A 55,611-nucleotide genomic window follows, 5' to 3' on the forward strand; every position below is an offset into this window, starting at 1 on the left:
CCCCCCCTTGTGTAGGAGCGAGCTTGCTCGCGAAGGGCTGTATGAAACGCTAACTGACTGAAATTATCCTTATCAGGGCCGCTTTTTCTTTGCGGCTTTCAAAGGCCCAAAAAGAAAGCGGCCCGCATGCGGACCGCTTTTCTCTTGCAACTTATAGCTGAGCGCTTGGAGCTGCCATCAATGGACAGGTAGTTCCACGCCTTCGAACAGCTCTTCCAGCTCCTGCTTGTTGTGGCACTGGATCGCCTTGGCCATCACTTCGCGGGTCAGGTGCGGCGCGAACTTCTCGATGAAATCGCACATGAAGCCGCGCAGGAAGGTGCCGCGACGGAAACCGATCTTGGTGATGCTGGATTCGAACAGTTCGCTGGCATCCAGAACCACCAGGTCGCTGTCCAGTTTCGGATCCACTGCCATCTTGGCGACGATGCCGACACCCAGGCCGAGGCGCACGTACGTCTTGATGACGTCGGCGTCGGCGGCGGTGAACACCACTTTCGGCGTCAGGCCACGGTGACTGAAGGCTTCGTCCAGTTTGGAACGGCCAGTGAAACCGAATACGTAAGTGACGATCGGGTATTCGGCCAGCACTTCCAGGGTCAGCTTCGGCAGCTTGGTCAGCGGGTGACCTTGCGGGACCACCACGCAACGGTTCCAGCGGTAGCACGGCATCATCACCAGGTCACCGAACAGCTCCAGCGCCTCGGTGGCGATGGCGAAGTCGACGGTGCCGTCAGCAGCCATCTCGGCGATCTGCATCGGCGAACCCTGATGCATGTGCAGGGCAACTTCCGGGTACTGCTTGATGAACGAGCTGATCACCGGCGGCAGCGCATAACGCGCCTGGGTGTGGGTGGTGGCGATCGACAGGGTGCCCTTCTTCTCGTTGGAGAATTCCTGGGCAATCTGCTTGATGCTCTCGACCTTGCGCAGGATTTCGCCCGCGGTATTGATGATGCGTTCGCCCGCCGGGGTCACGCGGGTCAGGTGCTTGCCGCTACGGGCAAACACTTCCACGCCCAGCTCGTCTTCCAACAGGCGAATCTGCTTGCTGATCCCCGGTTGGGAGGTGTACAGGCTCTGCGCTGTCGCGGAAACGTTGAGGTCGTGGTGCGCCACTTCCCAGATGTAGCGCAATTGTTGAAGCTTCATAGGTATCCCTCAGATGCTGGGCGTCACCGGCAACAGCGACGAGTTATAACTATATTAGTGGTCAGGAGAATAAATCTAGAACAATTTCATCAGTTTTCTTACAAGCACCACGGAAAATTCCTCAAACCTTTCTGCGACCGAGGTGCTGGGCGAGGGGCACCATGTACACCGGCACCGGGGACAACTGCAGAATGCGCACCGCCGTGCGCCCGATCGGAATCTCCACCCCGGCCCCGTGGGTGTGACTGCCGACAATGAGCAGATCGACACTCAGCCGCTGGGCCTGCTCGAGAATCACCTGGGCCGGATCCCCTTGGCGTACCCGCACCGCGCGTATCAGCGCCAGATCTTCCTGATCCCCCAACTCTTCGCGAAAGTTTTCCAGCACCCGCTGCTCGATATTGGCCATGACGGTGTTCACGCCCTGGCTGTGCAATTGGTCGAGGGTTTGTTCATCCAGGTAACTCTGCAGCAGTGATTCGGCGAATTGCCCCATCGGCTCCACGGCATGGATCACATAGAGCTCCGCATTGAAAGTCCGCGCCAGGGCCAGCGCGTGTTGCATGACATAAGGCGCGTACACACCAAGGTCCGTGGCATACAGCATCGAACGGATCATTGAGCCTCCTCCGACTGCCGAAACGGCAGAGCAAGCTTCAGCTTAGCAGCGCCCTGTTGATGCGCAGGCCCCGTCCAGCGGGGCTCAGCCGGGCGTGCGTTCGTTGCTGATGCCATGCGGAACATGGCCTGTGGCCACAACCCGACTGGCCCGATCGCAGTGCCCGGCCTGGTCATCGAAGAACACATCCGCGGCGAACGCTTCGAGGAACGCCGACTTGTCCAGGCCGCCGAGAAACAGTGATTCATCGAGGCGGATATCCCACTCGCGCAAGGTGCGGATGACCCGCTCGTGCGCCGGCGCCGAGCGCGCGGTGACCAGCGCGGTGCGGATCGGACAGGCGCCACTGGGAAACTCTTGCTGCAATTGATTGAGTGCCGCCAGGAACGGCTTGAACGGCCCGCCGCGCAACGGATCGCGGGCCGATTGCCGCTCGCTGGCCTGGAACGCTTCCAGGCCGTCCGATTGATAGACCCGCTCGGATTCATCGGAAAACAGCACGGCATCGCCGTCGAAGGCGATCCGCAACTCGGTAATGGCATCCCGCCGGGCACCACCCGAAAGAATCGTGGCAGCAGCGAAGCCGGCCTCCAGAGCGCTGCGCACGTCATCGGCATCGGTGGACAGGAACAGATGGCAACCAAACGCCGCCAGATAAGGATACGGACTACGCCCGCCGGCGAACGCCGCGCGGGAAATACCCAGGCCGTAATGCTCGATGGAATTGAATACCCGAAGGCCCGTGTCGGCGCTGTTGCGCGACACCAGTATCACCTCGACCCTTTGCTGGCCGAGGGCGGCATTGAGGCCCAGCAGCTTTTCCACCAGCAGGAAAGCATCGCCTGGCTCAAGGTATTCGTCTTCATGCTCGATCTGGTATTGGCGATAAGCCTCGACGCCCTCGGCCAGGTACAGCCGGTGACTCTCACTGAGATCGAACAGTGCCCGTGAGGAAATCGCCACTACCAGTTTGTCGCCCAACCCCTTGCTCATGCCTCGCCCCCGCTACCTGTCATTACCTCCGCTGCGCCAGGCTGCCGCACTGGCCCAGTGAAACATTCGATTCGCAGCCGATTATGCCTTCCATCGCAGGTCCAGCCACCCTCCAGCCACTTTAGTCGTAAAAAGGCGCTTTCAAAGGCCCATCCCACACCGGAAACGGGGTCATGCCCATTGTCGAGCCAAGGGTTTACGCGCTAAGGTTCCGCTCCCCGCTGAGCTCAATCATGCTGCTCCGCCGCACGGGGATCGCTGGCGGCCGGCATCCGTGACCTGACGAGTAACACGATGGCTGATTTACCGATCGACGACCTAAACGTTGCCTCCAACGAGACCCTGATCACGCCTGATCAGCTCAAGAAGGAGATTCCACTCAGCGCCACCGCGCTTCAGACCGTGACCGCGGGCCGTGAAGTGGTGCGCAATATCCTCGACGGCAAGGATCACCGCCTGTTTGTCGTGGTCGGCCCCTGCTCGATCCATGACATCAAGGCCGCGCATGAATATGCCGAGCGCCTCAAGGTTCTCGCTGCGGAAGTCTCCGACACTCTTTATCTGGTGATGCGCGTCTACTTCGAGAAGCCGCGTACCACCGTGGGCTGGAAAGGCCTGATCAACGACCCGTACCTGGACGACTCCTTCAAGATTCAGGACGGCCTGCACATCGGTCGCCAACTGCTGCTGGACCTGGCGGAAATGGGCCTGCCCACCGCCACCGAAGCCCTCGACCCGATCTCCCCGCAGTACCTGCAGGACCTGATCAGCTGGTCGGCCATCGGCGCCCGTACCACCGAATCCCAGACCCACCGCGAAATGGCCTCCGGCCTGTCTTCGGCAGTCGGTTTCAAGAACGGCACCGACGGCGGCCTGACCGTGGCCATCAACGCCCTGCAATCGGTTTCCAGCCCGCACCGTTTCCTCGGCATCAACCAGGAAGGCGGCGTCTCCATCGTCACCACCAAGGGCAACGCCTACGGCCACGTGGTGCTGCGCGGTGGCAACGGCAAGCCGAACTATGACTCGGTCAGCGTCGCCCTGTGCGAACAGGCGCTGAACAAGGCCAAGATCAAGCCGAACATCATGGTCGACTGCAGCCACGCCAACTCCAACAAAGACCCGGCCCTGCAGCCGCTGGTCATGGAGAACGTCGCCAACCAGATCCTCGAAGGCAACCAGTCGATCATCGGCCTGATGGTCGAGAGCCACCTGAACTGGGGCGCCCAGGCCATTCCGAAGGACCTCTGCGAATTGCAGTACGGCGTTTCCGTGACCGATGCCTGCATCGACTGGGACGCAACCGCCACTACCCTGCGCAACATGCGCACCAAGCTCAAGGACGTGCTGCCGAAACGTCGCGGCTGATATACGCCACAAACGAAAACGCCGGGCAATTGCCCGGCGTTTTCGTGTCTGTAGGGTGCAAGCCTGGAAAGGTCAGGCCTTGGAAGAATGCTTGTGGTGTCGTTCCATGTAACGTTCGACATAAGAGCAGGAAGGAATGACGGTGTAGCCACACTCTTCGGCGTAGGCCAGTGCCCGCTCGGTCAATGCCGCGGCAATACCGCGACCACGCAGGGCGTTGGGCACGAAGGTGCGATAGATATCCAGAGTCTGCTTACCCAGGTCCATGTAAGTCAGGTAAGCACGATGACCGTCCACATTGGTCTCGAACTGATGACCCTTTTGGTCATGGTGGATGGACAACGCCTCGCTCATCACTACTCCTCGCGGGTCTTGTAATAAAACCCTACCTTAACCGATGTTTGTCCGGCGAAGGAACCTCTACGCCACCCCGTGCCCCGTTGGACAGCGAGAAGAGCCTGATCGTTCTCGGGCAACTGAGCACGTAACAAATAGTAGGCGCCCAACGCGGGGATGCTCAAGGTACTGGTCGGAAAATTTCCGCACTTGAGACCGGCCGACGATGCCAGCGGGCAACGTCCTGAGAACAGCAACCGGATGATCTAGTGCTTATGACGCAACCTGACATTTAAAGTCACCATTAGTTCAAGAAAAACTACTTTTACAAGAATGCGTTACAGCCTCCAGACGCAACAATTGCACGGTTTTCGCGGCTCCTGACTGTCAAGAGCAAGCGCGGCGCAATTTTTTTCCAATTCTTGCGCTCAGTCAGTTTACTTACTACAAGTAATGGGTACTATGTACGCCGGCCAGTTTCTCTTTGTTGAGAGATGGCTCTTTAATAGAAAGTCCTTGAAGGGGAACACGATGAACAACGTTCTGAAATTCTCTGCTCTGGCTCTGGCCGCAGTTCTGGCTACCGGTTGCAGCAGCGTCTCCAAAGAAACCGAAGCTCGTCTGACTGCTACCGAAGACGCAGCAGCTCGTGCACAAGCTCGTGCTGACGAAGCGTATCGCAAAGCCGACGACGCTCTGGCTGCCGCTCAGAAGGCTCAGCAAACTGCTGATGAAGCCAACGAGCGCGCTCTGCGTATGCTGGAAAAAGCCAGCCGCAAGTAATAATCCTTCGGGGTTGTTATTTAGAAGCCGACCCACTTGTGGGTCGGCTTTTTTATTGCCGGCAAGATAACAACACCCTCAAACGACAAGGCCCGCCATTAAGGCGGGCCTTGGTGTAACACCGATGAAACTTACTGCTCTTGGTAAGGTGCGCTGGAAATGATTGGCACTTCGCCACCTACCCCGTTCGGTACAGCAATTTCTACCGGCATGCCGTCTTCGGTCGCGACCACATCGCGAACCATGTCCCAGTTCATCTGCACGTTCTTGGCCAGGTCTTCACGCTTGAGCAGCGCGTTGATCACCGCGGTGTGCTTGTCCACCACCGACGGATCGCCCTTGTCGTCCAGCGGAGTGTGCGCCTCGAGGTAAACCTTGCCGCCACTCATGCCGAACTTGTACGGCTCGTTGATGATCCGCACTGGTGTACCCACTGGCGCCATCTTGGCCAGTTCCAACACGTTGTTGTTGAACATGCGGAAGCAGCCGTGGCTGGTGCGCATGCCAATGCCGAACTTCTTGTTCGAGCCGTGGATCAGGTAGCCCGGCACGCCCAGGGTGAACTTGAACGGACCTAGCGGGTTGTCCGGGCCGGCCGGCACCACGTTCGGCAGGGGGTCACCGTCAGCAGCGTGCTCGGCCTTGATCGAGGCCGGCGGGGTCCAGGTCGGGTTCGGCGTCTTGGCCGTCACCTTGGTCTGGGCGATGGGCGAACCCCAGCCTTCACGACCGATACCCAGCGGGTAGGTATGCACCACGTTCTCCCCTTTCGGGAAGTAGTACAGGCGGTACTCGGCGAGGTTGATGACGATGCCTTCGCGCGGGCCCGGCGGCAGGATGAAGCGGGTCGGCAGGATGATCTCGGTGCCGGCGCCCGGCAGCCAGGGGTCGACACCCGGGTTGGCCGCGACCATTTCCAGGTAGCCCAGGTCACTGGCCGTGCCGATATCGGCGAAGGTGTCCTCGTACTTGGCCTTGATCACCTGGACCTGGCCAATGATGTCTTCGCCAGGTGGCGGCAGTGGGAACTCCAACGCGGCAACGGGACCTGCCGACAGCAGGGCGGCCAGGGACAGGCAACGGGTGACGGCGGGAAAGCGCGGCAACATCCGGGAAATCCTTCGCAAATTCGGGGTGAAGGCGGCAATTGTACACCTCTGCCGAAACAATCGGGAGGCATCGCCGCTGGATGGTGAGAGGGCGGAGCGGTGCTTAAAGTTCCGGCCAGACAGGTCGCGTACCGCGGCGCTGGGCCTCGAGGATGGCCCGGCACAACGGGCACAGGCGGCGATCACGGTAAATCGTGTTCGGCACCCCCGACCAGCGCGGCTGCGCCGGTAGCAGGGTGCCGCACAGGGTGCGGTCGGCCGAGCCCGCCAGTTCGAGTTGACGGGCGACCAGATGCACACGGATTTCCTGGCAGGCGAAGAGATCGAGCTGTTCGTCAGGTTCGATCAATTGATAGGCATACAGGGACCAGGCGGGACGCGGCATCGGGGGCTCCAAATCGGGGGCGCAACATTAGCCGAAAGCCGGTCACTATAAAAGCGTCAAAGCAGCGGTTTTATTGCCGGCCAGGCATTTTCCAGCAACCTGGACTGGCCCCCTTGCGCCGGATGGATGCCATCCGCCTGCATCAGTTCGGGAACACCCCCGACGCCCTCCAGGAAAAACGGCACCAGCGCGATGTTTTTCTGGGTAGCCACGTCGGTATAGACCTGAGCGAAGGCCTTGGTGTAACGCTGGCCATAGTTGGGCGGCAGTTGCATGCCCAGCAGCACGACCTTGGCCCCAGCCTTGCGGGACTGGTCTACCATCGAAGCAAGATTTTGTTGCAATTGCGCAGGAAGCTGTCCCCGCAGGCCGTCATTGCCTCCCAGTTCCAGCACCACCAGGCTCGGTTTGTGCGCTGCAAGCAGCGCCGGCAGCCGCGCCTGGCCTCCGGCACTGGTATCGCCACTGATCGAGGCATTGACCACTTTGTCGCTGTAACCCTCGTTGCTGAGCCGCTGTTCCAGCAGCGCGACCCAGCCCTGTCGGGTATCCAGGCCAAAAGCGGCACTGATACTATCGCCGACGATCAATACCGTACCCGCCGTTGCGCTCTGCGCCATGCACAGCAAGGCCAGACCAGCACTCAATAACCACACTCGCATCGGATTCTCCATGGGCCCCAGCATTCTCACTGCGCGGAACCTTAGCAAAGTGGTTCCCAGCGCGGAAGGCAACCTCACCATCCTCCACGAACTGTCCCTGGACCTCAACGAAGGCGACAGCCTCGCCATCGTCGGCGCGTCCGGCTCGGGCAAGTCCACCCTGCTCGGCCTGCTGGCCGGGCTCGACCAGCCCAGCGCAGGCTCCGTCACCCTGGCCGGCCACGACCTCGGCCCGCTGGACGAAGACCAGCGCGCCAAGGTGCGCGCCGAACACGTCGGTTTCGTGTTCCAGTCGTTCCAGTTGCTCGACAGCCTCAACGCCCTGGAAAACGTCATGCTGCCGCTGGAGCTGGAAGGCCGCCGCGATGCCCGCGAGCACGCCCGCACCCTGCTCGAGCGGGTCGGCCTGGGCCAGCGCCTGAGCCATTCGCCGCGCCAGCTCTCCGGCGGCGAGCAACAACGGGTAGCGATCGCCCGGGCCTTCGCCGCCGAGCCGGATGTGCTGTTCGCCGACGAGCCCACCGGCAACCTCGACAGCCATACCGGTGAACGCATCAGCGACCTGCTGTTCGAACTGAACAAGGAGCGCGGCACCACCCTGGTGCTGGTGACCCACGACGAACGCCTGGCCCGGCGCTGCCGCCGCCAGATCCGCCTGGACGCCGGCCATCTGGTCAGCCCGATGGAGCCCTAGATGGCACGCCTGTCCTTTCTGCGCCTGTTCAACCTTGCTCTACGCCAACTGCTGCGCGATGCCCGCGCCGGTGAACTGCGGGTGCTGTTCTTCGGCCTGCTGATCGCGGTGGCGGCGAGCACCGCCATCGGCTACTTCGGCGCCCGCCTCAACGGCGCCATGTTGCTGCGCGCAACCGAATTCCTCGGCGCCGACCTGGTGCTGCAAGGCAGCTCGCCGGCCAGCGCCGAGCAGATCGAGCGCGGTACAGCGCTGGGCCTGGCCCATGCGCGGGTGGTTGAATTCTCCAGCGTGATCGCCACCGACAACGGTATCCAGTTGTCCAGCGTCAAGGCCGCCGACGCGGCCTATCCGTTGCGTGGCGAACTGCGCAGCGCGCCCGAGCCTTACGCCGCCGAAACCACAGGCGGCGGCCCGGCCTCCGGCGAAGCCTGGGCCGAGCCGCGCTTGCTGGCGGCCCTCGACCTGAAGATCGGCGACAGCATCGACGTCGGCATGAAAACCCTGCGCCTGAGCCGGGTGCTGACCTACGAACCGGACCGCGCCGGCAATTTCTACAGCCTGACCCCACGGGTGATGATCAACCTCGCCGACCTCGACGCCACCGGCGTGGTCCAGCCCGGCAGCCGGGTGACCTACCGCGAGCTGTGGCGCGGCGACAACCTGATACTCGCCGACTATCGCCAGGCGCTCGAAGCCACCTTGGCGCCCAACCAGCGCATCCGCGACGCCCGCGACGGCAACCAGCAGGTCGGCGGCGCCCTGGGCAAGGCCGAGCGTTACCTGAACATGGCCAGCCTGGTCGCGGTGCTCCTGGCCGGTGTGGCCGTGGCGCTGTCCGCCAGCCGCTTCGCCGTGCGACGCTTCGATGCCAGCGCCCTGCTGCGTTGCCTGGGTCTGTCGCGGCGTCAGGCGCTGAGCCTGTTCTGCCTGCAACTGGCGATCCTCGGCAGCCTCGCCGCCCTGGCCGGCGCCCTGCTCGGCTGGCTGGCGCAATTGGGCTTGTTCGCCCTGCTCGACGGCCTGCTGCCGGCGGAGATTCCCGACGGCGGCATCACCCCGGCGCTGGCCGGGATCGCCACCGGCCTGGTCGCCCTCGCCGGCTTCGCCCTGCCCCCTCTCGCAGCGCTGGGCCGGGTTCCGCCACTGCGGGTGCTGCGCCGCGATCTGCTGCCGGTGCCGGCGAGCAGTTGGCTGGTCTACGGCGCGGCGATCCTCGCCCTCGGCCTGATCATGTGGCGCCTGAGCCTCGACCTGCTGCTGACCTTCGCCCTGCTCGGTGGCGGCCTGATCGCCGCGCTGTTGCTGGGCGGCCTGCTCCTGCTCGGTTTGCGCAGCCTGCGCCGCTTGCTGGCCGGAGCACCGCTGGCCTGGCGACTGGGCCTCGGGCAACTGCTGCGCCACCCGCTGGCGGCGGCCGGCCAATCGCTGGCATTCGGCCTGATCCTGTTGGCGATGGGCCTGATCACCCTGCTGCGCATCGAGTTGCTGGACACCTGGCACAACCAGTTGCCCGAAGATGCGCCCAACTATTTCGTGCTGAATATCCTGCCGGACGACAAGGCCAGCTTCGCCAGCCAACTGGAAGGCTTCTCCAGCCATGCCGCGCCGCTTTATCCGGTGATCCCCGGCCGCCTGACGCAAATCAACGGCGAGGCGGTGAACCAGATCGTCAGCAAGGAATCCACCGGCGACCGCGCAGTGCAACGTGACCTGAGCCTGACCTGGGCAGCCGACCTGCCCGAAAGCAACAGCCTCAGCGCCGGACAGTGGTGGCAGGGCCAACCGGCGGCGGACGCGCTGCCCGGCGTGTCGGTGGAGTCGGAGCTGGCGGAAAGCCTCAAGCTCAAACTGGGCGACCGCCTGACCTTCGTCATCGGCGGGGAGGAGCGTGAGGCCCAGGTCAGCAGCCTGCGCACGGTCAACTGGGACAGCTTCCAGCCGAACTTCTACATGATCTTCCAGCCCGGCACCCTGCAGGGACTGCCGACCACCTACCTGACCAGCTTCTACCTCGCACCGGGTAACGACCAGCAAGTGGTGGCCCTGTCCCGCGCCTTCCCGGCGACCACCATCCTTCCGGTCGATGCCTTGCTGGAGCAACTGCGCAGCATCCTCGCGCAGGTCACCCTGGCGGTGCAGTACGTGCTGCTGTTTGTGCTCGCGGCCGGGCTGGCGGTGTTGTTCGCCGGCCTGCAGGCGACCCTCGACGAGCGCATCCGCCAGGGCGCCCTGCTTCGTGCACTCGGCGCAGGCCGGGCCTTGTTGGTCAAGGCGCGGCGGATCGAGTTCGGCCTGCTCGGCGCGGCCAGCGGCCTGCTCGCGGCGATCGGTTGCGAGCTGATTACCTGGGTGCTCTACCGCTTCGCCTTCGACCTGCACTGGAGCCCGCACCCGTCGCTGCTCCTGCTGCCGCTGGCCGGCGCGCTGCTGGTCGGCGGTGCCGGCGTGGTCGGCACCCGCCGCGCGCTCAACGCCAGCCCGCTGACGGTGCTGCGCGAAGGCTGAGCCCTGCGTGCCCGCCACCGGCAGCCTGTACCGCTGCCGGTTCGGCGGGTACTCTTTGCGGCCTGACGTATCGCCCGCCCAGGAGAAGGCATTGGCTACCAACATCATCACCCGAAAAGGCCACGAGGCGCTGAAGGCGGAGCTGGATCACCTCTGGCGCGTGTACCGCCCCGAAATCACTCAGAAAGTCACCTGGGCCGCCTCCCTTGGCGACCGCAGCGAAAACGCCGACTACCAGTACAACAAGAAACTGCTGCGCGAAATCGACCGCCGCGTGCGCTATCTGCGCAAGCGCCTGGAAGACGTGAAAGTGGTGGACTACCGCGCAGAGCAGGAAGGCAAGGTGTTCTTCGGCGCCTGGGTGGAGATCGAGAACGACGCCGGCGAGCAGATGAAATTCCGCATCGTCGGCTATGACGAGATCTATGGCCGTAACGACTACATCTCGGTGGACTCACCCATGGCCCGCGCCCTCCTGAAGAAAGAAGAAGGCGACGAGGTGGTGGTGCAGACGCCGAGTGGCGAGGCGGTCTGGTACGTGAACAGCATCAGCTATCCACAGTGACGCTTCGCCGCCGCGGCAACGACCTCAGGCGCGGGTAATCAGCCCTTGGCGGGCGATGCGGGTCAGGTGGCCGATCATTTCGGCGGCGTCTTCGCGGGCTGGCGACTGCACCACGGCGAGGTCGAAACGGTCATTGGCGTAGTCGGCGAGGGACGCAACGTTATCGACGAACTGGATCAACAATGCGGTAGCGCGGCCTTTGCGACGAGGCCAGCCATCGAGGAGGCGAACGAGGGTGGGTTGGTGCGGACCGATCAGCAGGACGCGCGGGGTGCGGGCCGACTGGCTGGAAGACAGGGGGGTCAGACAGACAATGGAACGTGGGCAACTCATGGAGTCATATTCTCCGCCTCGCAGATCCCGCTGGGCTGCGGTGGGAGGCATCACCGAACCAGCGTTTTAGCGGTATTCGGATCACCTCGAAGGGCTCTCCCGCGCCCCGCAAGTAGCTGTTTAAATCGGCGCAAGTGCGAATCCTAGAGAAGCGGCTGGCGGACTGTCAACACGACTTATGGCAAAAGGCTTACATCTGCCAGCCTCATCCGGGCATCGCTTGTGGGAGCGAGCTTGCCCGGGGACCGCAATTCGGCCCCCGGGCAAACCTTCAACTCTTGGAGATGGCCGCATCCACCGAAGCCCGCCCTGCCCCTTCGAACAACACCGCCACCGCGCCACCCAGCAGCGCCAGGGCGAACTCGTAGCCGTTGTTGGCCATGAACAGGCCGTTGTGGATGTGTACCGAGAAGATCGCCACCAGCAACAGGCCGATCAGCGCCACCGCCGCCGGCCGTGCCAGCAGGCCGATCACCAGGGCCAGGCCGCCGAAGAATTCGGCGCCGCCGGACAAGGCCGCCATCAGGGTGCCGGGGGTCAGGCCGAGGCTTTCCATGAACTGAGCGGTGCCCGCCAGACCACCGCCGCCAAACCAGCCGAACAGCTTCTGCGAACCGTGAGCCATGAAGATGATGCCGACGAAGATGCGCAGGACGGTCATACCCCAGCCAGCGCGGGTGGTCATTACGGAGTGGAGGGCGTTCATGCTGTATTCCTTACAAGGTGTGATGTGGTGTTGGCGCCATAATAATCATATTACTCAATATGAAAATCGCAATTAACCCATCATTAGAATCGAATAATTTGATTATTTTCGATTCGCCACCTTGCGCGTCCGGGAGGACTCCAACGCCTCCCGCTCCCGGTCGAAGGCCAGGAAGTACTTGTTGACGCTATTAACATAGCTGACCGGCCCCATTCCTACCTGCTCAAGGGCCACCCGCTCCACCTGGAAGAACCACTGGTTGTGATTGAGGCCGCGGCGGCGGGCCTCGGCGCGCATCGCCTGGACCCGCTCGGGGCCAAGGTTGTAGGCCGCCAGCACGAAGGCCATGCGCTCGCGCTCGTTGAGTTGGTTGCTGGCAAAGAACTTACGGCGGATCAGCGCCAGGTAGCGGGCGCTGGCCTGGACATTGCCGTCGACGCTGTTGATATCACTGACCCCGACCCGCTGCGCGGCGCCCGGGGTCATCTGCATCAGGCCGTGGGCACCACCGGCACCGCGGGCGGCGGGATTGAGCGAGGACTCCTTGAACGCCAGCGCGGCGAGATTGAGCCAGTCGAGGTTCTGCGCCTCGGCGTGCTTCTGCAGGACCGGACGCAGGTTGTCGAGGCGCTGGCGGTTGGCCTTGGCCAGCGGGTAGTGAACCTTGTACAGACGGCGGTAGATGCGCTCGAAGGCCACGTCCTGGTCCGCCGGCACGCGGTATTCCTGAAGGAAGCGGTCGACGCTGGCGTGCAGCATCACCGCGTCGCGGCGCATGTACCAGTGCATGTTCTCCGGCGCGGTCAGGCTGACCCGGCGCTGGATCTGCAACTTGGGCATGACCTTGCTCCAGCGCTCGGCGATCGGTTGCTCCACCACGGTGAGCGGCAGGATCCCGGCCTGGACCATCTCCAGCACGTCTTCGACCGCCAGGCTCGGGTCGATCCATTCCACCTTGATCGGCGCCAGCTTGCGCAAGGCGAGTTTCTGGTTGATCTCGTGCAGGGTGTCGCCGGCGGCGCTGCCACTGGGCAGTGCCACGCTGCGGCCGGCAAGCTGTTCGACCTTGCCATACACCCGCTCGCCCTTGCGCCCCACCAGCACCAGCGGCACCTGGGTCATCACCGGGTCGCTGGAGCTGACGCCACGGATCGACACCGGATCGAGCAACTCACCCGGCGCCACCAGATCGCCTTCGCCGCGCTGCAGGGCGCTGATCAACTGGTCCTTGGCCTTGGGAATCAACTTCAGACGCAGTTCCTGGCCGTCACGGGCGCGGGCATTAAGGTAATGTTCGAAGGCGCGCAGGCGGTGGTATTCAACGCCATAGGACTGGCCCTTGACCTCGCCGGAGCTGTTGCGGCTCTGGTTGACCAGCACCCGCAGTTCGCGGCTGGCGCGGATCTGCGCCAGGTCGCGGGTCTTGTCGTTGCTGACCACCTGCGGCGGACCGGGCAGGCGCGCGCTGGCCGACCCTGGCAGCAGCAGTCCGGTACACAGCAGAATCATCAGTAACGCTCGCGTCATCCGGGCTCCGGCAACAGGCCGCGATGGGGTGTCGGGGGTCATACTCTGCAGCAGGTCCATGACAATTGACCGCAAAAGACCGTGACAACTCATTGAAGTTCTTGTGTTTATTGATATTTTTTGGCGCAACCAGCGCCCATCTGCGGCAAATTCCGAGGTAGCACCATGCAACTCATCGACATCGGCGTCAATCTGACCAACTCCAGTTTCGCCGGCAAACACCAGGCCATTCTCGAGCGCGCCGAGGCTGCGGGCGTGCGGCAAATGCTGCTGACCGGCACCAGCCTGGCGGGCAGCGAAGAGGCGCTGGAGCTGTGCCAGCAGCTGGACGAGAGCGGCCAGCGGCTGTTTTCCACCGCGGGTGTTCACCCCCACGACGCCAGCCACTGGGACGCCGACAGCCCGCGCCGCTTGCGCCACTTGCTGGAGCAGCCGCGGATACAGGCGGTGGGAGAATGCGGGCTGGATTTCAACCGCGATTTCTCGCCGCGCCCGCAACAGGAAAAAGCCCTGGAAGACCAGTTGGCCCTGGCGGTTGAACTGCAGATGCCGGTGTTCCTGCATGAGCGCGACGCCAGCGAGCGCCTGCTGCATATCCTCAAGGACTACCGCGACCACCTCACCGCCGCCGTGGTGCACTGCTTCACCGGCGAGCGCGAGGCGCTGTTCGGCTACCTCGACCTCGACCTGCACATCGGCATCACCGGCTGGATCTGCGACGAACGCCGCGGCACCCACCTGCATCCACTGGTGGCCAGCATTCCCGAAGGCCGGCTGATGCTGGAAAGCGATGCGCCCTACCTGCTGCCGCGCAGCCTGCGGCCGAAGCCGAAAAGCGGGCGCAACGAACCCGCCTTTCTCCCGGAAGTGTTGCGCGAAGTTGCCCTCCATCGGGGTGAGTCCGTGGAGCAGGTGGCAGCCCACACGACCCGCTGTGCACAGCGCTTTTTCAGCCTGCCCGAGCTGGCTTGACACATATCAAGATTTATTGCTGATTAGTCGAACAGAATGCTGGCACCTTGCCAAAAAACTTTCCGCTTAAACGCTTAACTCAGAGAAGACCTACCATGGGTGCCTGGCTTAGCAATATCTCCCTGAAGTACAAGTTCTGGGCTGTCAACGCGGTCGCTTTCGTCACCACGCTGTTCCTGGTGTTGTACGCGGTGTTCCTCGAACAGCAGGCGCGGGTGGAAGAAGCCCAGAGCCGGGCCGTCGCCGAAGCACGCTTGCTGGCCGCCTGGCCGGCGGGACAGGCGTTGCCGCAGAGTCCGCACGTCCTGACCTTCACCCCCGGCCAAGTGCCCAACTACCAGGGCAAGCCCCTCGAATCCGTGGCCAACGCCAGCGGTTGGGTGACGATCGAGCCCTATGCGGTCTTCGGCGATGATCCGCTGGCCGGTGCCCAGGTCATCAGCCGTGACGGCCAACGGGTCGCCGTGCTGGCGCCGTCGCCGAGCTTCGTGCAGGTGTATGGCGACCGCTTCGGCAACTACGCGGTGTGCGTGCTGATCCTGATGCTGGCGATGCTCTGCGCCTCGCAGTTGCTGATCCGTTTCCTGCTGGCCCAGCTCAACATCCTCAAGGACGTGATGCTGCACGTCGAGAAGACCGGCGACCTCTCGGCCCGGGTGCCGCTGGCCTGCCACGACGAGATCGGGCAGATGGCCACGGCCTTCAACGCCATGCAGACCACCTACCACCGCGTGGTGAACACCGTCGCGCTCACCGCCGCGCAGCTCGATTCCGGTGCCGCGCGCCTGGCCTCCAGCATGAGCGATGTGCGCCACGGCATGCTTGGCCAGCAGAGCGAAACCGACCAGGCAGCCACGGCGATCAACGAGATGTCCGCGACCGTCTACCACATCGCCCAGCATGCCGGCGCCACCCGCGACCTGTCGCAGACCGCCGACACCCTGGCCGGCAGCGGCCAGCAAGTGGTCAGCCGGGTGCAGACTTCCATCGCCGGGCTGTCCAGCGGCGTGCAGCAGACCGCCGAGATGATTCGCCAACTGGCCGAGGACAGCCAGAAGATCAACGGCGTGGTCAATGTGATCCACAGCATCGCCGAACAGACCAACCTGCTCGCCCTCAACGCCGCCATCGAGGCTGCCCGTGCCGGCGACCTGGGCCGTGGCTTCGCGGTGGTGGCGGATGAAGTGCGCAACCTGGCCAAACGGGTGCAAAGTTCGACCGACGAAATCACCGACATGGTTTCGGCCTTGCAGGCCGGGACCCGCGACGCAGTGGAGTTCATGACCGAAAGCTCGTTCAAGGCCGACGATTGCGTCAAACAAGCGCAGGAAGCCGGCGAAGCCCTGGCAGAAATCACCGCGGCGGTGGCGCAGATGCGCGAGAGCAACACCCAGATCGCTGCGGCGGCCGAAGAGCAGAGCCATGTGGCCGAGGAAATGAATCGCGCCGTGGTGAGCATTCGCGACGTGACCGAAGACACGGTGCAGCAGACGGTGTCGTCGGCGACCACCAGCGATGAACTGGCAACCCTGGCCGGGGAATTGAACAAGGTGATCGGGCAGTTGAAGTTGTAGAGCGTTCGAGGGCGTCACCGCTGCGGTTCGGCGCCCTCACCTATCCCCGTCATCAATCCCGTCAATTGGCCTCTCCCAAAGGCCAGAACTACTCTTCAGACACGCACCACCGAAAAGTCTGAGGACATCTCATATGAGCAAACGCCTGCCCAACCTGCCCGCCTGGCAATGGCGTGGCTACTCCAACAATCACCGCAACCCGACCAATCTGGTCTTGCACCTGATCGCCGTGCCGCTGTTCATCATCGGCACGCTGCTGGTGTTGTCGGGACTGTTCGAACTGGACCTGGGCGAGATCGCCGTGGGTGTGATCGGCCTGCTGGCGGGGCTGGGGCTGCAACGCCACGGGCATCGCCTGGAAGCCGAACAGCCGGAGCCGTTCAGCAACCGGCAGGATGCAGTGAAGCGCCTGCTCACCGAGCAGTTCGTCACCTTCCCGCGCTTTCTCTTCAGTGGTGCGTGGTGGCGCGCCTGGCGCGAACGCCACCGTCACTGACACCTAGGCGAACACAGTCACCGTCTGCCGGCTGATCGCCAACAGCTCGCCACGTGCGTCCCACATGGCTGCAGCAGTGTGGCCATAGCCATCACGGGCGTGCTCGATGTCCGCGCAGTATTGGCACCAGTCCAAAGTGCTGAGGCTGGCCACCGGCTGGACGAATTCGATGGTCCAGGTCAGGGTGCTGCCCGCTGCCGGTTTGCTCAGGTGCGGCAACAATGCCGGCGGCCAGGCGTCCACCAGCGCCAGCAGATGCGCTTCGGTCACCGGCTCTTCCACCGCGTCCTTCAAACGCACCCAACCGCCCATGCTGCGCAGCGGCTTGTTGCTGAACGGCATGGCGCCGATCCCCCAGCGCATGGACAGGTAGCGGATGTATTCCGGGGTTGCGCCGGGGATGTACGGCAGTTCCGGACTGGAGTCTTCCAGGCTTTTCATTTCCCTCGCCGGCAACGCCGGCACATCGATGACCGAGGTACGCCCGGCGCCGAAGCTGCCCTGGATCAGGGTCACGGTCTGGCCGTTCTGGATTGCCCGGCCCAGCAGCGAACTCACTGCGCGGCCCTCGCGGAGCATTTCCACTTCAAAACTGATGGGCACGCCCGGCTCGGCGGGGCCGACGAAGGTGATGGCCAACGAACGCACCGGACGCTCCGGCGACACCTTGGCGTGCATGGCCTCATAGACCAGCGCCGCCATCAGACCGCCGAAACAGGCGCGGCCTTGTGCCCACTCGGCGGGAATGACCACTTCCTGCGGGCGCTGACGGACAGCGGTGAGCAGCTGGGAAAAATTCATGCGGACCTCGCCTACGGAAAAGTCCCACGATCTTAAGAGGAGATAGCCCGCCCCAGCAGGCCGCATAACTGCCAATTCAGCGCATTATCGTTCGTCGATATGCTTCAGCAGGGCGTTCAGGGTCTTGTCCGCGCGCTGTTCGGCTTCGACAAGCTGCGCCTGCCACTGCGGCACGAGGGCGGCCAGGTCAGGCTGCTTTTCGGCCTGGGTCAGCCATTGCAGCAGGTCGTGCCAGTGGCCGAGGTCGTCCTGGGCGCGCTTGAGCGAGGCGCGCATCGAACGCTTCAGCCGTCCCAGTTGCGGGTAGGCTTCGGCGCCGTAACGCGAGCGCTTGATCAGCAGGCGCAGGCGATGGCGGTCATGGGCCGGGTCGTGCATGGCTTTGACGATGTTCTTCCATTGCTTGTCCAGGCGCTTCTCGATGCGCTTGCGCAGGTCCGGCACCAGCTTCTGATGTTCGATGGCGCGGAGGAAAGCCGGGAAGGCATCAATGATCGCCAGCAGTTTGTGCAACTGGGTGCTGGCCGCCACGGCGGCGAAGGTCGCGCCCTCGCCCGCCAGCCGCCGCTGCGCCGCATCCGGCTGCTGGCGTTCGAACAGTTGCTCGGCGAGCACTTCGCGGTCGCGCAGCGGCGTGGTCATGTCGCCCACCGCCTTGGCCGCGCTCTCCAGTTGATCGACCCCGGGCAAGCCGCGCAGCGGTCGCAGCAGGCTGCGCAGGCGCCGCACGTTGGTGCGTAGGTCGTGCAACGCTTCGCTGTCAGTGTTTTCCGCGAGGCGTGCCTGACAGGCCAGCAGACGAACGTGCAAGCCAAGCACCTGGGCAACGACATGATCGAACATCTGCGACATGGGGCCTTACCTCATCAACGTCCGGCGCGGGACTCACGGATATAGAAACGGGCTTTCTCGGCTTTCTTGGTGCACCCTTCGAAGGCTTCGAACTGCTGTTGGGTCTTGGCGCCGGTCAGCAGCGACAGGGCCTTGGAATAACTGACCGTTCCGGCGAAGCCCTCGGCCTTGGCCAGGTCGAGCTCCTTCCAGGCGGCGTCGAGCTGGCTGCCGCAACTGTCGCGATAGGCCGTCTTGCCCGCGCAACCCGCCAGGGCCACAACAATCAGGGACAGGGTGATCAGGGCTTTCATCGGTGTTACCTCGAAGATGGGAAAAGTCGTGTCGGCATGTTCGACGGCGGGCGTACGCAAAAGTGCCCTGTTCAGCGTAGCCCAGCGCAGACGACGATTGAAGCGCAACCCGAAACAGGCGCATTCTCGGGTCATCAAAGCGGCGATCGACCTAGGGGCGCAATCATGAAAAAGCGCGTAGCGCTGGTGTTGGGCTCGGGCGGGGCCCGGGGGTATGCGCATATCGGCGTGATCGAGGAAATCGAACGGCGCGGTTACGAGATTTCCTGTATCGCCGGCTGCTCCATGGGCGCGGTGGTTGGCGGGATCTACGCTGCCGGCAAGCTGGACGAATACCGCAACTGGATCGAGAGCCTGGACTACCTCGACGTGCTGCGCCTGGTGGACGTGAGTTTCCGCCTGGGCGCGATCCGTGGCGACAAGGTTTTCGGACAGATCCGCAAGATCGTCGGCGAAATCAATATCGAGCAGTTGCGCATTCCCTACACGGCGGTGGCCACGGACCTGACCAACCAGCAGGAAATCTGGTTTCAGGAGGGCTGCCTGCATCAGGCGATGCGGGCCTCGGCGGCGATTCCCAGCCTGTTCACCCCGGTGGTCCAGGGCAACCGCACGCTGGTCGATGGCGGCATTCTCAATCCGTTGCCGATCATCCCGGTAGTGTCCAGCCACAGTGACCTGATCATCGCGGTCAACCTCAACTCCACCAACCAGAAGCAGTACCAGTTGCCGGTGATCGAGCGGCCGCCGGCGTTCAAGCTGCGCTTCGACAACCTGATCAGTTCGCTGGGCTCGCGCCTGCCGTTCCGGCGCAAACAGGCCGAGGTCTTGCTCGGGCTGGAAAAGGAGCTGGCGCAAGAGATGGAACAAGACCTGGCGATCGAGGCGACGCAGGTGCCCAATCCCTGGCTGGCAGACGCCGCCAGCCCCAAGGCCCAGCAGCCCTCGGCGGCGCCGGAAAGCGACGGCGCGCCGAAGTCGGCGACCGGGTCGTTCATTGTCGATAACGTCGGGCCGGCGTCGTTGCTGGATCTGATCAACCAGAGTTTCGAAGTGATGCAGACCTCGCTGGCACAGTACAAGATCGCCGGCTATCCGCCGGATGTGCTGATCAACGTGCCGAAGCGGGTGTGCCGGTTTTTCGAGTTCTACAAAGCGCCGGAGCTGATCGCACTGGGGCGGGAAATTGCGCGGGATACGCTGGATAACTATGAGGCGGAGCGGCGGTGAGGCCACCAAGCCTCAGACCGGCTCCTGCCCAACCAACCGATACCCCACCCCCGGCTCGGTCACGATAAACCGCGGCGCGGTCGGGTCATCCCCGAGTTTCTGCCGCACATGGGCCACGACGATGCGCAGGTAATGCGTGTCGTCGACATGGGTCGGTCCCCAGATGTCCTTGAGCAACTGCTGCTGGGTGATGACCCGCCCGGGATGCCGTGCCAGTTGCGCCAGCAAGGCGTATTCCTTGCGGGTCAGCGCCACTTCTTCGCCGTCGAGGGTCACGCGCCGGTACGCCAGGTCCACGGTCAACGCGCCGAAACTGCACGCCGCCTGCGGCGCAGCCGCCTGGGGCACCTGGCGCAGCAGCGCGCGGACCCTGGCAAGAAACTCCTGGATGCCGAACGGCTTGGTCACGTAGTCATTGGCGCCGCTGTCCAGCGCCCGGACTTTCTCGCCCTCGCTGGCCCGCACCGACAACACCAGCACCGGCACCGCGCTCCATTCGCGCAGTTCGCGCAATACGTCCTGGCCGTCCATGTCCGGCAAGCCGAGGTCGAGCACCACCAGGTCCGGGCGGGACAACGCCGCCTGGCTCAGGCCCTCGGCGCCGGTCCCCGCTTCGAGCACTTTGTAGCCCTGGGAGCTGAGGCTGATACGAAGGAATTTGCGGATCTGCGGTTCATCGTCGATGACCAGCAGGGTCGCGGTCTGGCTCATGGGGTCTCGCTGTCCAGTTCGGGTTGGGCCGGAAGCGGCAAGCATAGTGTGATGCAGGTGCCGTGACCATCGAGGCCGTCATCGACGCGGATATGCCCGCCATGGGCGCCGATCATGCCCTGGCAGATCGCGAGCCCGAGCCCGGTGCCCTGCCCGCCGCGATCACCGCGGGCGGCGGTGTAGAACATGTCGAAGATACGTTCACGGTCCTGCGGGGCGATGCCCGGGCCTTCGTCGGCGACGGCCAGGCACAGGTGCTCGTCCTCGACACTCACGCGCATCTCCAGCCGGCCATTGAGCGGAGAAAACCGCGCGGCGTTTTCCAGCACGTTGACCAGCGCCTGCTCGATCAACGCCGCATGCACATAGAGCAGCGGCAAGTGCGCCGGCACCTCGGTGTGCAGTTGCAGTGGCGCCAGCACTACGCGCAAGCGGTTCAACGCGCTGCCGACGATATCCGCCGGGGCGACCCAGTCCCGCGCCAGCTTGAGGCCGCCGTGGCCGAGGCGGGTCATGTCCAGCAGGTTCTGGATGTAGCGGTCCAGCCGTTCGGCTTCGTCGCGGGTGCCTTCCAGCAGTTCGCGACGGTCCGCCGCGGGAATCGCATCACCCAGCGCCAGCAGGCTGTCGATGCTGCCGCGCATCGCGGTCAGCGGCGTGCGTAGGTCGTGAGACACCGAGGCGAGCAAGGCGCTGCGCAACTGCTCCGTTTCGCCGTGCAGGCGCGCGGCTTCCAGTTGATCCGCCAGCCGCGCCCGGGCCAGCGCCTGGGCCAGCGGCTGGCTCAGCGCCTTGAGCAGCCGCCGACGTTGCGGCGCCAGCGCCTCGTCGCCCGCACGGGCGCGCACGCCGAGCAGGGCCAACGGGCCTTCGTCCACCGACAGCGGCCACCACCACCAGCGGCCGTTGGGCAGCGTGTCACTGCCCTGCCCCGCCGCCTGGTCGTGTTGCCATGCCCACTCGGCGGCAGCGCGCTCGTTGTCGCTGAATTGCAGCATGCCGCCACTGGCTACCTGCAAACGGCCTTCGGCGTCGCGCTCCAGCAGGCACGCCTGCAAGTCCGACCAGCCTTCCAGGTGTTGCCCGGCGGCGCTGAACACCGCCTGGCGGTCGGTGGCCGCGGTGAGTTTGCGCGACAGGTCGAGCAGTTGCCCGGTCTGCTCCTGAGTCTCGCGCAGCGCTTTGAGTTGCCGACGCTGCCGCGCGGCGAGGTTGCCGGTGAGCACCGCCATCAACAGGAAGAACAGCGAGGTAAGCACGTCTTCTTCGCGCTGGATGGCGAAGGAGAAATTCGGCGGGATAAACAGGAAGTCATACGCCAGGAACGACATCGCCGCACAGGCCAGCGCCGGACCGATGCTGCTGCGCACCGCCACCAGCAGGACCGCAGCGAGGAACACCAGCGAGATGTTCGGCAGGTCCATGACCCGCGCCACCGCCGAAGCCAGCCCGGTAGCGAGCAAGGTCGCCAGCAGCGCCAGGGCGTAGTGACGCCAGACCCAGACGCGAGGCGCGACCGTCCGCGTCGGTTCCGGCTGGGCATCGCGGTCAAGGACGTTGATTTCCAGACCGTGGGCCTCGCGCAGCAAGCGGGTCGCCACGCCCGCGCCGAACAGGCGGCGGCGCAGGCGATCCCGCGACTGCCCCACCAGCACCAGGCTGGCGCGGCGCTCGATGGCATGCTGGATCAGCGTGCGCGCCACTTCCCCGGCGCGCAGCACCACCACTTCGCCGCCCAGGCGCTCTGCCAGTTGCTGCGCCGCTTGCAGGCGCTGGCGAGCGGTTTCGTCGCGCAGGCGGCCATTGTCGACATGCACCAGGCTCCACGGCAGATGACGGCGCTGGGCGACCCGGCTGGCATGGCGCACCAGACGCTCGGCCTGGGCGTCGCCATCCACCCCCACCAGCAAGCGCCCGCGCAGCGCCGGGGCGTCCTGGCCCAGGCGGCGATAACCATGGGCCAGGTCGGCATCGACCTGGGCCGCGGCGGTCTGCATCGCCAACTCGCGCAAGGCGGTGAGGTTGGTCTGGGTGAAGAAGGCATCGATCGCCGCCCTCGCCTGTTCCGGCACGTAGACCTTGCCGTCGCGCAGGCGCTCCAGCAGTTCTCGCGGTGGCAGGTCGATCAGCACCAGTTCGAAGGCTTCCTGCAGCACCCAGTCCGGCAGCGTTTCGCGCACCTGCACGCCGGTGATGCCGCGCACATGGTCGTTGAGACTTTCCAGGTGCTGGACGTTGACCGTGGTGTAAACGTCGATGCCCGCCGCCAGCAGTTCCTGCACATCCTGCCAGCGCTTGGTGTGGCGGCTGCCGGGGGCGTTGCTGTGGGCCAGTTCGTCCACCAGCACCAGCTCCGGCGCGGCCTTGAGCAGGCCGTCGAGGTCCATTTCCTCAAGGGTCACGCCGCGGTATTCCGAGCGCACCAGCGGCTGCTGCGGAATACCGCCGAGCAGCGCCTCCGTCTCGCTGCGCCCGTGGGTTTCCACCACCCCGGCGAGCACGCGCACGTTATGCCGCAGGCGCGCATGGGCGGCCTGCAGCATGGCGTAGGTCTTGCCCACCCCCGGGGCGGCGCCGAGAAACACCTTGAGCCGGCCGCGGCCTTCGCGCGGCAGTTCGGCAAGCAGCGCGTCGGCGCGCTGCGAATCACTGTGGGTCACGCTGTGTCCTTATTTCGAAAGCGGGGCGAGCCGGTCGAGGGCCGCGTTCAGCGCCAGCACGCTGACCACCGGCGGACCGATCAAGGGTTGCAGGGTGGCCTGCTCCACCAGCGCTTGCAACGTCTGTTGCGAGATCTGCCGCGCCGCCGCCACCCGCGGCAGTTGATAAGCCACCGCCGCCGGCGGCAGGTGCGGATCGAGGCCGCTGCCGGAGGTGGTCAGCAAGGCCAGCGGCACCGGCCCCTGGGCCTCGCGGTAAAGACCGCTGGCCGCCTCGTCGATCCGCGTGGCCAGGGCCGGGTTGCTCGGCGCGAGGTTGCTCGCGCCGCTGGCCACCGTAGCGTAGTCGGCGGCGGACGGCCGCGACTGGAACCACGCGTCGCCGCTGAACGGCTGGGCGATCAGCCAGGAGCCACGGACCTGGCCCTGTTCGTCGCGCATCAGGCTGCCATTGGCCTGCTCGGGAAAGGCCACCTGGGCGATGCCGGTGACCAGCAGTGGATAACCGACCCCGGTCAGCAGGGTCATCAGCAACAACAGGCTCAGGGCCGGACGAAGATGAGTCGTCATGGGTAATTCCTCGGTTCAGACCAGGTGCAGGGCGTTGAGCAGCAAATCGATCAGCTTGATGCCGGCGAACGGCACCAGCAGACCGCCCAGGCCATAGATCAGCAGGTTGCGCCGCAGCAGGTGAGCGGCGCTCGCGGCCTTGACCCGCACCCCGCGCAGGGCCAGCGGAATCAGCACGACGATAATCAGCGCGTTGAACACGATGGCCGAGACGATCGCGCTCTGCGGGCTCGCCAGGTGCATCAGGTTGAGCACGCCCAGTTGCGGGTAGATCGCGGCGAACAGCGCCGGCAGGATGGCGAAGTATTTGGCGACGTCGTTGGCGATGGAAAAGGTGGTCAGCGCGCCACGGGTGACCAGCAGTTCCTTGCCGACCTGAACCACATCCAGCAGCTTGGTCGGGTCGCTGTCGAGGTCGACCATGTTGGCCGCCTCGCGGGCCGCCTGGGTGCCGTCGTTCATCGCCATGCCGACATCGGCCTGGGCCAGCGCCGGGGCATCGTTGGCGCCGTCGCCGCACATTGCGACCAGGCGGCCGTCGTCCTGCTCCTGGCGAATGCGCGCCAGTTTCTTCTCCGGCGTGGCTTCGGCCAGCACGTCATCGACCCCGGCCTCGGCGGCGATGGCCGCGGCGGTCAGCGGGTTGTCGCCGGTGACCATGACGGTGCGGATGCCCAGCTTGCGCAGTTCGGCGAAACGTTCGCGGATGCCCGGCTTGACCACGTCCTTGAGGTGAATGACCCCGAGCAGGCGCTTGTCCACGCAGACCAGCAACGGCGTGCCGCCGCTCTGGGCGATCTTGTCCACTTCGCGGGCCAGCGGTGCCGGCATTTCCAGGCGTTGCAGGCCGACGAACGCGAGCAGCGAATCCACTGCGCCCTTGCGGTAGCGGCGCGGACCGAAATCGACGCCGGACAGCCGCGTCTCGGCGCTGAAGGGCACCGGCACCAGCTCCGCCATCGACGGCTCGGCGAAGTCATGCAACTGGCGCAGGTACTCGACGATGGACTTGCCTTCGGCGGTGTCGTCGGCCAGCGAGGCGAGCAAGGCGCCCTCGGCCAGCTCCCGCGCGGTGACGCCCGGCGCGGCGAACACGGCGCTGCAACGGCGGTTGCCGAAAGTGATGGTGCCGGTCTTGTCGAGCATCAGCACATGTACGTCGCCCGCCGCCTCCACCGCGCGGCCGGAGCGGGCGATGACGTTCAGGCGCACCAGGCGGTCCATGCCGGCGATGCCGATGGCCGAGAGCAGGCCGCCGATGGTGGTGGGGATCAGCGTCACCAGCAGCGCCACGAGGAACACCATGGGAATGCTGCCGCCGGCGAAATGGGCGAACGGCTGCAGGGTGACCACCACCACGAGGAAGATCAGGGTCAGGCCGATCAGCAGGATGTCCAGGGCGATTTCATTGGGCGTCTTCTGCCGCTTGGCGCCTTCGACCAGGGCGATCATGCGGTCGAGGGTCGATTCGCCGGGGTTGCTGGTGATCCGCACCAACAGCCAGTCGGACACCAGCCGGGTGCTGCCGGTGACCGCCGAACGATCGCCGCCGGACTCGCGGATCACCGGCGCGGATTCACCGGTAATCGCCGCTTCGTTGACGGCGGCGATGCCTTCGATCACCTCGCCGTCGCCGGGGATCATCTCGCCGGCTTCGACCCGCACCACGTCACCTTTGCGCAGGGCCGTGGCGGCCACCACTTCGTAGCCGCCGGCGCCGGTCCGGCGCCGGGCGCTGAGGCCCTCGTTGCCGGCCTTGAGGCTGTCGGCGCGGGCCTTGCCACGGCCCTCGGCGAGGGCTTCGGCGAAGTTGGCGAACAGCACGGTGAACCACAGCCACACCGCGATCTGCAGCGACACGCCAGTGGGCACGCCGCTGTCGGGCAACAGGCACAGCACCGTGGTGAAAATCGCGGTCAGCTCCACCACCAGCATCACCGGAGCACGCTTGAGCTGACGCGGATCCAGCTTGACGAAGGCCTGCAACAGCGCCGGGCGCCACAAGGCGGCGAACGAGGTCCGCGGGCTGCTGTTGGCTGCCGTGTTCACTTCGGGAATCGGCATGTTCATGGATTCACTCCTTGCAAGCCCAGGCTCAGGAATTCAGCGACCGGACCCAGGGCCAGGGCCGGCAGGAACGTCAGGCCACCGACCAACAGGATGGTGACCACCAGCAGGGTGACAAACAGCGGGCCGTGGGTCGGGAAGCTGTTCAGGCCCACCGGCGCGGTCTTCTTCAGCGCCAGGCTGCCGGCCAGGGCAAGCACCGGGAGGATGTAGCCGAAGCGCCCGATCAACATGCCCAGGCCGATCATCAGGTTGTGGAAGGTGGTGTTGGCGCCCAGCCCGGCGAAGGCCGAACCGTTGTTGGCGCTGGCCGAGGTGTAGGCGTAGAGCAACTGGCTGAAACCGTGAGGTCCGGGGTTGCTGACGCTCGCCGCCGGGCCGGGCAACGCCGTGGCGAGGGCGCCGAGGACCAGCACGCCGACCGGCATCACCAGCAAGGTCGCGACCAACAGTTGCACCTCGCGGGCCTGGAGTTTCTTGCCGAGGTATTCCGGGGTGCGGCCGATCATCAGGCCGGCGAGGAACACCGCGATCAGCACGTTCAGCAACATGCCGTAGAGCCCGGCGCCGACGCCGCCGAAGATCACTTCGCCGACCATCATGTTGACCAGCGCGACCATCCCGGTCAGCGGGTTGAGGCTGTCGTGCATGGCGTTGACCGAGCCGTTGGAGGCGGCGGTGGTGGTTACGGTCCAGAGCACGCTGCCGGTGGTGCCGAAGCGGCTTTCCTTGCCTTCGAGCGGCGCGCTTTGCTCGACCTGCGGGTTGCTCAGGGTCGGGTTGGCCTGGTACTCCGACCACAGCGCCGTGGCGCCGCCGATCAGGAACAGCGCGAGCATGCCGGCGATGATCGCGCGGCTCTGGCGCAGGTCCTTGACGTAATGGCCGAAGGTGAACACCAGGGCCACCGGAATAAGGATGATCGACGCGACTTCGAACAGGTTGCTCCAGGCCGTGGGGTTCTCGAACGGGTGCGCCGAGTTGACGCCGAAGAAGCCGCCACCGTTGGTGCCCAGTTGCTTGATCGCGATCTGGCTGGCGGCCGGGCCGAGCGGAATGAGCTGATCGGCGCCTTGCAGGGTGACCGCGTGAACGTAGTCACTGAAGGTCTGCGGCACGCCCTGCCAGACCAGCAGCAACGCCAGCACCAGGCACAGCGGCAACAGGCCGTAGAGGGTGGCGCGGGTCATGTCGACCCAGAAATTGCCGAGGGTGCCGACAGAGCGGCGGGCGATGCCGCGGCACAGGGCGACCAGCACGGCCAGGCCGGTGGCGGCACTGACGAAGTTCTGCACGGTCAGGCCGATCATCTGGCTCAGGTAGCTGACCGAGGCTTCGCCGCTATAGGACTGCCAGTTGGTGTTGGTCATGAAACTGACCGCAGTGTTGAACGCCAGCGACCATTCCTGGCCCGGCAGGTGCTGCGGGTTCAGCGGCAGGAACGCCTGCAGGCGCAGCACCGTGAACAACAGCAGGAAGCCGGCAAGGTTGAACGCCAGCAGCGCCAGGGCGTACTGCTTCCAGTTCTGCTCCTGTTCGGCCTTGACCCCGGCGATACGGTAGCAACCGCGCTCGACCGGTCCCAGCACGGGCGTCATCCAGGTGCGCTGGCCTTCCATCACCTTGTAATAGAAGCGCCCGAGCCAGGGTGCCGGCAACAGCACCAGGGCGAAGAACGCCAGCAGCAATGCGTAATCGTAACTGTGCATGGCCGCTCCCTAGCCGCGATCGGCGCGCAGCAACGCGGCCATCAGGTACACAAACAACGCCACTGCCAGCAGCAGTGACACCCCGTCCAGAATGCTCATGAGAAATCTCCGTCCAACGGCACCTGCCGCGTAGGGAAATTCTCTGGTCGAGGGGAGTAAAGGGACGAGACCGAGGATGCGTGTTGCGCATAAAGAAAGCGTAAAACCAGCGCCCACCGGCGATTTTGATGCGCTCGGCACAATCAGACCTGCACACATATGCATAGAGTGAATCGATATCGGTTATAAGCTAATTCGATATGAATATATTTGGGTATAAAAAAAGTGGTTATGCTGCGCGCGCCCTTCGATTCAAGAGCGTGTCAGGTAACGTATGGATGTCGGTTCTTTTGGCTTCACCATTGCTGGTCTGGTAGTCGGTTTCATTGTCGGTATGACCGGTGTCGGCGGCGGCTCGCTGATGACCCCGATCCTGCTCTGGTTCGGCATCAACCCGGCCACCGCGGTCGGCACCGACCTGCTCTACGCGGCCATCACCAAGGCCAGCGGCGTCTGGGTCCACAGCAAACAGAAAAACATCGACTGGGCGATCACCGGTTGGCTGGCCCTCGGCAGCGTGCCGGCGGCGGCGGCGACCTTGTGGTTCCTCAGCACCCTGCACACCGACACTGCGGCGCTGAACGCCATCATCAAGCAGGGCCTGGCGGTGGTGCTGATCCTCACGGCGCTGGCGATCCTGTTCAAATCCCGTCTTCAAGCCTTTGCCAGCAAACATGCCGGTGACCGTTACCACCTGAGCGGGCGCAGCCTGAATGTGCTGACCGTGATCACAGGCGTGGTCCTCGGCGTGATGGTCTCGCTGACCTCCATCGGTGCCGGCGCGCTGGGCACCGTGGCGTTGTTCCTGCTTTACCCGTACCTGGTGACCCGCCGCCTGGTCGGCACCGAAATCGCCCACGCCGTGCCGCTGACCCTGGTCGCCGGCCTGGGCCATGCCAGCATGGGCAACATGGACTGGTCGCTGCTGGGTTACCTGTTGCTGGGCTCGTTGCCGGGGATCTACATCGGCAGCCACCTGACCGGGCGGATCTCGGACAACGTGCTGCGCCCTTGCCTGGCGATGATGCTGTTGTTGATCGGGTACAAGCTGGCGTTTTGAGATGCCGGAGAGGTGAATGAAAGAGGGCCGCTATTGCGGCCCTTTTGCATTTTTGGGGTTTGGATGCAGGTGGGGGGAGCTGGCTTGGCAGTTCCAAGCCGGTGTTGTCGGATGACAACAGGAGGGGCTTTACTGCGAAGTAGGACAGCTCTTCACGGCTGCCTCGAATGCCGTTTTGAACTCGGAAACGATACCGGCTTATGGATATCCCCATGGGGTGGCCAGTTGTAGCGTGATGAGGTAACGCTCCTCTGTTGGGCGACTATCATCTCTGAAGCGTCCAACTACCAGCATCACTTCATATTTGTTACTCGCTCGCCAGTAAGCACTACCGCCTCGGTTGACGTCTCGCAATCGGGCACGCCACTCAGGCGTGTCGGCGAACGGAGGGTCTTTTTCTGTCCCGATGGAAATCCAACCAGCCTTGCGCCATTGCGCCTGCAAATCCAGCACGACCCTTAGGGTGTCGTCGAGCACTAGCGGCTCAATTTGAGGGGACATGCGGATGCCGTCGACCAGCTCATCAGTGAAACCTATCGTGAAGAAGCGGGCCAGAGGGGTTACAAATCCATATTGAGGGTCTATGAGTCGCAGTCGGGCATCAGTCTTTGGCACCATGAACCAGTGATGCCCAGGAATGGCGGGGTCGATCGCTGCGCTGGAGCGCTGACGCATGTCTTCCCAAGGTTCGCCAGGCGTCAATGCGATTTCGGGTTCATCTGCAAAAAGACGCACGCCCCCAAAGACCAGAAGTGCGGCAACGAATAGACCAAGCCCGCCACGTTGCCAACCTATCGGCCCGAGCCGGTTCATCGGACACCCAGGCCTTTGGCGATATCGTCAATGGCCTGTTCGATTCGATGCCGCTCAGTGCTGTGCAACAATCCTTCAAACTCCGCAGCTGCTTTAAGCACGAAAGTCATGCGTTGGTTGATATCGGCTAGGTTAGCGATGGGGTTGTTGCTGAACTCAATGGTGCGGCCATCGTTGAGGGAGCGGCATTGGCTTGCGAGCGTCAACTCAATCGCTTGAGCTACGCCGGACGGTATGCCCGTGACGTAGGAAAGATGGTTGCCTCGTAACAGGCTTACCAGTTTGGGGTCGGTATACATCGTGGGCTGAAGGATATTTCGTTGCTCATGGTCAGCTAGATACTCAACGCTTTTAGCGATATTGCCAGCATCAATAGCTTCGAAGGCTTGCAGGATTTCCCTATAGTCAGTACCGAACCTTAATTTATCTTGCTCGATGGGCCATAGCACTGGAGATTGGGCATTTCCATAAATATTCTTGCGCAAGCGTAAGCACGTTTTAAGCGACTGAAATCCCTTATCTTTATAAAACGCATGCAACGGAAACACATCCAAAAACAGCGTTGTATTACCCATCGCCATCATTTCGTACACATGCTGATAAAGCTGTTGCACGCTGGACAACGGCTCACCTTCACTCCGTATATCAACGCTTGGCACCGGATTATTACGGTTAGCCTTTTCATACTCCTTTTGTCTTTTCTCGTACTCCAGAAACTTGGCCCGTCTTTCGCGTTCTTCGGTGCTGAACAGTCCCCACACACCTGCTCTGGCACTTGTCCTCAAATGCTCCGCAGCCTCATATTCCGCCTGAATTTTCTCGATGGATTCAGATGCATGCAACAAGCCGCAGCCCACTTGTTTGGATGCAAACGCGGCGAGGCCAGCCCATTGAAAACGGTGATCGGATTGCCATAGCTGGGCGTAGGCAGCGTTGATCATCTGGTTACGCACCTTGGGATCGGCTATCAACTTTCCGCTAGGTGCAATGAAGTCTTCGGCTTGTTTCTGGTAAAAACGCCAGTTTTTCTCGCAGGCGGACTCGATTGTTTCCGTGAGCCCGGAGGAGGCGATAGGGGCCGAGGCGAAGTTTTGGTGGATAGAGAAGGATTGTTGCCCCCAGGCTGGATTGGCCGGGCTGCTTGAAGCCGTGGTCGAGGGCTGATTGTGCCTCGGCGCCATGACGCTGTTGGTGGACTCGTAAGAGAAGCCGAAGTCCGAGGGAATCAACCCGGCGTAACAGGGACAGCCACTGAAGCTGTCCAGGCTTCCAGCGACCAGTACGCCTTCGTTGATAAATGACGGAACGCCGCCCTGGATCTGATAGGTCTTCCCGGTCACGCCGCACGTCACCGAGTCACCCTGGCGGGCCGAAGGCAAGCCCTCGATGATGAATTCGCTGTCGCCGGTTAGAACCTGACCGCCACAGGTGGTCTTGTCGCCAATGCGAATGAGGTGGCCCAGCACCATGAATCTGCGTCCTTGTAGGTTCGCTCAAGAGCTCCCGGGAAAGGGTTCACCGGGCAAAGGGCAGATACTTGCTGGGCGGAGGCTGGCAGTCAGCAGGGCGATTCTTAGTGATATGTAGGATGTTTCTGAGGCAGCAATCGCTGACGGCCCTGGACCCATGGACCGTCAGTGATCTCGCTTATAAATACTTCAACCAGGCAATATCCCGCCGCCGTGCCTTCAACCGCGCAAACCAGCGCACCGGCCAATACAGCGCCAACGCCAGCAGCGCCGCCGCGATCCACACTGCCAGCACCGAATCAAAGCCGAAATACTGCCCATGATTGGTACCCCAGATCGCCACGCTGGCGAGGTACAGCAGCTTCAACACATACAAGTGCAGCAAGTAGAAGAACATCGGCGCCGCGCCGAACACCGCCAGCCAGCGCACCGCGCGTCCGTCGTTGCGGCGTTCGAACAGCACCAGCAACAGCAGGCCGATCCCCAGCGTCAGGGCGAGGAACAACAACGACGGCGGGTATTTGGTGATGTTGAAGAAGCTCATCAGCGTCTGCACCGCCGTGTCGCCGCTGAACCAGGGCTTTTCGCCATAGCCGTTGAGCAAGCGCAACACCAGGAACAGGCCCAAGGCCCCGATGGCAGTCCCCAGCAATAGCTGACGACGCTGCCCCGCCTCAGTGCCCCGCGCAAACCACGGGCCGATGGCATAGCCCAACGAGATCACGCCAATCCACGGCAACAGCGGATATGACGTGCGCAACCGCAGGCCCTCGGACACCTCGATCCAGCCACGGTCATGCAGCACCGCCCACGGCACATGGGCCCAGTGCCCGACCGCGAAATGCAGTCCGTCGAGCAGGTTGTGCCCGGCCACCAGCAACACGCCAAGGGCGATCAGCACACCGCGCGGCAGCCACAGCAACGCGCTCAGTGCCAGCATGCTCAGGCCGATGGCCCAGATGACCTGCAGGTAGACCACGCTCGGCGGCAACTGGAAGGTCCAAGCGAAGTTGACCAGGGTGAATTCCAGCACCACCAGAAACAACCCGCGCTTGAACAGGAAGGCCGAGACGGCGGCCTTGCCCTGGTATTTCTCGCCATAGAGAAACGCCGACAAGCCGGTCAGCAGGATGAACACCGGCGCGCACAGGTGCGCCAGGGTGCGGCTGAGGAACAAGGCCGGGTCGATCTGGGTCACATCCATCGGGTCGGCGACCTGCAGGTGCAGGTAGAAGGTTTCCCGGACGTGGTCCAGCAACATGAAGAGGATCACCAGCCCGCGCAGGGCATCGATCGAATGGAGACGCGTTGAAGGTAGGGGGGACATGCGACAGGATTTCTCATTAATGCAATGTAATAGTATTACACATGATGGCACGTAGCCGCGCACCCTGTCACTTTGCCGATTGGCCGATCCCCGCTACATTGGCCGGCCTTGCGCCCACCACCCAACCCGCCGAGCCCACGCCATGCTGATCGCCGTCTCGATTTTCGTCCTCACCCTGGTGCTGGTGATCTGGCAACCGCGGGGCTTGAGCATCGGCTGGAGCGCCAGCGGTGGCGCGGTCCTGGCACTGCTCGCCGGGGTCGTGCATCCGGGCGATATCCCGGCGGTCTGGGCCATCGTCTGGAACGCTACCGCGACCTTTATCGCGCTGATCATCATCAGTCTGCTGCTGGATGAAGCCGGCTTCTTCGAATGGGCCGCACTGCACATGGCGCGCTGGAGCAAGGGCCGCGGCGCACGCCTGTTCACCCTGATGGTGCTGCTCGGCGCGGCGGTGTCGGCGCTGTTCGCCAATGACGGCGCGGCGCTGATCCTTACCCCGATCGTGGTGGCGATGCTCCAGGCCCTGCGCTTTTCGCCGGCGGCGACCCTGGCCTTCGTCATGGCCGCAGGTTTTATCGCCGACACCGCGAGCCTGCCGCTGGTGGTGTCGAACCTGGTGAATATCGTCTCGGCGGACTTCTTCGGCATCGGCTTCGGCGAATACGCGTCAGTGATGTGGCCGGTGAACCTGGCGAGCATCGCCGCCACCCTGGGCATGCTCTGGTGGTTCTTCCGCAAGGACATCCCGCGCCAGTTCGAGCCGACCCTGAAAGCCCCGCGCGACGCCATCCGCGACGTGCACACCTTCTACGCCGGCTGGGGGGTGCTGGTATTCCTGCTGCTGGCGCTGTTTGCCCTGGAGCCACTGGGAATTCCGGTCAGCCTGGTGTCGGGCGTGTGCGCGCTGGCCCTGCTGCTGGTGGCCGGGCGCGGCAAGGTGATTTCCACGCGCAAGGTCATGCGTCACGCGCCCTGGCATATCGTGGTGTTCTCGCTGGGGATGTACCTGGTGGTCTACGGCCTGCGCAACGCCGGGCTGACCGAGCACATCAGCGGCCTGCTCGACCTGCTCGCCAGCCACGGCCTGTGGGCCGCGACTCTCGGCACCGGACTGCTCGCGGCGCTGTTGTCGTCGGTGATGAACAACCTGCCCAGCATGCTGGTCGGCGCCCTGTCGATCCACGGCGCCGAGGCCAGCGGGGTGATCCGCGAGGCGATGATCTACGCCAACGTGATCGGCTGCGACCTCGGCCCGAAGATCACCCCGATCGGCAGCCTCGCCACCCTGCTCTGGCTGCATGTGCTGGCGCGACGGGATATCCGCATCACCTGGGGTTACTACTTCAAGGTCGGCAGCCTGCTGACCGTTCCGGTGTTGCTGGTCACGCTGGCCGCGCTGGCGCTGCGCCTGAGCGTGCCGGGTTGAGAGAAAGACTCAACCAGGCCAGCACCGCCAGCCACACCACCGCCGTGCCGTAGTTGAGCCGCTGGTACAAGCCGAAACCGTGACCGCTCTCCAGCGCCTGGCCCATCAGGCCGACAGTGATCAGCGCCAGCGCCGTGCACAGCGCCGAAAATCCTGAGAACACAGGCGAACCCAACAGGCGCTTGCCGAGAAAGATCCACAGCGCAGCGGCCAGCGTCAGCGACAGGAACATCACCAGCCCGGACAGGTTATGCACCTGCTGCGAGAACGACGGCTGCGCCGGGGCGCACCCTTGGTCGCAGGCAAACAGCCCGGCACCGATGCTGCCCAGGCCATGAACCAGCACCAGCACCGCACTGACCCGCGCCAGCCGCGAGCCGGCGAAGCGCCGCCACAGCCCAAGCGCCACCGCCACGAACAGCACGCCCAGCGGAAAATTGTTCACCCAGGCGGAAAAGCCGTGGGTCGCCGCGCCCTGCTCGCCGAGACGGCTCATGGCGAAGTCCGCATGGCTGTAGCCGGGATACTGGCTGGCAGTCAGCAGCACGCCGAACAACAGCCAGACGGGAATCAGCACGCCTGCCCGGAGCAATAGACGGTCGGTGGTGGTCATGTCCTGCGATCTCCCTTGTTATCAGGCCTCGCATGCTAGGGACCGGGGCAAGCAAGTGTTACCGAATTTTTTGCAAGGCAGCTTGCCCTTGGGTCATCCTGTCGCCCCGATGCGCCAAGGATGGATATTCGTGACCCGCCGCCTGCCCAGCACCACCGCCCTGCTCGCCCTCGAAGCCGCCGCCCGGCACCAGAGCTTCGCCCGCGCCGCGCAGGAGCTGTCCGTGACCGAAGGCGCCATCAGCCGGCAGATTGCCAAGCTGGAAAGCCAGTTGAACGTCCGCCTGTTCCTGCGCATCGGCAACCGCGTCGAGCTGTCCGAACCCGGCGCCCGCTATGCCGCCGACATGCGCGAAGCCCTCGACCTGATCGAACGCAAGACCCGCCAACTGCTCACCAGCGCCCGCAGCGACGCGACCCTGGAAATCGGCGTGATTCCCACGCTCGCCAGCCGCTGGCTGATTCCACGGATGGCGCGTTTCCAGCAGCGCCACCCGCATATCCAGGTCAACCTGCGCGAGCGCACCGAGCCGTTCGCCTTTACCGACAGCGCGCTGCATGCGGCGATCAACTTCGAGCACCCGGCCTGGGCGGCGATGCAGGTGCAACCACTGTTCGAAGAACCGCTGCTCGCGGTCTGCCACCCCGACCTCGCCGCGCGCCCACCCGCCGAGCAGCCGCTGCTGCACAAGCATGACCACGGCAACCTCTGGAACGAATACGCCCGGCACGCCGGCATCGACCTGCCCGATGCTGGCAGCGGCCCGCGTTTCGACCGGTTTTCCTTACTGATCGACGCTGCCAAGGCCGGCATCGGCATGGCCCTGGTGCCGCGCTTTTACGTCGAAGACGAATTGCAACAGGGGCGCCTGCACGCGCCCTGGCCGGAGGTTTCGGCGCTGACCGAGCGCTATGTGCTGGTCACCCGCCCCGGCGACCAACCGCCCGCGCTGGAACTGTTCAAACACTGGCTGCTGGAAGAAAGCAGCAGCCAGGCCCGATGTGTCTCAAAGGAGTGAAGATGAACCTTGCCCTGTCGGTTTACGCCCTGTGTGTCGTGGTCCTGTTCCTGAAAATGCTCGGTATCTCTTGCTACCAAGGCTTTCACCGCATCAGCCGGTTGACCTTCGCCAATCCCGAGGACGCCCGCTTCGTGGGGCGTGCCGCCAGCCCGCAGGAGTTGCCCGAGGTCATCCGGGCGACGAAAGCCTGGGGCAACGACCTGGAAAACATCCCGCTGTTCTTCGTCCTCGGCGGCTTGTGCGTAGTACTCAAGACCAGCGTCAGCGCCAGCATCCTGTTGTTCTGCGTGTTTACCGTGGCACGGGTGGCGCACACCCTGGCCTATCTGAACCAGTGGCAGCCGTGGCGGACGATATTCTTCGCGGTGGCCCTGGTTTGTCTGCTGGGCATGGCCGGGATGATCGTGGCCAGTGCCAGCGGTGCGCTGCTGGACTGACCGACAGCCCTGAAAGCCCCGCCACACCGGCCCTTCCCGCTGATCACCTTCCTTGGTGCTATCCCCTTCCGGTGATGTACAAAATCAAGGCAAATCGCCATGATGCCGCATCAGTAAAAAAGCACCCGCAGGTGCGCTGGAGGATTCGATGGTCAGGGACCCCGCAAGGTCAGCTCTTTATCTGGCGTTTGCTCTTTCCCTGACGGGAATCAGCGGCTGTGCCTCGGACGGTGGCGCGGGTGAGTTGGCCGGCATGGCGCTGCTGCTCGCGCCGATGGGCGGCGACGCTAGCAGCCTGATGACCGCCGCCGCCGTGGTCGGCGGGGCCTCCATCCTGGCAGCGTCGGGCGACGATGGCACCACGCCCGCCACCGCCGCGGCGCCAGCCCAGGCCTACAAGCCCGACCTGCAGAAGCTGGTGGACCGCGAATCCCCCGAACGCTACCGCTCGCGTAGCTGCGAATACATCGAAATGTCGCTCCAGGAAGCCTCGGCGTACCTCGCCGCCACTCAGGAGCCGGTGCTGGTCAAGGCCGGCGAAGCGCGCAAGGCGGCGGCGAGCCAGGTCTGGTACGAAAAGGGCTGCACCCAGGCCAACCTGCCGCGCGGGCTGCTCGGCATGAAAGTGGAAGCCGTCGATCCAGTGAGTGCCGCGCGCAGTTCGGCGCCCACCGTCGGCGTTCTGGTCGACGCGGTGGAACCCGGCTCCGGCGCGGCCCGGGCGGGCATGCTGAAGGGCGACATCATCGTCGCCGTAAATGATCAGCCGGTAGCCGACTTCGCCGAGTTCCGGGTCATCGGCGCCAAGGCGCCACTGGGCTCGACGCTGAACGTCAAATACTGGCGCGCCTACACATTCCATACCTCACCGGTTCAGGTCTCCACCACCGGCACCGCGCCACCGCCATTGCCGCTGGCGGCACGCACCGCCACCACGGCGACCGCCGTCGCCGGCACCAGCACCGGCAGTGCCAGCCCCGCCTCGTTGCAAGGCATGAGCCTGGGCGCGGTGACGCCGTCCTACGCCAAGGCGGTCGGCCTGACCACGGCGCATGGCGCCTGGGTCACCGACACGGTCAAGGGCGGTGCCGCCGACAAGGCGGGGATCAAGCCGCTGGACGTGATCGTCGAAGTGGGCGGCCAGGAAGTCGCGTCGGCCCAGGATGTCGCGGAGATCTCCTCGCGCATGCGGGTCGGCTACAAGACCACGGTCAGTGTCTGGCGCGACCAGAGCAAACGCGACGTGCAAATGGTGCTGCGCAATGAGTAAGCACGCCCTGATGACCCTGCGTTTCACCGCACTGGCGACGCTCTGCGCCGCCACCGCCGGTTGTTTCCATGTCGCCAGCGCGGTGATGACACCGCTGATGGAAGCCTCGCTCACGCCGGAAGGCGTCGGCATCAGCACCTCCACCTGGCGCGGCCGCAGTTGCAGCGACCTGGACGGCAACCGCGCCAGCATGGTCGAGTTGCAACAGCGCTACGCCGCCGCCGGTGACTCGACCACCGCCAAGACCACGGGCTGGCAGGTCAATGCGATCGACCAGGTGCGCAGCGAACAGGGCTGTCTCGGCGGCACGCCCAGCGTGGCGAGCACGGGACAGGTCACCGCCTATGGCTACTGCTTCGCCAGCACCGATAAGGCTAACTACCTGACGCCGTCATTCACCTACCAGGATTTCTATGCCGATGGCGGCGCGGCGGAAACCGCGGCCTTCAACGCCATGCTCCGGGCGAACTACGGCATGACCCAGGACTGGGGCGGCTGCCTGATGGAAGACAGCCCGGCCAAGGTCGCCGCTGCAATCGAGAAAAAAGCCAGCCTCACCACGATGATCGTTGACTGGGAAACCGTGCGGCTGTCCTGGATCCCGCCGGTCATCCAGAAGGCCCCAAAAGCCGCGGCCACTGCAGCGGCGGCGCCCTCCTCCACGACAAGCACAACCGCGAGCACCGCCAGCGCCGAGGTCCAGGCGCTGGGACTGAACCTGGAAAGCCCGAGCGCGGAACTGATCGGCGCCCTGGGCCTGAAAAGCAGCGCCGGCGCCTGGGTGGTCAGCGTCACGCCGGGCAGCCCCGCGGCCAAGGCCGGGCTCAAGCCGATGGACGTGATCCTTGACGTGTCCGGCCAGGAAGTACGCGGCCCGGGCGATGTCCAGGCCATCGCCAGCCGCCTGCGCGGCGGCTATCGCGCACCGCTGGGGATCTGGCGCAACCGCGCCGCGCAGAACCTCAGCCTTGAAATCCCGGCCAGCCTGGCGTCCTCGACAACGGCAGTCGCAGCCCAGGCGCCAACGCTACAGGCCGCCGCGACGCCCGTGGTCGCCGCCCCGCCGCCACCGCCGCAAAGCAACACCTTCTGCCACGCCTATCTCTACGTGGTGAAAAAGCCGGGCGGCGTGCAATCGGAGATTTTCCAGAGCGCGAGCCCGGAGCTGACCGGCGCGGGGATGATCCCCACGCTGTCGGCCTTCGTGAGCAAAGTCCGCCAGTTGTACCCGAACGACTGGCGCCCCTTCACCTTCGCCGACACCCAGTGCAGCCCCACCGGCTATTGCTACGGCAGCGGCGAGAACCCGTTGTTCGGCGGCCGGCAAATGGCCGGGCAGTTCTGCTTCGCCACCCGCGAGGAAGCGCAGAAGCACTATGACGAATTCAACTCGGTGAAACCGGTGTATGAAACGGTGCAGTTGAAGCCGTAGAGGGCCAGGAATGGGTGAGCAGGTCAGAACCGCGCGACCGGACGACGCCGAGGCCATCAGCCAGGTCATTCTGTCCGCGCTGCGTGAAAGCAATGCACGGGATTATCCGCCGGCGGTCATCGAACAGGTCGCGGCCAACTTCAGCCCGCGCGCCGTCGCGGTATTGCTGGAGCAGCGCACGGTGCTGGTCGCGGAGCTTGGCGGGCAGGTAGTCGCCACCGCCAGCCTCGATGGCGAGGTGGTGCGTAGCGTATTTGTCGCCCCGACGCATCAGGGCCGGGGCGTCGGCCAACAGTTGATGGCCGCCATCGAAACCCTCGCCAGGTCGCGGGGTGTCGCGTTGCTGAGCGTGCCGTCGTCGGTCACTGCCGAGCCCTTCTACGCCCGCCTCGGTTTCACCGCAGTCCGCGAGGTGCTCCACGACGAGGAACGCACCATCGTCATGCAGCGGGTGCTGTAGGAAAAATCCGCTTGCCAGGCAGGCGAACACACCGTTACTGTCCTTGCCCATGAACCTTTTCCGCAGCACCTCGACCACCCTGACCACTACCGCCACCGGCGGGCCGTGCGGGTGTTCGTGAGCGTCTGATGCCACACCCGAAAGGCCCCGCCAGCGATGGACGGGGCCTTTTTCGTTGTCCCGTGTCGCTGGCTCATCACAAGGAGCGACACCCATGCATGCACTCTTGATTCTCGATCTGCAGGTCGGCCTGTTCCACGGCCCGGAGCAGCCATGGCGCGGCGACGCGCTGCTGGCCGCAGTGAACAGCCTGCTGGCCAAGGCCCACGCCGCCGGTGCGCCGATCTTCCTCGCCCGCCATGTCGGCCCGCCCGGCTCGCCGCTGGCGCCGGACAGCGCGCTGACCCAACTGATTCCGGAACTGGACCTGAACGGCAGCGAGACGGTATTCGAGAAACAGCGCCCCAGTGCCTTTGCCGGCACCGGGTTGCTGGAGAAACTCAAGGACGCCGGCGCCAGCGGGCTGGTGATCGCCGGGATGAAGACTCAGTACTGCGTCGACAGCAGTTGCCGCGTGGCGCGGGATCTGGGGTTCGACGCGGTACTGATCGAGGACGGCCACACCTGCTCCGACACGCCGCAACTGAGCGCGGAGGCGATCGTTGCTCATCACAACGCGACGCTGGCGGGGCCGTTCTGTCGCGTGGTGAAGGCGGCTGACTGGCAGTTTTGAGGAAGGAGCAACTCGCACTTCGCGAGCAAGCTCGCTCCTACAAGGGCCTCGGGTTAGAGACTCTGTTCCAGCGCCAGCAGATCCGACAGCGGCTGGGCCCGGCGAATCAGCCGCGCCTCGCCGTTGTCCAGCAGCACTTCGGCCAGCAGTGGCCGGCTGTTGTAGTTGGACGACATCGACGCGCCATAGGCGCCGGTGTCGTGCATCACCAGCAGATCGCCCACCTGGGGTTGCGGCAACAGACGCGGGACCAGGCCCTGATCGTCCTGGGTGAAGACGTCGCCGGACTCGCACAGCGGACCGCCCACCACGCATTCCACCAACGGCCGCTCGACCGCCTGGCCCTGGGCATCCAGCACGCTCATGTGGTGATAGGCGCCGTACATGGCCGGGCGCATCAGGTCGTTGAAGCCGGCGTCCACCAGCACGAACTGGCGGCTGCCCGCGCGTTTTACCGCCCGCACCTCGGTCACCAGACGGCCCGATTCGGCAACGAGGAAACGCCCCGGCTCGATTTCCATGCGCACCGGATGCGCGAGGAAGGCTTCGATTTCTTCCTTGGCTTTCTGCCAGGTGCTGGCATAACGCTCGACATCCACCGCCACATCGCCTTCGCGGTACGGCGTGGACAGGCCACCGCCAATCGAGAACGCCTCGATATCGTGGTCCAGGGCCTTGATGACCTCGACCATCGCCCCGCCGACCTGGGCCAGGTGGCCGTAATCGACGCCCGAACCGATGTGCATGTGCAGGCCCACCAGGTGCAGGCCCTTGGCACGGATCACCGCGAGTGCGTCGCCGATTTCGTCGTGCCAAATGCCGTGCTTGCTGTTCTCGCCGCCGGTGTTGGTCTTGCGGCTGTGGCCGTAACCGAAGCCGGGGTTGATGCGCAGCCAGACGCGGTGGCCCGGCGACTGCTCGCCCAGTTGACGCAGCATGTCGATGGAGCCGCAGTTGACTTCAACCTTGAGCTCCACCACCCGGCGCAGGGTCGGTTTGTCCAGCAGGTCACAGGTCAGGACCACCCCGGCCGGATCGCCCTCCGGGCTGTAGCCCGCCAGCAGCGCCCGCTCCAGTTCACCAACGGACACCGCGTCGACGCGCACGCCGTGCTCGCGCATCAGCCGCAGGATGTGCAGGTTGGAGCTGGCTTTCTGGGCGAAACGGACCACGTCGAAGCAGCGCAGTTGCTCGATGCGGTCACGGATGATGGCGGCGTCATAGGTCCAGAACGGCGTGGGGAACTGCTGCGCGGCGGCAACCAGGGTCTGCTGGGCGAAAGGAAGGGTCATGACGCGGGAATCCTGCGGGCGATGAGAATGACGCCATCATGCCCAACGCCTTCCATTCAGAAAAATATCTATTCTTTGTCAGTCGATTCAGTTTTGATATGACCACTTTTCCAGAGCAGGCCATCGCCGTGAGCATCTCCGTCCGCCACATCGAAGTGTTCCGCGCCATCATGCTGGCCGGCAGCGTCACCGGCGCGGCGCGCTTGCTGTTCACCTCGCAGCCGACTTTGAGCCGGGAACTGGCGCGCCTGGAAAGCCTCAGCGGATTGAAGCTGTTCGACCGCCAGGGCGGTCGCCTGTTGCCGACGGCACAGGCGTTGATGCTGCTGGAGGAAGTCGAGCGCTCCTACGTCGGGCTGGAGCGGATCAACAGCCTGGCGCAGTCGATCCGCCGCTTCGAGCACGGCCAGTTGCACCTGACCTGCCTGCCGCTGTTCTCGCAGACCCTGCTGCCGCGGGTGTGCAAACAGTTCCAGCGCCAGCAGTCGGGCATCAGCCTGTGCATCAGCGCCCAGGAATCACCGCTGCTGGACGAATCCCTCAGCGCCCAGCGCCATGACCTCGGCCTGACCGAGGGCGAGCAGGTGCCGCGCGGCACCCGCGGCGAGTCGCTGTTCAGCGCCGACATGCTCTGCGTGCTGCCCGACGGCCATCCGCTGGCGGCGCGGGAGCAACTGGCGATGAGCGATTTTCACGGGGTCGATTTCATCAACCTCGCCGGGCGCGACATCTACCGCCAGCGCCTCGACGAGCACTTTCGCACTGCCGTGGTGGAGCGCCATACGGTGATCGAAACCACCAACGCCGCATCGGTCTGCGCCATGGTCCGCGAGGGCCTTGGCGTGGCGATCATCAACCCGCTGAGCGCCTTGCAGGAAGCTGGCCGGGGCCTGGCGGTGCGACGCCTGACAGTGTCGATCCCTTACCGGGTGATGCTGATCCGCCCGGAATTCCGACCGTCATCGGTGTTCGTCGAAGCCTTTTGCCAAGCCCTGCACAACGAGGCGGCGAGCCTGATGGAGCGTCTGGCGCGGCTCGACTGACTGCACGAGGCGCTCCGACTAGCGACTAATCCATTCAGCTACACCCGATCAGCCTCGAATCAGCCTTAAAACCATGAACACGTATAGTACAAATACCATATAAAACAGGTAACACTTCCATATCTGCACCGGAATGATATATAAAGCCCCCGGAGCCATCTGCGCCGCTTCCCGTCGACACGGAAACGGCAAACATAAAGAGCTAACAATCAGCCACCGGGTGCCACACATGTCGAAACTTGCCCAGGGCCTCGCCCCTGCCGCCCTCAGTACGTCCGCGCGACCGTCCGTTATTCGCGACCGCCGTCACCTCTCACACCGAACACCCGTCCACGACGATCCCCATCGCCGCGAATAACCGCGCGCGCTGACGCGCCAGCACTTCTCACGTTTCCCTCCGGTGACGGGCCACGCCCGCCGCCCCGGTGTCGCGCACCCTGAAATCCGTGCGTGGCGTGCAAGACCATAAGAAAGCCAAGGAGCCCCACCCATGAGCAATGCTGAACTGTCCCATAGCCAGCGATGTGCGCGGATCCGCGCCAATCCGAAATTCCAGCACCTGGTGCGCAGCCGTTCGCGGCTGTCCTGGTCACTCAGCGCCGCAGTGCTGACCGCCTATTACCTGTTCATGCTGGTGGTCGCCTTCCAGCCGCAATGGCTGCACACCCCACTGGCCGAAGGCCGCCAACTGACCCTCGGGATTCCCGTGGCGGCGTCGCTGATCGTGCTGTCCTGGCTGCTCACCGGCTGGTATGTGCGCAGCGCCAACACCCGCTTCGACGCGATGAGCGCCGACCTGCTGGAGGAGTTGAAATGAACCCACGCCTGCTCGCCCTCGGCGCCCTGCTGCTGGCCCCGGCCCTGGTCTTCGCCGCGCCCATCGTCGCCGAAAAACAACCGGTCAACCTACATGCCATCGGCATGTTCTTCGTCTTCGTCCTCGGCACGCTGGCGATCACCTGGTGGGCCGCCCGCCAGACCCAGTCCACCTCCGATTTCTACACCGCCGGCGGCGGGATCAGCGGCTTCCAGAACGGCCTGGCGATCGCCGGCGACTACATGTCCGCCGCCACCCTGCTGGGCCTCTCCAGCCTGGTCTTCGCCAAGGGCTACGACGGCTTCATCTACACCGTGGCGTTCTTCGTCGGCTGGCCGATCATCACCTTCCTGATGGCCGAGCGGCTGCGCAACCTCGGCCGCTTCACCTTCGCCGACATCGTCTCCTACCGCCTCGACCAGACCCGCATGCGCACCTTCGCCGCCTTCGGTTCGCTGACCGTGGTGTGCTGCTACCTGGTGGTGCAGATGGTCGGCGCTGGGCAACTGATCAAGCTGCTGTTCGGCCTCGACTACCGCACTGCGGTGATCGTGGTCGGCGCGCTGATGCTGGTGTACGTGATCTTCGGCGGCATGATCGCCACCACCTGGGTGCAGATCATCAAGGCCGTTCTGCTGCTCGCCGGCGGCACCACCCTGGCGATGCTGGCCATGGCCGAGTTCGGCTTCAGCTTCGAGACCCTCGCCACCCGCGCCGTCGAAGCCCACGCCATCGGCTGGAACATCATGGGCCCGGGCTCGATGCTCGCCGACCCGATCAACGCCGCGTCGCTGTCCCTCGGCCTGGTGTTCGGCATCGCCGGCCTGCCGCATATCCTGATGCGCTTCTTCACCGTGCCGAACGCCAGGGAAGCGCGTAAATCGGTGTTCTACGCCACCGGCTTCATCGGCTTCTTCTTCCTTGTGGTGATGGTGCTGGGCTATGCCGCCATCGTCATCGTCGGCACCGACCCGCAGTTCTATGTTGGCGGCGACCTCAAGGGCGCGCTGATCGGCGGCGGCAACATGGTCGCCATGCACCTGGCCAAGGCCGTGGGCGGCAACCTGTTCCTCGGTTTCCTCTCGGCGGTGGCCTTCGCCACCATCCTCGCGGTGGTTTCGGGGCTGGCGCTGGCTGGTGCTTCGGCAATTTCCCACGACCTGTACGCCACCGTGCTGAAGAAAGGCACCGCCAGCGAAGCGCAGGAAATGCGCGTCACCCGCTTCGCCACCGTGGGTCTGGGCGTGATCGCCATCCTGCTGGGCTTCCTCTTCGAGAACCAGAACATCGCCTTCCTGGTTGGCCTGACCTTCGGCATCGCCGCGTCGACCAACTTCCCGGTGCTGATCATGGCCATGTACTGGAAAAACCTGACCACCCGCGGCGCCCTGGCGGGCGGCTTCGCCGGGCTGATTTCGGCGCTGGTGCTGGTGATCCTGTCGCCGGCCGTGTGGGTGACCGTGCTGGGCAACGCCAAGGCGATCTACCCCTACGACCACCCGGCGCTGTTCTCCATGCCGTTGGCGTTCCTGGTCACCGTGGTGGTCTCGCTGCTGGACACCAGCGCCCGCGCCGCCCGTGAACGCGACGCCTTCGACGATCAGTTCGTCCGCGCCCAGACCGGCCTCGGCGCCGCCGCCGCATCCAACCACTGATTCCTGTCACATCCCCCTGTAGGAGCGAGCTCGCTCGCGAAGGCCTGCGCCAGCAGGCCCCGCCCCACACATAACAACAAGAGAACCCAACATGCTCCGCACCCTGACCCCACTGGCCCTGGCCATCCTCTGCAGCAACGCCCACGCCGCCTTCCTCGACGACAGCAAGGCCAGCGTCGAAGCCCGCAACTTCTACTTCAACCGCGATTTCCGCCAGGACGGCGCGGCCCAATCGAAAGCCGAGGAATGGGCGCAAGGTTTCATCCTGCGCTACGAATCCGGCTTCACCGAAGGCACCCTTGGCTTCGGCGTCGATGCCATCGGCCTGCTCGGCCTCAAGCTCGACTCCAGCCCCGACCGCGCCGGCAGCGGCCTGCTGCAACGGGACCGCGAAGCACCGAAGCGCGCCCAGGACAGCTCCAGCGACCTCGGCCTGACCGCCAAGGTCCGCGCGTCCAACAGCGTGCTCAAGCTCGGCACACTGATCCCCAAACTGCCGGTGCTGATGCCCAACGACTCGCGCCTGCTGCCGCAGGTTTTCCAGGGGGGCCAGGTGACAGTGCAGGAAATCAGCAACCTCAGCGTGGACCTGGGCCGGTTGCGCCAGGTCAACCAGCGTGATTCCCAGGACTACGAGGACATGAGCGTCACCACTGGCGCGGCGAAGAACATCGTCGTGCGCCAGACCACCACCGACCGCTTCGACTTCGGCCACGCGTTGTACAAGTGGAACGACAGCCTGAGCACCAGCTACAGCTACGGCGGCCTGGAAAACCTCTATCGCCAGCACATGCTCGGGCTCACCCACACCTGGGCGCTGGGCGACGGCCAGACGCTGAAGAGCGACCTGCGCTTCGCCCGCTCGCTGGACGACGGCGGCAGCAATATCGACAACAAGGCGCTGGGCGCGATGTTCACCTACGGCCTCAAAGGCCACGCGTTCGGCCTGGGCTACCAGCGCATGAGCGGCGATACAGGTTTCGCCTACATCAACGGCGCCGACGCGTACCTGGTGAACTTCGTGCAGATCGGCGACTTCGCCAACAAGGACGAGCGCTCGTGGCAGGCGCGGTATGACTTCAACTTCGCCAGCGTCGGTATCCCCGGCCTGACCTTCATGACCCGCTACCTGAGCGGCGACAACGTCGACCTCGGCGCGGCGCGGCCGAACGGCAAGGAATGGGAGCGGGACATGGATGTCGGCTATGTGATCCAGAGCGGACCGCTGAAAAACCTGGGGGTGAAATGGCGCAACGCGACCGTGCGCTCGACCAATTTCGGCAATGACCTGGATGAGAACCGGCTGATTGTGAGTTACACCGTGGCGCGTTGGTAAATCGCATCCCGTCGCTAGCCGACAGATCTTCAGCGTTCTGAAGATCGAGCGCCGCCCGCGCGGCGCTTCGCGGCGGTTCGGCGCCCCGACAAGTTCGCTCCTGCACTAAAGCGCTGATTCAAAACTTTGCGCGATTCTGTAGGAGCGAGCTTGCTCGCGATGCGCACCACCCCGAAGTCCTACCCCACAACCCCCACCTCTTCTTCGATCACCACCCGCTCTTCCAGCCACTGCGCCAGCGCATCCGGCGCCAATGGCGGCGAGAACAGATAGCCCTGGGCCACCGGATAACCCTGCTCCTGCAGCCAGACACTCTGCGAGTCGGTCTCGATACCCTCGGCCACCACCGTCAGGTGCAGGCTCTTGCCAATGCCGAGAATGGCATTGCTCAACGCCCGCGCCGCTTCGTCATGCTCAAGATCCGCGACAAAACTGCGGTCCAGTTTCAACTCCGACACGGGCAGGCGCCGCAGGTAGCTGAGGCTGGAATAGCCGGTGCCGAAATCGTCCATCGACAGGCGAATGCCCTGGGCATGTACTTCCTCGATGGTCTTCATGGTGCTGGGGTTGGTGTCCAGCAGGATGTTCTCGGTCAGTTCGAGGGTCAGGTCCGCCGGCGCCAAATGATGGCTGCGCAGGGTGTCGGCGATCATCCGCGGCAGGTCGAGGTTGTGGAAACTGGTCGGCGACAGGTTCACCGCCACGGCCGGCACCACCAGGCCGCGGGCCCGCCATTCGGACAATTGCCGGCACGCCTCGCGCAGCGCCCAGCGTCCCAGTTCGGCCACCAGGCCACACTCTTCGGCCAGAGGGATGAAGCGCGCCGGCGATACGTCGCCGAACTGCGGATGCGTCCAGCGCGCCAGCGCCTCGACGCCGTAAAGGCGCCCGGTGGACATCTCGATCTGCGGTTGGTAATGCAGGCGCAACTGGCCTTTCTGCAGGGCCTCGCGCAAGGCGTTTTCCAGCGCCAGGCGCTCCTGCGCCAACTTGTTCATTTCGCTGCTGAAGAAACTGAAACAGCCGCGGCCGCTGCTCTTGGCCTGGTACATGGCCATGTCGGCGCGGTGCAGCAGGGTTTCCACGTCGCAACCATCGGACGGGTACATGGCCACGCCCACGCTGGCGGAAATCGACAGGTTGGTGTTGGCGATGGTCATCGGCTGGCACAGCAGCGTCTGGATGCGCTCCACCGCGTCGGCGGCGTGGTCGCCGTCGCACTGCGGCAGGATCACCACGAACTCGTCGCCCGACAACCGCCCGGCGATATCCGAACCACGCAGTTCACGGCGCATTTTCGCCGCCACGTTGCGCAGCAGTTCATCGCCGGCCGGATGACCAAGGGAATCGTTGACCTGCTTGAAGCGGTCGAGGTCGATGAACAGCACCGCCAGTTGCTCGTTGTTGCGGGCGGCGGTGGCGATAGCCTGGTCGGCCTTGGCCTGCAACAGGCTGCGATTGGGCAGGCCGGTCAGGGCATCGTAATAGGCCAGTTGGCGAATCCGCTGACGCGAGTTTTCCCGCTCCAGCGCCAGCGAACAGAGGTGAGCGCAGGCGTCTACCAAACGCTGGTGGAACAGCGCCGAGGCGACATTGCGCGGCTGACGGAAATAGAACGCGAAGGTGCCGATGGCCTCGCCCTGGCTGTTGCGGATCGGCGTCGACCAGCAACTGCGAAAGCCCAACGGTCGCGCCAGGTCCTGATAGCCGGCCCACAGCGGGTCGCTGGCAATGTCGTCCACCAGCACCGATTCGTTGCGCCAGGCGGCAGTACCGCAGGAACCCACCATCGGGCCGATACGCACGCCATTCAGTTGGCGGCTGTAATCGCTCGGCAGGCTCGGCGCGGCGAGCGAATGCAGTTGCCCCTCTTCGTCGACCTTGAGGATCGAGGCGGTGATTTCCGGGGCGATGCGCTCAACTTCCAGGCAGATCAGCTCCAGCACTTCAGTCAGCGGCTGCTCCCGGGCCATGGACTCCAGCACCCGGTGCTGCAGGGCTTCGTGCATCTTGGCCTGGGTGATGTCGGTGAACAGGGTCACGGTGTGCTGCAACTGGCCGGCACTATCGAAGATCGGGTTGCTGACCACCTTCGCCCAGTAGCGCTGGCCATGCTTGCCGGTGACGATTTCCTCGCGCTGCATGGCGCCGGCGGCGTACATCTCGGCGTAGTACTCGGCGATGGTCTGCTCGTCGCGGTCCGGCACCAGCAGCGCCATCGGGCTCAGGCCTTTGATCTCGTCGCCACGCCAGCCGAACATCCGCCCGAAGCCGGCGTTGGTGTAGGCAATGCGCCGCTGGCTGTCGCTGATCATCACCGCGGTGTCGCTGGCATCCGCCACCAGCGACAGCATGCGCAAGCGTTCCTGCTGGACCCGTTCCTGCTCCAGCCGCGCGCTGATATCGGTGGCCAGCTTGAGTACCTGGACAACCTCACCGTTGCCGTCGAACACCGGCGTATAGGTCGCCTCCAGCCAGCAACTGCTGCCGTCGCTGCGCACCCGTTCCTGGATTCCGGAACTTCCGCTGCCTTCGCGCAAGCGTGGCCAGAACAATTCGTAAGCCGGGCTCTCCACCAGCGTGCGCGGGCAGAAGAAGCTGTGGTGGCGACCGCGGATCTCCTCCAGCGAGTACCCCAGCAGCACCAGGTAGTTCTGATTGGCCCGCAGCAGCGTGCCATCCGGGGCGAACTCGGCGATGGACATCACCCGGTCGAGGGCGGCCAGTTGAGCCAGCGACAAGTCGATGGAACGGTTGTCGTGAGACGTCATGTTCTACTCAAGAGAATCCAGCCAGGCAGTGGCCGGGATAGACCAGGAACCTGTGCCCACTGCGGCGCCCGAAACCTGCGGCCGCATCCATGGCACATGCATTGATGTCAGCATGATATTACCCCTCCCGCATGGCGGTCCATCTCTCCACCGTGCAAAACAAGCCCTTCGGCGCAGTTGCCGGCCTCACCGAAACAACACAACTGTCTGAATCGGCGTGGTTTTCGGTTCACTGCGTGACCCATCAGTCAAATTCATGTCCACGTATACACTGTGGCTATTCGACCAAAGTCTCATTACCCTTGGCGCGACAACTTCGGGCTTCAGGCGCAGTATGCCGCGCTTCGTCACGGCCCATGGCGGTTTGCCATGACCGTGCGCGCCTTCAAATGATTCAGGATCGGGGCAAGGGGACTTCGGTGCAGTTGAGACATTTCTTCCGTTGGGATCTGCGCAGCCTGATTCTGCTGCTGACGCTGATCACCGCTCTGGTCACCCTGCTCAACAGTTTCTATGCCAGCTATCGCGTGCAGTACCAGTTGCTGATCGACAACGCGCTGGAAGCCAACCACGCCTATGCCTCGAAGCTCGCGTCCAGCACCGAAACCTACCTGCAAGCCTCGCAGCAACAACTGGCCTACGCCGCCGACCTGCTCGGCGAGCACTTCGACGACCTCGCACAACTGAACCGCGAAGCCGTGCGCCTGCGCCTGCAGACCAACACCTTCAACTCCATCGTCATTACCGACGACCAAGGCGTGGTGCGCTCCACCTCGCCGGACACCCTGCAGATTCTCGGCAAGAAGCTGCAATCGGAGGGTGCCCTGGCGGCCCTGCGCGAGCGCCGGCCGCTGATTTCCAGCCCGTACATGTCGGCAGCGAACAACCTGATCATCTTCATCTCGCAACCGGTGTTCGACAAAGCCGGCCGCTACCGCGGACTGATCGGCGGCAGCATCTACCTCAAGCACAAGAGCATCCTCAACGAACTGCTCGGCGAGCACTACTACAAGAACGGCTCCTACCTGTACGTGGTCGACAGCAACCGCCGCCTGCTCTATCACCCCGACGCCGACCGGGTCGGCAGCATCGTCGGCAGCAACAGCCTGATCGACACCCTCGGCACGCGGGACAACGGCACCCAGCGAGTGATCAACAGCCAGGGCATGGACATGCTCGCCGGTTTCGCCTCCGTGCCCTCGGCGCATTGGGGCATCGTCGCCCAACGCTCCACCGAATCGACCCTCGAAGGGCTCGACCAGTTGCTGATGAGCGTGATCTTCAAGACCATCCCGCTGGCGATCGTCAGCTTCATCCTGATCTGGTGGTTCTCGCGGATCATCGCCCAACCGCTCAGGCAGTTGGCCGCGGGCGCGAAGAAGATCAACGAGCCGGAAACCAGCGCGCAAATCGAGAGCGTGCGCTCCTGGTACTTCGAATCGTCGGAACTCAAGCGCGCCCTGTTGATTGGCCTCAACCTGCTGCATGAGCGCCTGGGCAAGCTCAATCACGACATCCAGACCGACCCGCTGACCGGCCTGCGTAACCGCCGCGGCCTCGACCTCGCGGTGACGCTGTGGCAGGCGGAAAAACGCCCGTTCTCGGTGATCGCCATCGACATCGACCACTTCAAGCAGGTCAACGACACCTACGGGCACGCCGCCGGGGACGAGGTGCTGCAAGCGCTGGCGGAGGTGATGCGCGGCTGCTCACGGGACCACGACGTGATCTGCCGTTCCGGCGGCGAGGAATTCTTCATGCTGCTGCCGGGCACCCGCCCGGACACGGCGGCGCGGGTGGCCGAGCGCTTGCGCCATCGGGTCGAGCAGATGGAATTCGAAACGGTCGGCAACCTCACGCTGTCCATGGGCGTGGCCAACTGGCCGCTGCACTCGGACAACGCCGCGCGGGTCTTCGAAGTGGCTGACGAGCAGCTTTATCAGGCCAAGATCGGCGGGCGCAACCGGGTCCGCGTGGCCGACGCAGCAGAAGTTGCCCATCAGGCCTGAGCCTCACAGGCCAGGGTGTCAGGCCGGGGCATCCTTGCCCTGGGCCTGCGGCGCAACCCTGGCCTTGCCCGGCTTCAACCGCGACACCCCGAATAGCACCAGCGCCAGCCCGGCGATCTGATACGCGGAAATGTCCTCGTTGAGCAGCGCCCAGGACGCCAGCACCGTCAGCACCGGGCCGAGGTTGCCCACTGCCGCCGTTTGCGTGGCGCCCATGCGCTGGATCGCCAGCGCCACCCAGTAAATCGGCAGCACCGTGGAAAACAGCGCCATCAATGCGGCATTCACCCAGACCGCCGCGGGCAACTGGCCCAGTTGCGAGAAATCCCCGGTCAACAGGTAGTGGCCCAGCACCATGAGCGACGAGGCCGTGCCCGCCAGGCCGGCCAGGCGCATCGAACTCATGGTCTTGAGCATCACGCCGGTGCCGGAGTAGTACAGTGCGTAGGTCACGGCGCTGGCGAAAACCCACAGCGAACCGAGAATCACCTGATCGCCCACCCCCGAAACGCTGACGTCATGGACAAAGGCCACGCCCAGGCCGAGGTAGCAGATGCCCATCGCCACTAGCACTCGTGGGGTCGGCCGCTCGCGCAGGGCCACGGCCTGGAAGATCAGCACCAGGGTCGGATAAGTGAAGAGGATCAGCCGCTCCAGCCCGGCACTGATGTATTGCAGGCCGTAGAAGTCGAACAGGCTGGCCAGGTAATAGCCGAACAGCCCGAGCAACAGCACCCGCCCGGCACTGCCCCAGCTCAGCGGTGCATTGGCGTGGCCGCGACTGAACCACACCAGCCAGAGAAACAACGGCAACGACAGGGCCATGCGCAGGGCGAGCAAGGTGATCGCATCCACCGGACCCGCCGCGTAGGCAAGCTTGACGAAGATCGCCTTGAAGCTGAAACCCAAGGCCGACAGCACTGCGAACAGGCTGCCGTTATCGATGTAGCGCTGAATCCGGGGAGGCAAGGGGGTCATGGAGGTCCGCACCAAAATGTGACAGGCTTTATTCTGAACAGAAAGCCAGCACGCCAGAATCGCTTTTTTACGAAGCAGGCTTTCTGAATTGGAGAAACCCCTGATGCACTTCGACCTTCCCGACCTGCGCCTGATCGCCGCCATCGCCGAAACCGGCAGCCTGAGCAAGGCGGCGGCGAGCTTCCCGGTGGCGGTGTCCGCCGCCAGCACCCGCCTGCGCTTGTTCGAAGAACGCAGCGGCCTGACCCTGTTCGTACGCAAGGCCGACGGCATGCACCTGACACCGGCGGGCCGGCTGGTGCTGGAATCGGCTCGCGGCGTCCTCGGCGAAGCGCGCAAGCTGCACGACACGCTCAAGGAACTGGCCGGGCAGAAACGCATCAACCTGCACCTTGCGGCATCCACCGTGACCAACAGCACCATCCTCCCGACGGTGCTCGGGCCGTTCCTCTTCGACTACCCGGAAATCGACCTGCAACTGGTGGAACACAAGAGCGTCGACATCCTGCGCATGGTCCTCGCCGGCGAATGCGAGATCGGCGTCTACGACGGCAACCTGGTCAACGACGGCGTGGTCTCCCTGCCCTTCCGCACCGAGCGCCTGGTGCTGCTGGTGCCACTCGACCACCCCCTGACCGAACGGACCGCCTTGCGCCTGCGCGACGCCCTCGACTACGCCTTCGTCTGCCTGCCGGCGGAGCGGGCCATGCAGCGCTTCGTCGAGGAACTGGCGATCAACCTGTCGATGCCGCTCAAAGTCCGCGTCCGCGCCCCCGGCTTCGAAGCCATCGCGCAACTGGTGGCCCAGCGCGCCGGCATCGCCATGCTCCCGGAAACCACCGCACGCCGCCTGGAACAGGAACTGCCCGTACGCTGCCTGCCACTGGAAGAGCGTTGGGCGACGCTGGAGTTGCGGATTTGTTTTCGTGAGTGGGAGAAGCTGAGTTCACATGGGCGGCAGTTGGTGACGTTTTTGTCGGGGCGATAAGCCGGCAAAGCGCATTCCTGTTAAACTCCGCCGCCTTTTTTCAGGGTGCGTAATGCATCCGAAGACGGCAGCAGACGAGACCACCGGCATGCACAATACCCCCGCGGAAAACCCGAGCAATCCTTCGAGTCCGGTACTCAGGAGGTTTTCCGTCGCCCCGATGATGGACTGGACAGACCGCCGCTGCCGATTCTTCCTGCGCCTGCTGTCCCGCCACGCCCTGCTCTATACCGAAATGGTCACCACCGGCGCCCTGCTTCATGGCGATGCCGCGCGTTTTCTCGGCCACGATGCCGCCGAGTACCCGCTAGCCCTGCAATTGGGCGGTAGCGTGCCGGCCGATCTGGCCGCCTGCGCGAAGCTGGCCGAGGTGGCGGGCTACCAGGAAGTGAACCTGAACGTCGGCTGCCCCAGCGACCGGGTGCAGAACAACATGATCGGCGCTTGCCTGATGGGTCACCCGGCGCTGGTGGCCGATTGTGTGAAGGCGATGATGGACGCGGTGTCGACCCCGGTGACGGTCAAGCACCGGATCGGCATCAACGGCCGCGACAGTTACGCCGAGCTGTGCGATTTCGTCGGTCAGGTCCGCGATGCCGGTTGCCGCAGTTTCACCGTGCATGCCCGGATCGCCATCCTCGAAGGGCTGTCGCCGAAGGAAAACCGCGAGATCCCGCCGCTGCGCTATGACATCGCCGCGCAGTTGAAAGCGGACTTCCCTGACCTGGAAATCATCCTCAATGGCGGGATCAAGACCCTCGAGGAATGCCACGAGCACCTCAAGACCTTCGACGGCGTGATGCTCGGCCGCGAGGCTTACCACAATCCCTATCTGCTGGCCGAAGTCGACCAGCAACTGTTCGGCAGCGATGCCCCGGTGATTTCCCGCAGCGAGGTGCTGGAGCAGTTGAAGCCATACATCGCCGCCCATCTGCAGGCCGGCGGCGCCATGCACCACGTGACCCGACATATCCTCGGTCTGGCCCAGGGCTTCAAGGGCGCGCGCAAGTTCCGTCAGTTGCTTTCGGTGGATGTGCACAAGACCAACGACCCGCTGGCCCTGCTCGATCAAGCTGCTGAATTGTTAAAGGGCCACTAGGAACCGGCGCGCTCCGCGGCACTCGAAGACATACCCTCCCGACGCCCGCCGGCACGGCCCTTGAGCCGCTGACGGCGCTCGGGTAATGTCGTCGCACCGCACAGGACAGAGCACGCTCATGACTTCCAAGCTGGAACAACTCAAGCAGTTCACCACGGTCGTCGCCGACACCGGCGATATCGACGCGATCAGCCGCCTCAAGCCGGTCGATGCCACCACCAACCCTTCCCTCCTGCTGAAAGCGGCCGCCATGCCCGGCTACGCCGACCTGCTCAAGCAGGTGATCGCCAGCAGCAAGGGCAATGTCGATCTGGCCTGCGATGCCTTCGCCGTCGCGGTGGGCAGCGGCATCCTGAAAGCGATCCCCGGCCGCATTTCCACCGAAGTGGACGCGCGCCTGTCCTTCGACGAGCCGGCGCTGCTTGCCAAGGCCCGCCAACTGATCGAGCTGTACGACAAGGCCGGCGTTGGTCGTGATCGCGTGCTGATCAAGCTGGCCTCCACCTGGGAAGGCATCCGCGCCGCCGAAACCCTGGAGAAGGAAGGCATCCAGACCAACCTGACCCTGCTGTTCTCGTTCGCCCAGGCTGCCGCCTGCGCCGACGCCGGGGTGTTCCTGATTTCGCCGTTCGTGGGCCGCATCTACGATTGGTACAAGAAGTCCAGCGGCCAGGATTACGTTGGCGCCGAAGACCCGGGCGTGCAGTCGGTCACCCGCATCTACAACTACTACAAGGCCAATGGCTACGACACCGTGGTCATGGGCGCGAGCTTCCGCAACCTCAGCCAGATCGAAGAGCTGGCCGGCTGCGATCGACTGACCATCAGCCCGGACCTGCTGCAGAAACTCAGCGAAGACCAGGGCACCCTGGCCCGCAAACTCGCCCCCGGCGCCAGCGCCGAGCCACGCCTGACGCTGAACGAAAGCCAGTTCCGCTGGGCCTTCAACGAAGACGCCATGGCCACCGAAAAACTCGCCGAAGGCATTCGCCTGTTCGCCCGTGACCAGGAAAAACTCGAAGCCCTGCTTTCTGCAAAGGCTTGATACAAATCTCGGTTTGCCAGTAGTCGCGACAGCGCGGAAAGTCCCGCCTCTTCCGCAACTACTGGCAAACAGCCTCGTGTTCCCGCATTGATGTCCGACTCTTCTTTTTTGCCGTTGGTCCTGGCCGGGCCACTGCTTCGCCGCCTGGAGCCGACGCGCATGGTGTTCTGGCTGGTCGCCTCGCAGCCGCTGAACGCCGAACTGCACCTTCATGTTGCACATTCCGATCCGCTGGTCCTGCCACTGGACGCCACTCGCTGCCAGATCATTCCGGTGGGTCGCCAGGCGTTCGTGCACCTGATCGATGTGTCTCTGGAAACACCGCTACCCTGCGACACCCGGATCGACTACGACCTGCTGCTCGATGGCCACGGCATCGCCGAGTGGGCGCCGCACCTGCTTTATGACGGCGCACAGCGTGCGAACTTCGTCGTCCGCGAACGGCTGGATCAGTTGCTCCACGGCTCCTGCCGCAAACCTCACTTTCCCGCCGAAGACGGCCTGCTCTGCGCCGACCGGCTGCTGGCCAGCCCGCATCAGCCCGCACAGCGCCCAGCCTTGTTGATGATGAGCGGCGATCAGGTCTACGCCGACGATGTCGCCGGGCCGATGCTGCGCGCCATTCATACGCTGATTGCACGGCTCGGCCTGTTCGAGGAATGCCTGGACGGCGCGGTGATCCGTGACAGCGTCGAGCTTTATGGCCATCCCGCCAGCTACTACCACCGTGGCGACCTGCT

Annotated in this window: 52 protein-coding genes (1 of these 52 only partly in view); 26 read left to right on the forward strand and 26 right to left on the reverse strand. The window is 64.3% G+C overall.

The window, feature by feature from the left end; translation table 11 throughout:
* Nucleotides 1-177: 177 nt before the first annotated feature.
* The 3 genes from cysB to NTD82_RS26430 form a co-directional block, all read right to left on the reverse strand.
* On the reverse strand, nucleotides 178-1,152 hold the full coding sequence (gene cysB, locus NTD82_RS26420; RefSeq protein ID WP_009394496.1) for an HTH-type transcriptional regulator CysB: 975 nt from the start codon (nucleotides 1,150-1,152) through the stop codon (nucleotides 178-180).
* A gap of 121 nt (nucleotides 1,153-1,273) precedes the next feature.
* On the reverse strand, nucleotides 1,274-1,771 hold the full coding sequence (locus NTD82_RS26425; protein WP_095157792.1) for a universal stress protein: 498 nt from the start codon (nucleotides 1,769-1,771) through the stop codon (nucleotides 1,274-1,276).
* Between the two features lie 84 nt (nucleotides 1,772-1,855).
* Nucleotides 1,856-2,764 carry a 5'-nucleotidase gene (locus NTD82_RS26430; RefSeq protein ID WP_262130873.1) on the reverse strand — a complete coding sequence of 303 codons (909 nt, stop codon included), beginning with the start codon at nucleotides 2,762-2,764 and terminating at the stop codon, nucleotides 1,856-1,858.
* Between the two features lie 294 nt (nucleotides 2,765-3,058).
* Between NTD82_RS26430 and NTD82_RS26435 the strand changes: the two genes are divergently transcribed.
* The gene (locus NTD82_RS26435) at nucleotides 3,059-4,132 is read left to right on the forward strand and encodes a 3-deoxy-7-phosphoheptulonate synthase (RefSeq protein WP_095157796.1); all 1,074 of its coding nucleotides are present in this window, start codon (nucleotides 3,059-3,061) and stop codon (nucleotides 4,130-4,132) included.
* 72 nt (nucleotides 4,133-4,204) lie between these two features.
* On the opposite strand, the gene NTD82_RS26440 is transcribed toward NTD82_RS26435, so the two are convergent.
* Nucleotides 4,205-4,486, reverse strand: a complete 282-nt coding sequence (locus NTD82_RS26440) for a GNAT family N-acetyltransferase (RefSeq protein WP_095157798.1) — start codon at nucleotides 4,484-4,486, stop codon at nucleotides 4,205-4,207.
* Between the two features lie 513 nt (nucleotides 4,487-4,999).
* On the opposite strand from NTD82_RS26440, the gene oprI reads away from it, so the two are divergent.
* A complete protein-coding gene (gene oprI, locus NTD82_RS26445) occupies nucleotides 5,000-5,251 on the forward strand; it encodes an outer membrane lipoprotei OprI (protein ID WP_037058464.1) in 252 nt (83 codons plus the stop codon).
* Nucleotides 5,252-5,382: 131 nt separating this feature from the next.
* Here the strand turns inward: oprI and NTD82_RS26450 are convergent, their stop codons facing one another.
* The 3 genes from NTD82_RS26450 to NTD82_RS26460 form a co-directional block, all read right to left on the reverse strand.
* The gene (locus NTD82_RS26450) at nucleotides 5,383-6,360 is read right to left on the reverse strand and encodes a L,D-transpeptidase family protein (protein ID WP_095157800.1); all 978 of its coding nucleotides are present in this window, start codon (nucleotides 6,358-6,360) and stop codon (nucleotides 5,383-5,385) included.
* A 103-nt stretch (nucleotides 6,361-6,463) separates the two neighbouring features.
* Nucleotides 6,464-6,745 carry a hypothetical protein gene (locus NTD82_RS26455; RefSeq protein ID WP_095157802.1) on the reverse strand — a complete coding sequence of 94 codons (282 nt, stop codon included), beginning with the start codon at nucleotides 6,743-6,745 and terminating at the stop codon, nucleotides 6,464-6,466.
* Between the two features lie 56 nt (nucleotides 6,746-6,801).
* Nucleotides 6,802-7,407: an arylesterase gene (locus tag NTD82_RS26460; protein ID WP_175653746.1), complete on the reverse strand. Its 606-nt coding sequence runs from the start codon at nucleotides 7,405-7,407 to the stop codon at nucleotides 6,802-6,804.
* Nucleotides 7,408-7,417: 10 nt separating this feature from the next.
* Between NTD82_RS26460 and NTD82_RS26465 the strand changes: the two genes are divergently transcribed.
* The 3 genes from NTD82_RS26465 (at nucleotide 7,418) to greB (ending at nucleotide 11,174) form a co-directional block, all read left to right on the forward strand.
* Nucleotides 7,418-8,101, forward strand: a complete 684-nt coding sequence (locus NTD82_RS26465) for an ABC transporter ATP-binding protein (RefSeq protein WP_095157806.1) — start codon at nucleotides 7,418-7,420, stop codon at nucleotides 8,099-8,101.
* Nucleotides 8,102-10,609 carry an ABC transporter permease gene (locus NTD82_RS26470; protein WP_262130874.1) on the forward strand — a complete coding sequence of 836 codons (2,508 nt, stop codon included), beginning with the start codon at nucleotides 8,102-8,104 and terminating at the stop codon, nucleotides 10,607-10,609.
* Between the two features lie 91 nt (nucleotides 10,610-10,700).
* Nucleotides 10,701-11,174 (forward strand): transcription elongation factor GreB, encoded by a 474-nt coding sequence (gene greB / locus NTD82_RS26475; RefSeq protein ID WP_095157810.1) that lies wholly within the window; start codon nucleotides 10,701-10,703, stop codon nucleotides 11,172-11,174.
* Between the two features lie 24 nt (nucleotides 11,175-11,198).
* On the opposite strand, the gene NTD82_RS26480 is transcribed toward greB, so the two are convergent.
* The 3 genes from NTD82_RS26480 to NTD82_RS26490 form a co-directional block, all read right to left on the reverse strand.
* A complete protein-coding gene (locus tag NTD82_RS26480) occupies nucleotides 11,199-11,507 on the reverse strand; it encodes a hypothetical protein (protein WP_262130875.1) in 309 nt (102 codons plus the stop codon).
* Between the two features lie 271 nt (nucleotides 11,508-11,778).
* The gene (locus NTD82_RS26485; RefSeq protein ID WP_095157814.1) at nucleotides 11,779-12,213 is read right to left on the reverse strand and encodes a DoxX family protein; all 435 of its coding nucleotides are present in this window, start codon (nucleotides 12,211-12,213) and stop codon (nucleotides 11,779-11,781) included.
* A gap of 102 nt (nucleotides 12,214-12,315) precedes the next feature.
* Complete coding sequence (locus NTD82_RS26490) at nucleotides 12,316-13,740, reverse strand: transglycosylase SLT domain-containing protein (RefSeq protein ID WP_262130876.1); 1,425 nt, start codon at nucleotides 13,738-13,740, stop codon at nucleotides 12,316-12,318.
* A 165-nt stretch (nucleotides 13,741-13,905) separates the two neighbouring features.
* On the opposite strand from NTD82_RS26490, the gene NTD82_RS26495 reads away from it, so the two are divergent.
* The 3 genes from NTD82_RS26495 (at nucleotide 13,906) to NTD82_RS26505 (ending at nucleotide 16,782) form a co-directional block, all read left to right on the forward strand.
* Nucleotides 13,906-14,712 (forward strand): TatD family hydrolase, encoded by an 807-nt coding sequence (locus tag NTD82_RS26495; RefSeq protein WP_262130877.1) that lies wholly within the window; start codon nucleotides 13,906-13,908, stop codon nucleotides 14,710-14,712.
* 95 nt (nucleotides 14,713-14,807) lie between these two features.
* Nucleotides 14,808-16,286, forward strand: a complete 1,479-nt coding sequence (locus NTD82_RS26500) for a methyl-accepting chemotaxis protein (protein WP_095157821.1) — start codon at nucleotides 14,808-14,810, stop codon at nucleotides 16,284-16,286.
* A 133-nt stretch (nucleotides 16,287-16,419) separates the two neighbouring features.
* Nucleotides 16,420-16,782: an Mpo1-like protein gene (locus NTD82_RS26505; RefSeq protein WP_095157823.1), complete on the forward strand. Its 363-nt coding sequence runs from the start codon at nucleotides 16,420-16,422 to the stop codon at nucleotides 16,780-16,782.
* A gap of 3 nt (nucleotides 16,783-16,785) precedes the next feature.
* Here the strand turns inward: NTD82_RS26505 and NTD82_RS26510 are convergent, their stop codons facing one another.
* From NTD82_RS26510 to NTD82_RS26520, 3 genes are all read right to left on the reverse strand, one after another.
* A complete protein-coding gene (locus NTD82_RS26510; RefSeq protein ID WP_095157825.1) occupies nucleotides 16,786-17,583 on the reverse strand; it encodes an acyl-CoA thioesterase in 798 nt (265 codons plus the stop codon).
* 84 nt (nucleotides 17,584-17,667) lie between these two features.
* On the reverse strand, nucleotides 17,668-18,435 hold the full coding sequence (locus tag NTD82_RS26515; RefSeq protein WP_095157827.1) for a CHAD domain-containing protein: 768 nt from the start codon (nucleotides 18,433-18,435) through the stop codon (nucleotides 17,668-17,670).
* A 14-nt stretch (nucleotides 18,436-18,449) separates the two neighbouring features.
* A complete protein-coding gene (locus NTD82_RS26520) occupies nucleotides 18,450-18,728 on the reverse strand; it encodes a hypothetical protein (RefSeq protein WP_110972070.1) in 279 nt (92 codons plus the stop codon).
* Between the two features lie 165 nt (nucleotides 18,729-18,893).
* Between NTD82_RS26520 and NTD82_RS26525 the strand changes: the two genes are divergently transcribed.
* Nucleotides 18,894-19,958: a patatin-like phospholipase family protein gene (locus NTD82_RS26525; protein WP_262130878.1), complete on the forward strand. Its 1,065-nt coding sequence runs from the start codon at nucleotides 18,894-18,896 to the stop codon at nucleotides 19,956-19,958.
* A gap of 12 nt (nucleotides 19,959-19,970) precedes the next feature.
* Here NTD82_RS26525 and NTD82_RS26530 read toward each other — a convergent pair whose 3' ends face one another.
* From NTD82_RS26530 to kdpF, 6 genes are read right to left on the reverse strand one after another with little or no spacing between them, the layout of a single operon-like run.
* A complete protein-coding gene (locus NTD82_RS26530; RefSeq protein ID WP_095157832.1) occupies nucleotides 19,971-20,669 on the reverse strand; it encodes a response regulator in 699 nt (232 codons plus the stop codon).
* Nucleotides 20,666-23,329 (reverse strand): sensor histidine kinase, encoded by a 2,664-nt coding sequence (locus NTD82_RS26535; RefSeq protein WP_262130879.1) that lies wholly within the window; start codon nucleotides 23,327-23,329, stop codon nucleotides 20,666-20,668. The genes NTD82_RS26530 and NTD82_RS26535 overlap by 4 nt, the downstream gene beginning before the upstream one ends.
* Nucleotides 23,330-23,338: 9 nt before the next feature.
* Nucleotides 23,339-23,899: a potassium-transporting ATPase subunit KdpC gene (kdpC, locus tag NTD82_RS26540; protein WP_262130880.1), complete on the reverse strand. Its 561-nt coding sequence runs from the start codon at nucleotides 23,897-23,899 to the stop codon at nucleotides 23,339-23,341.
* A gap of 15 nt (nucleotides 23,900-23,914) precedes the next feature.
* Nucleotides 23,915-25,969 carry a potassium-transporting ATPase subunit KdpB gene (gene kdpB / locus NTD82_RS26545; RefSeq protein WP_262130881.1) on the reverse strand — a complete coding sequence of 685 codons (2,055 nt, stop codon included), beginning with the start codon at nucleotides 25,967-25,969 and terminating at the stop codon, nucleotides 23,915-23,917.
* Nucleotides 25,966-27,675: a potassium-transporting ATPase subunit KdpA gene (gene kdpA, locus NTD82_RS26550; protein ID WP_262130882.1), complete on the reverse strand. Its 1,710-nt coding sequence runs from the start codon at nucleotides 27,673-27,675 to the stop codon at nucleotides 25,966-25,968. Before kdpA ends, kdpB begins: the two co-directional genes overlap by 4 nt.
* A 9-nt stretch (nucleotides 27,676-27,684) precedes the next feature.
* Nucleotides 27,685-27,774: a K(+)-transporting ATPase subunit F gene (gene kdpF, locus NTD82_RS26555; RefSeq protein WP_043863107.1), complete on the reverse strand. Its 90-nt coding sequence runs from the start codon at nucleotides 27,772-27,774 to the stop codon at nucleotides 27,685-27,687.
* 274 nt (nucleotides 27,775-28,048) lie between these two features.
* Between kdpF and NTD82_RS26560 the strand changes: the two genes are divergently transcribed.
* On the forward strand, nucleotides 28,049-28,834 hold the full coding sequence (locus NTD82_RS26560; RefSeq protein ID WP_262130883.1) for a sulfite exporter TauE/SafE family protein: 786 nt from the start codon (nucleotides 28,049-28,051) through the stop codon (nucleotides 28,832-28,834).
* Between the two features lie 198 nt (nucleotides 28,835-29,032).
* Here the strand turns inward: NTD82_RS26560 and NTD82_RS26565 are convergent, their stop codons facing one another.
* From NTD82_RS26565 to NTD82_RS26575, 3 genes are all read right to left on the reverse strand, one after another.
* The gene (locus tag NTD82_RS26565; RefSeq protein WP_262130884.1) at nucleotides 29,033-29,647 is read right to left on the reverse strand and encodes a hypothetical protein; all 615 of its coding nucleotides are present in this window, start codon (nucleotides 29,645-29,647) and stop codon (nucleotides 29,033-29,035) included.
* The gene (locus NTD82_RS26570) at nucleotides 29,644-31,116 is read right to left on the reverse strand and encodes a PAAR domain-containing protein (RefSeq protein WP_262130885.1); all 1,473 of its coding nucleotides are present in this window, start codon (nucleotides 31,114-31,116) and stop codon (nucleotides 29,644-29,646) included. The genes NTD82_RS26565 and NTD82_RS26570 overlap by 4 nt, the downstream gene beginning before the upstream one ends.
* Before the next feature lie 178 nt (nucleotides 31,117-31,294).
* The gene (locus NTD82_RS26575) at nucleotides 31,295-32,443 is read right to left on the reverse strand and encodes a DUF1624 domain-containing protein (RefSeq protein ID WP_262130886.1); all 1,149 of its coding nucleotides are present in this window, start codon (nucleotides 32,441-32,443) and stop codon (nucleotides 31,295-31,297) included.
* A 142-nt stretch (nucleotides 32,444-32,585) separates the two neighbouring features.
* On the opposite strand from NTD82_RS26575, the gene NTD82_RS26580 reads away from it, so the two are divergent.
* Nucleotides 32,586-33,872, forward strand: coding sequence for an arsenic transporter (locus tag NTD82_RS26580; protein ID WP_262130887.1), 1,287 nt, complete (start codon nucleotides 32,586-32,588; stop codon nucleotides 33,870-33,872).
* Here NTD82_RS26580 and NTD82_RS26585 read toward each other — a convergent pair.
* Nucleotides 33,829-34,485, reverse strand: a complete 657-nt coding sequence (locus tag NTD82_RS26585) for a DUF998 domain-containing protein (protein WP_262130888.1) — start codon at nucleotides 34,483-34,485, stop codon at nucleotides 33,829-33,831. The genes NTD82_RS26580 and NTD82_RS26585 overlap by 44 nt on opposite strands.
* Before the next feature lie 130 nt (nucleotides 34,486-34,615).
* On the opposite strand from NTD82_RS26585, the gene NTD82_RS26590 reads away from it, so the two are divergent.
* The 6 genes from NTD82_RS26590 to NTD82_RS26615 all read left to right on the forward strand — a co-directional run bounded on the left by NTD82_RS26590 (nucleotide 34,616) and on the right by NTD82_RS26615 (nucleotide 39,838).
* Nucleotides 34,616-35,503, forward strand: coding sequence for a LysR substrate-binding domain-containing protein (locus tag NTD82_RS26590; protein WP_262130889.1), 888 nt, complete (start codon nucleotides 34,616-34,618; stop codon nucleotides 35,501-35,503).
* 2 nt (nucleotides 35,504-35,505) lie between these two features.
* A complete protein-coding gene (locus NTD82_RS26595; RefSeq protein WP_262130890.1) occupies nucleotides 35,506-35,943 on the forward strand; it encodes an MAPEG family protein in 438 nt (145 codons plus the stop codon).
* A 148-nt stretch (nucleotides 35,944-36,091) separates the two neighbouring features.
* Complete coding sequence (locus tag NTD82_RS26600; protein ID WP_262130891.1) at nucleotides 36,092-37,213, forward strand: PDZ domain-containing protein; 1,122 nt, start codon at nucleotides 36,092-36,094, stop codon at nucleotides 37,211-37,213.
* Complete coding sequence (locus NTD82_RS26605) at nucleotides 37,206-38,645, forward strand: S1C family serine protease (protein ID WP_262130892.1); 1,440 nt, start codon at nucleotides 37,206-37,208, stop codon at nucleotides 38,643-38,645. Before NTD82_RS26600 ends, NTD82_RS26605 begins: the two co-directional genes overlap by 8 nt.
* Nucleotides 38,646-38,655: 10 nt before the next feature.
* A complete protein-coding gene (locus NTD82_RS26610; protein WP_262130893.1) occupies nucleotides 38,656-39,105 on the forward strand; it encodes a GNAT family N-acetyltransferase in 450 nt (149 codons plus the stop codon).
* 214 nt (nucleotides 39,106-39,319) lie between these two features.
* Nucleotides 39,320-39,838, forward strand: a complete 519-nt coding sequence (locus NTD82_RS26615; RefSeq protein ID WP_095157861.1) for a cysteine hydrolase family protein — start codon at nucleotides 39,320-39,322, stop codon at nucleotides 39,836-39,838.
* A 53-nt stretch (nucleotides 39,839-39,891) separates the two neighbouring features.
* On the opposite strand, the gene lysA is transcribed toward NTD82_RS26615, so the two are convergent.
* Nucleotides 39,892-41,130 (reverse strand): diaminopimelate decarboxylase, encoded by a 1,239-nt coding sequence (gene lysA / locus NTD82_RS26620; RefSeq protein ID WP_262130894.1) that lies wholly within the window; start codon nucleotides 41,128-41,130, stop codon nucleotides 39,892-39,894.
* Nucleotides 41,131-41,258: 128 nt separating this feature from the next.
* Here lysA and NTD82_RS26625 point away from each other — a divergent pair, with 128 nt between their 5' ends.
* From NTD82_RS26625 to NTD82_RS26640, 4 genes are all read left to right on the forward strand, one after another.
* On the forward strand, nucleotides 41,259-42,173 hold the full coding sequence (locus tag NTD82_RS26625) for a LysR family transcriptional regulator (RefSeq protein ID WP_095158031.1): 915 nt from the start codon (nucleotides 41,259-41,261) through the stop codon (nucleotides 42,171-42,173).
* Nucleotides 42,174-42,663: 490 nt separating this feature from the next.
* Nucleotides 42,664-42,990 carry a DUF485 domain-containing protein gene (locus NTD82_RS26630; protein WP_095157865.1) on the forward strand — a complete coding sequence of 109 codons (327 nt, stop codon included), beginning with the start codon at nucleotides 42,664-42,666 and terminating at the stop codon, nucleotides 42,988-42,990.
* Complete coding sequence (locus NTD82_RS26635) at nucleotides 42,987-44,645, forward strand: cation acetate symporter (protein WP_110973336.1); 1,659 nt, start codon at nucleotides 42,987-42,989, stop codon at nucleotides 44,643-44,645. The genes NTD82_RS26630 and NTD82_RS26635 overlap by 4 nt, the downstream gene beginning before the upstream one ends.
* 91 nt (nucleotides 44,646-44,736) lie before the next feature.
* Complete coding sequence (locus NTD82_RS26640; protein WP_262130895.1) at nucleotides 44,737-45,981, forward strand: OprD family porin; 1,245 nt, start codon at nucleotides 44,737-44,739, stop codon at nucleotides 45,979-45,981.
* A 179-nt stretch (nucleotides 45,982-46,160) separates the two neighbouring features.
* Here NTD82_RS26640 and NTD82_RS26645 read toward each other — a convergent pair whose 3' ends face one another.
* Nucleotides 46,161-48,752: an EAL domain-containing protein gene (locus NTD82_RS26645; protein ID WP_262130896.1), complete on the reverse strand. Its 2,592-nt coding sequence runs from the start codon at nucleotides 48,750-48,752 to the stop codon at nucleotides 46,161-46,163.
* Between the two features lie 389 nt (nucleotides 48,753-49,141).
* On the opposite strand from NTD82_RS26645, the gene NTD82_RS26650 reads away from it, so the two are divergent.
* A complete protein-coding gene (locus NTD82_RS26650) occupies nucleotides 49,142-50,761 on the forward strand; it encodes a sensor domain-containing diguanylate cyclase (protein WP_262130897.1) in 1,620 nt (539 codons plus the stop codon).
* 18 nt (nucleotides 50,762-50,779) lie between these two features.
* Here NTD82_RS26650 and NTD82_RS26655 read toward each other — a convergent pair whose 3' ends face one another.
* Nucleotides 50,780-51,739: a DMT family transporter gene (locus NTD82_RS26655; protein WP_262130898.1), complete on the reverse strand. Its 960-nt coding sequence runs from the start codon at nucleotides 51,737-51,739 to the stop codon at nucleotides 50,780-50,782.
* Between the two features lie 103 nt (nucleotides 51,740-51,842).
* On the opposite strand from NTD82_RS26655, the gene NTD82_RS26660 reads away from it, so the two are divergent.
* The 4 genes from NTD82_RS26660 to NTD82_RS26675 all read left to right on the forward strand — a co-directional run.
* Nucleotides 51,843-52,727, forward strand: coding sequence for a LysR family transcriptional regulator (locus NTD82_RS26660; RefSeq protein ID WP_095157875.1), 885 nt, complete (start codon nucleotides 51,843-51,845; stop codon nucleotides 52,725-52,727).
* An 88-nt stretch (nucleotides 52,728-52,815) separates the two neighbouring features.
* A complete protein-coding gene (gene dusA / locus NTD82_RS26665; RefSeq protein ID WP_262130899.1) occupies nucleotides 52,816-53,826 on the forward strand; it encodes a tRNA dihydrouridine(20/20a) synthase DusA in 1,011 nt (336 codons plus the stop codon).
* Between the two features lie 118 nt (nucleotides 53,827-53,944).
* Nucleotides 53,945-54,871 carry a transaldolase gene (tal, locus tag NTD82_RS26670; protein ID WP_095157881.1) on the forward strand — a complete coding sequence of 309 codons (927 nt, stop codon included), beginning with the start codon at nucleotides 53,945-53,947 and terminating at the stop codon, nucleotides 54,869-54,871.
* 90 nt (nucleotides 54,872-54,961) lie between these two features.
* On the forward strand, nucleotides 54,962-55,611 hold the start of the coding sequence (locus NTD82_RS26675; RefSeq protein ID WP_262130900.1) for an alkaline phosphatase D family protein. The gene runs 1,252 nt beyond the window's last position; the window shows 650 of its 1,902 coding nt (coding positions 1-650); its start codon is at nucleotides 54,962-54,964; its stop codon lies beyond the right edge, outside the window.

This window comes from Pseudomonas sp. 5P_5.1_Bac1 (assembly GCF_025466015.1).
Lineage (GTDB): Bacteria > Pseudomonadota > Gammaproteobacteria > Pseudomonadales > Pseudomonadaceae > Aquipseudomonas.

What these genes read in the sequence shown, in the direction of transcription:
- cysB (WP_009394496.1), bottom strand. Translation starts at nt 1,152, where the DNA reads ATGAAGCTTCAACAATTGCGCTACATCTGGGAAGTGGCGCACCACGAC.
- NTD82_RS26425 (WP_095157792.1), bottom strand. Translation starts at nt 1,771, where the DNA reads ATGATCCGTTCGATGCTGTATGCCACGGACCTTGGTGTGTACGCGCCT.
- NTD82_RS26430 (WP_262130873.1), bottom strand. Translation starts at nt 2,764, where the DNA reads ATGAGCAAGGGGTTGGGCGACAAACTGGTAGTGGCGATTTCCTCACGG.
- NTD82_RS26435 (WP_095157796.1), top strand. Translation starts at nt 3,059, where the DNA reads ATGGCTGATTTACCGATCGACGACCTAAACGTTGCCTCCAACGAGACC.
- NTD82_RS26440 (WP_095157798.1), bottom strand. Translation starts at nt 4,486, where the DNA reads ATGAGCGAGGCGTTGTCCATCCACCATGACCAAAAGGGTCATCAGTTC.
- oprI (WP_037058464.1), top strand. Translation starts at nt 5,000, where the DNA reads ATGAACAACGTTCTGAAATTCTCTGCTCTGGCTCTGGCCGCAGTTCTG.
- NTD82_RS26450 (WP_095157800.1), bottom strand. Translation starts at nt 6,360, where the DNA reads ATGTTGCCGCGCTTTCCCGCCGTCACCCGTTGCCTGTCCCTGGCCGCC.
- NTD82_RS26455 (WP_095157802.1), bottom strand. Translation starts at nt 6,745, where the DNA reads ATGCCGCGTCCCGCCTGGTCCCTGTATGCCTATCAATTGATCGAACCT.
- NTD82_RS26460 (WP_175653746.1), bottom strand. Translation starts at nt 7,407, where the DNA reads ATGCGAGTGTGGTTATTGAGTGCTGGTCTGGCCTTGCTGTGCATGGCG.
- NTD82_RS26465 (WP_095157806.1), top strand. Translation starts at nt 7,418, where the DNA reads ATGGGCCCCAGCATTCTCACTGCGCGGAACCTTAGCAAAGTGGTTCCC.
- NTD82_RS26470 (WP_262130874.1), top strand. Translation starts at nt 8,102, where the DNA reads ATGGCACGCCTGTCCTTTCTGCGCCTGTTCAACCTTGCTCTACGCCAA.
- NTD82_RS26480 (WP_262130875.1), bottom strand. Translation starts at nt 11,507, where the DNA reads ATGAGTTGCCCACGTTCCATTGTCTGTCTGACCCCCCTGTCTTCCAGC.
- NTD82_RS26485 (WP_095157814.1), bottom strand. Translation starts at nt 12,213, where the DNA reads ATGAACGCCCTCCACTCCGTAATGACCACCCGCGCTGGCTGGGGTATG.
- NTD82_RS26490 (WP_262130876.1), bottom strand. Translation starts at nt 13,740, where the DNA reads ATGACGCGAGCGTTACTGATGATTCTGCTGTGTACCGGACTGCTGCTG.
- NTD82_RS26495 (WP_262130877.1), top strand. Translation starts at nt 13,906, where the DNA reads ATGCAACTCATCGACATCGGCGTCAATCTGACCAACTCCAGTTTCGCC.
- NTD82_RS26500 (WP_095157821.1), top strand. Translation starts at nt 14,808, where the DNA reads ATGGGTGCCTGGCTTAGCAATATCTCCCTGAAGTACAAGTTCTGGGCT.
- NTD82_RS26505 (WP_095157823.1), top strand. Translation starts at nt 16,420, where the DNA reads ATGAGCAAACGCCTGCCCAACCTGCCCGCCTGGCAATGGCGTGGCTAC.
- NTD82_RS26510 (WP_095157825.1), bottom strand. Translation starts at nt 17,583, where the DNA reads ATGAATTTTTCCCAGCTGCTCACCGCTGTCCGTCAGCGCCCGCAGGAA.
- NTD82_RS26515 (WP_095157827.1), bottom strand. Translation starts at nt 18,435, where the DNA reads ATGTCGCAGATGTTCGATCATGTCGTTGCCCAGGTGCTTGGCTTGCAC.
- NTD82_RS26520 (WP_110972070.1), bottom strand. Translation starts at nt 18,728, where the DNA reads ATGAAAGCCCTGATCACCCTGTCCCTGATTGTTGTGGCCCTGGCGGGT.
- NTD82_RS26525 (WP_262130878.1), top strand. Translation starts at nt 18,894, where the DNA reads ATGAAAAAGCGCGTAGCGCTGGTGTTGGGCTCGGGCGGGGCCCGGGGG.
- NTD82_RS26530 (WP_095157832.1), bottom strand. Translation starts at nt 20,669, where the DNA reads ATGAGCCAGACCGCGACCCTGCTGGTCATCGACGATGAACCGCAGATC.
- kdpC (WP_262130880.1), bottom strand. Translation starts at nt 23,899, where the DNA reads ATGACGACTCATCTTCGTCCGGCCCTGAGCCTGTTGTTGCTGATGACC.
- kdpB (WP_262130881.1), bottom strand. Translation starts at nt 25,969, where the DNA reads ATGAACATGCCGATTCCCGAAGTGAACACGGCAGCCAACAGCAGCCCG.
- kdpA (WP_262130882.1), bottom strand. Translation starts at nt 27,675, where the DNA reads ATGCACAGTTACGATTACGCATTGCTGCTGGCGTTCTTCGCCCTGGTG.
- kdpF (WP_043863107.1), bottom strand. Translation starts at nt 27,774, where the DNA reads ATGAGCATTCTGGACGGGGTGTCACTGCTGCTGGCAGTGGCGTTGTTT.
- NTD82_RS26560 (WP_262130883.1), top strand. Translation starts at nt 28,049, where the DNA reads ATGGATGTCGGTTCTTTTGGCTTCACCATTGCTGGTCTGGTAGTCGGT.
- NTD82_RS26565 (WP_262130884.1), bottom strand. Translation starts at nt 29,647, where the DNA reads ATGAACCGGCTCGGGCCGATAGGTTGGCAACGTGGCGGGCTTGGTCTA.
- NTD82_RS26570 (WP_262130885.1), bottom strand. Translation starts at nt 31,116, where the DNA reads ATGGTGCTGGGCCACCTCATTCGCATTGGCGACAAGACCACCTGTGGC.
- NTD82_RS26575 (WP_262130886.1), bottom strand. Translation starts at nt 32,443, where the DNA reads ATGTCCCCCCTACCTTCAACGCGTCTCCATTCGATCGATGCCCTGCGC.
- NTD82_RS26580 (WP_262130887.1), top strand. Translation starts at nt 32,586, where the DNA reads ATGCTGATCGCCGTCTCGATTTTCGTCCTCACCCTGGTGCTGGTGATC.
- NTD82_RS26585 (WP_262130888.1), bottom strand. Translation starts at nt 34,485, where the DNA reads ATGACCACCACCGACCGTCTATTGCTCCGGGCAGGCGTGCTGATTCCC.
- NTD82_RS26595 (WP_262130890.1), top strand. Translation starts at nt 35,506, where the DNA reads ATGAACCTTGCCCTGTCGGTTTACGCCCTGTGTGTCGTGGTCCTGTTC.
- NTD82_RS26600 (WP_262130891.1), top strand. Translation starts at nt 36,092, where the DNA reads ATGGTCAGGGACCCCGCAAGGTCAGCTCTTTATCTGGCGTTTGCTCTT.
- NTD82_RS26605 (WP_262130892.1), top strand. Translation starts at nt 37,206, where the DNA reads ATGAGTAAGCACGCCCTGATGACCCTGCGTTTCACCGCACTGGCGACG.
- NTD82_RS26610 (WP_262130893.1), top strand. Translation starts at nt 38,656, where the DNA reads ATGGGTGAGCAGGTCAGAACCGCGCGACCGGACGACGCCGAGGCCATC.
- NTD82_RS26615 (WP_095157861.1), top strand. Translation starts at nt 39,320, where the DNA reads ATGCATGCACTCTTGATTCTCGATCTGCAGGTCGGCCTGTTCCACGGC.
- lysA (WP_262130894.1), bottom strand. Translation starts at nt 41,130, where the DNA reads ATGACCCTTCCTTTCGCCCAGCAGACCCTGGTTGCCGCCGCGCAGCAG.
- NTD82_RS26630 (WP_095157865.1), top strand. Translation starts at nt 42,664, where the DNA reads ATGAGCAATGCTGAACTGTCCCATAGCCAGCGATGTGCGCGGATCCGC.
- NTD82_RS26635 (WP_110973336.1), top strand. Translation starts at nt 42,987, where the DNA reads ATGAACCCACGCCTGCTCGCCCTCGGCGCCCTGCTGCTGGCCCCGGCC.
- NTD82_RS26640 (WP_262130895.1), top strand. Translation starts at nt 44,737, where the DNA reads ATGCTCCGCACCCTGACCCCACTGGCCCTGGCCATCCTCTGCAGCAAC.
- NTD82_RS26645 (WP_262130896.1), bottom strand. Translation starts at nt 48,752, where the DNA reads ATGACGTCTCACGACAACCGTTCCATCGACTTGTCGCTGGCTCAACTG.
- NTD82_RS26650 (WP_262130897.1), top strand. Translation starts at nt 49,142, where the DNA reads ATGATTCAGGATCGGGGCAAGGGGACTTCGGTGCAGTTGAGACATTTC.
- NTD82_RS26655 (WP_262130898.1), bottom strand. Translation starts at nt 51,739, where the DNA reads ATGACCCCCTTGCCTCCCCGGATTCAGCGCTACATCGATAACGGCAGC.
- NTD82_RS26660 (WP_095157875.1), top strand. Translation starts at nt 51,843, where the DNA reads ATGCACTTCGACCTTCCCGACCTGCGCCTGATCGCCGCCATCGCCGAA.
- dusA (WP_262130899.1), top strand. Translation starts at nt 52,816, where the DNA reads ATGCACAATACCCCCGCGGAAAACCCGAGCAATCCTTCGAGTCCGGTA.
- tal (WP_095157881.1), top strand. Translation starts at nt 53,945, where the DNA reads ATGACTTCCAAGCTGGAACAACTCAAGCAGTTCACCACGGTCGTCGCC.